General features: G+C 69.7%; 49 protein-coding genes. 32 read left to right on the forward strand and 17 right to left on the reverse strand.

Annotation, left to right across the window (positions count from 1 at the left end; genetic code table 11):
- Window positions 1-122 precede the first annotated feature (122 nt).
- The 3 genes from ACWGID_RS34710 to ACWGID_RS34720 are packed head-to-tail and all read right to left on the reverse strand — an operon-like array spanning window position 123 to window position 2,573.
- The gene (locus ACWGID_RS34710; RefSeq protein WP_452203654.1) at window positions 123-1,049 is read right to left on the reverse strand and encodes a COX15/CtaA family protein; all 927 of its coding nucleotides are present in this window, start codon (window positions 1,047-1,049) and stop codon (window positions 123-125) included.
- Window positions 1,050-1,068: 19 nt separating this feature from the next.
- Window positions 1,069-1,854 (reverse strand): ABC transporter permease, encoded by a 786-nt coding sequence (locus tag ACWGID_RS34715; RefSeq protein WP_452203575.1) that lies wholly within the window; start codon window positions 1,852-1,854, stop codon window positions 1,069-1,071.
- A complete protein-coding gene (locus ACWGID_RS34720) occupies window positions 1,854-2,573 on the reverse strand; it encodes an ABC transporter ATP-binding protein (RefSeq protein ID WP_452203576.1) in 720 nt (239 codons plus the stop codon). Before ACWGID_RS34720 ends, ACWGID_RS34715 begins: the two co-directional genes overlap by 1 nt.
- 163 nt (window positions 2,574-2,736) lie before the next feature.
- Between ACWGID_RS34720 and ACWGID_RS34725 the strand changes: the two genes are divergently transcribed.
- Genes ACWGID_RS34725 through ACWGID_RS34765 form a run of 9 tightly spaced genes read left to right on the forward strand, consistent with a single transcriptional unit; the run spans window position 2,737 to window position 9,933 of the window.
- Complete coding sequence (locus tag ACWGID_RS34725; protein WP_452203577.1) at window positions 2,737-3,462, forward strand: helix-turn-helix transcriptional regulator; 726 nt, start codon at window positions 2,737-2,739, stop codon at window positions 3,460-3,462.
- Window positions 3,459-4,871, forward strand: a complete 1,413-nt coding sequence (gene sufB / locus ACWGID_RS34730; RefSeq protein ID WP_452203578.1) for a Fe-S cluster assembly protein SufB — start codon at window positions 3,459-3,461, stop codon at window positions 4,869-4,871. The genes ACWGID_RS34725 and sufB overlap by 4 nt, the downstream gene beginning before the upstream one ends.
- Window positions 4,871-6,073, forward strand: a complete 1,203-nt coding sequence (sufD, locus tag ACWGID_RS34735; RefSeq protein WP_452203579.1) for a Fe-S cluster assembly protein SufD — start codon at window positions 4,871-4,873, stop codon at window positions 6,071-6,073. The genes sufB and sufD overlap by 1 nt, the downstream gene beginning before the upstream one ends.
- Entirely contained in the window at window positions 6,070-6,408 is a 339-nt protein-coding gene (locus ACWGID_RS34740; protein WP_167212652.1) for a non-heme iron oxygenase ferredoxin subunit, read from the forward strand. Before sufD ends, ACWGID_RS34740 begins: the two co-directional genes overlap by 4 nt.
- Window positions 6,409-6,444: 36 nt before the next feature.
- A complete protein-coding gene (gene sufC, locus ACWGID_RS34745) occupies window positions 6,445-7,206 on the forward strand; it encodes a Fe-S cluster assembly ATPase SufC (RefSeq protein WP_452203580.1) in 762 nt (253 codons plus the stop codon).
- The gene (locus ACWGID_RS34750; protein ID WP_452203581.1) at window positions 7,203-8,459 is read left to right on the forward strand and encodes a cysteine desulfurase; all 1,257 of its coding nucleotides are present in this window, start codon (window positions 7,203-7,205) and stop codon (window positions 8,457-8,459) included. The genes sufC and ACWGID_RS34750 overlap by 4 nt, the downstream gene beginning before the upstream one ends.
- A gap of 1 nt (window position 8,460) precedes the next feature.
- Complete coding sequence (gene sufU / locus ACWGID_RS34755; RefSeq protein ID WP_452203582.1) at window positions 8,461-8,931, forward strand: Fe-S cluster assembly sulfur transfer protein SufU; 471 nt, start codon at window positions 8,461-8,463, stop codon at window positions 8,929-8,931.
- Window positions 8,924-9,313, forward strand: coding sequence for a metal-sulfur cluster assembly factor (locus tag ACWGID_RS34760; RefSeq protein ID WP_452203583.1), 390 nt, complete (start codon window positions 8,924-8,926; stop codon window positions 9,311-9,313). Before sufU ends, ACWGID_RS34760 begins: the two co-directional genes overlap by 8 nt.
- Complete coding sequence (locus tag ACWGID_RS34765) at window positions 9,310-9,933, forward strand: acVLRF1 family peptidyl-tRNA hydrolase (protein ID WP_452203584.1); 624 nt, start codon at window positions 9,310-9,312, stop codon at window positions 9,931-9,933. The genes ACWGID_RS34760 and ACWGID_RS34765 overlap by 4 nt, the downstream gene beginning before the upstream one ends.
- Here ACWGID_RS34765 and ACWGID_RS34770 read toward each other — a convergent pair.
- From ACWGID_RS34770 to ACWGID_RS34790, 5 genes are all read right to left on the reverse strand, one after another.
- Complete coding sequence (locus ACWGID_RS34770; RefSeq protein ID WP_452203585.1) at window positions 9,915-10,433, reverse strand: hypothetical protein; 519 nt, start codon at window positions 10,431-10,433, stop codon at window positions 9,915-9,917. The two genes, ACWGID_RS34765 and ACWGID_RS34770, sit on opposite strands and share 19 nt — an antisense overlap.
- The gene (locus tag ACWGID_RS34775; protein ID WP_452203586.1) at window positions 10,430-16,900 is read right to left on the reverse strand and encodes a hypothetical protein; all 6,471 of its coding nucleotides are present in this window, start codon (window positions 16,898-16,900) and stop codon (window positions 10,430-10,432) included. The genes ACWGID_RS34770 and ACWGID_RS34775 overlap by 4 nt, the downstream gene beginning before the upstream one ends.
- Window positions 16,901-17,040: 140 nt before the next feature.
- On the reverse strand, window positions 17,041-17,598 hold the full coding sequence (locus tag ACWGID_RS34780; protein WP_452203587.1) for a hypothetical protein: 558 nt from the start codon (window positions 17,596-17,598) through the stop codon (window positions 17,041-17,043).
- A 31-nt stretch (window positions 17,599-17,629) separates the two neighbouring features.
- A complete protein-coding gene (locus ACWGID_RS34785) occupies window positions 17,630-18,151 on the reverse strand; it encodes a hypothetical protein (RefSeq protein ID WP_452203588.1) in 522 nt (173 codons plus the stop codon).
- Between the two features lie 36 nt (window positions 18,152-18,187).
- Complete coding sequence (locus tag ACWGID_RS34790; protein WP_452203589.1) at window positions 18,188-25,243, reverse strand: hypothetical protein; 7,056 nt, start codon at window positions 25,241-25,243, stop codon at window positions 18,188-18,190.
- Window positions 25,244-25,466: 223 nt separating this feature from the next.
- Between ACWGID_RS34790 and ACWGID_RS34795 the strand changes: the two genes are divergently transcribed.
- The 13 genes from ACWGID_RS34795 (at window position 25,467) to ACWGID_RS34855 (ending at window position 37,380) form a co-directional block, all read left to right on the forward strand.
- Window positions 25,467-25,928, forward strand: a complete 462-nt coding sequence (locus ACWGID_RS34795; RefSeq protein WP_452203590.1) for a hypothetical protein — start codon at window positions 25,467-25,469, stop codon at window positions 25,926-25,928.
- Window positions 25,929-25,974: 46 nt separating this feature from the next.
- Entirely contained in the window at window positions 25,975-26,715 is a 741-nt protein-coding gene (locus ACWGID_RS34800; RefSeq protein WP_452203591.1) for a hypothetical protein, read from the forward strand.
- On the forward strand, window positions 26,715-27,515 hold the full coding sequence (locus tag ACWGID_RS34805; protein WP_452203592.1) for a hypothetical protein: 801 nt from the start codon (window positions 26,715-26,717) through the stop codon (window positions 27,513-27,515). The genes ACWGID_RS34800 and ACWGID_RS34805 overlap by 1 nt, the downstream gene beginning before the upstream one ends.
- Window positions 27,512-28,822, forward strand: a complete 1,311-nt coding sequence (locus ACWGID_RS34810) for a CpaF family protein (RefSeq protein ID WP_452203593.1) — start codon at window positions 27,512-27,514, stop codon at window positions 28,820-28,822. Before ACWGID_RS34805 ends, ACWGID_RS34810 begins: the two co-directional genes overlap by 4 nt.
- A 4-nt stretch (window positions 28,823-28,826) precedes the next feature.
- Window positions 28,827-29,732 (forward strand): type II secretion system F family protein, encoded by a 906-nt coding sequence (locus tag ACWGID_RS34815; RefSeq protein ID WP_452203594.1) that lies wholly within the window; start codon window positions 28,827-28,829, stop codon window positions 29,730-29,732.
- Window positions 29,729-30,649, forward strand: coding sequence for a type II secretion system F family protein (locus tag ACWGID_RS34820; RefSeq protein ID WP_452203595.1), 921 nt, complete (start codon window positions 29,729-29,731; stop codon window positions 30,647-30,649). The genes ACWGID_RS34815 and ACWGID_RS34820 overlap by 4 nt, the downstream gene beginning before the upstream one ends.
- A gap of 94 nt (window positions 30,650-30,743) precedes the next feature.
- Window positions 30,744-30,968, forward strand: coding sequence for a hypothetical protein (locus ACWGID_RS34825; protein ID WP_452203596.1), 225 nt, complete (start codon window positions 30,744-30,746; stop codon window positions 30,966-30,968).
- 8 nt (window positions 30,969-30,976) lie between these two features.
- Window positions 30,977-31,405, forward strand: a complete 429-nt coding sequence (locus ACWGID_RS34830; RefSeq protein ID WP_452203597.1) for a TadE/TadG family type IV pilus assembly protein — start codon at window positions 30,977-30,979, stop codon at window positions 31,403-31,405.
- An 8-nt stretch (window positions 31,406-31,413) separates the two neighbouring features.
- Window positions 31,414-31,851, forward strand: a complete 438-nt coding sequence (locus tag ACWGID_RS34835) for a TadE/TadG family type IV pilus assembly protein (RefSeq protein ID WP_452203598.1) — start codon at window positions 31,414-31,416, stop codon at window positions 31,849-31,851.
- Between the two features lie 34 nt (window positions 31,852-31,885).
- Complete coding sequence (locus ACWGID_RS34840; RefSeq protein ID WP_452203599.1) at window positions 31,886-32,635, forward strand: pilus assembly protein TadG-related protein; 750 nt, start codon at window positions 31,886-31,888, stop codon at window positions 32,633-32,635.
- Between the two features lie 20 nt (window positions 32,636-32,655).
- Window positions 32,656-33,300 (forward strand): hypothetical protein, encoded by a 645-nt coding sequence (locus ACWGID_RS34845; protein WP_452203600.1) that lies wholly within the window; start codon window positions 32,656-32,658, stop codon window positions 33,298-33,300.
- Between the two features lie 228 nt (window positions 33,301-33,528).
- Window positions 33,529-34,344 (forward strand): hypothetical protein, encoded by an 816-nt coding sequence (locus tag ACWGID_RS34850; protein WP_452203655.1) that lies wholly within the window; start codon window positions 33,529-33,531, stop codon window positions 34,342-34,344.
- A gap of 57 nt (window positions 34,345-34,401) precedes the next feature.
- Window positions 34,402-37,380 carry a hypothetical protein gene (locus tag ACWGID_RS34855; RefSeq protein WP_452203601.1) on the forward strand — a complete coding sequence of 993 codons (2,979 nt, stop codon included), beginning with the start codon at window positions 34,402-34,404 and terminating at the stop codon, window positions 37,378-37,380.
- Between the two features lie 64 nt (window positions 37,381-37,444).
- Here the strand turns inward: ACWGID_RS34855 and ypfJ are convergent, their stop codons facing one another.
- Complete coding sequence (ypfJ, locus tag ACWGID_RS34860; protein ID WP_452203602.1) at window positions 37,445-38,359, reverse strand: KPN_02809 family neutral zinc metallopeptidase; 915 nt, start codon at window positions 38,357-38,359, stop codon at window positions 37,445-37,447.
- 96 nt (window positions 38,360-38,455) lie between these two features.
- On the opposite strand from ypfJ, the gene ACWGID_RS34865 reads away from it, so the two are divergent.
- On the forward strand, window positions 38,456-40,054 hold the full coding sequence (locus ACWGID_RS34865) for an ABC-F family ATP-binding cassette domain-containing protein (RefSeq protein ID WP_452203603.1): 1,599 nt from the start codon (window positions 38,456-38,458) through the stop codon (window positions 40,052-40,054).
- Window positions 40,055-40,079: 25 nt separating this feature from the next.
- On the forward strand, window positions 40,080-40,850 hold the full coding sequence (locus ACWGID_RS34870; RefSeq protein ID WP_452203604.1) for an enoyl-CoA hydratase/isomerase family protein: 771 nt from the start codon (window positions 40,080-40,082) through the stop codon (window positions 40,848-40,850).
- Here the strand turns inward: ACWGID_RS34870 and ACWGID_RS34875 are convergent.
- From ACWGID_RS34875 to ACWGID_RS34885, 3 genes are read right to left on the reverse strand one after another with little or no spacing between them, the layout of a single operon-like run.
- A complete protein-coding gene (locus ACWGID_RS34875) occupies window positions 40,847-41,290 on the reverse strand; it encodes an SRPBCC family protein (protein ID WP_452203605.1) in 444 nt (147 codons plus the stop codon). The two genes, ACWGID_RS34870 and ACWGID_RS34875, sit on opposite strands and share 4 nt — an antisense overlap.
- Window positions 41,290-41,622 carry an ArsR/SmtB family transcription factor gene (locus tag ACWGID_RS34880; protein WP_452203606.1) on the reverse strand — a complete coding sequence of 111 codons (333 nt, stop codon included), beginning with the start codon at window positions 41,620-41,622 and terminating at the stop codon, window positions 41,290-41,292. Before ACWGID_RS34880 ends, ACWGID_RS34875 begins: the two co-directional genes overlap by 1 nt.
- Window positions 41,619-42,059 (reverse strand): SRPBCC domain-containing protein, encoded by a 441-nt coding sequence (locus ACWGID_RS34885; protein ID WP_452203607.1) that lies wholly within the window; start codon window positions 42,057-42,059, stop codon window positions 41,619-41,621. Before ACWGID_RS34885 ends, ACWGID_RS34880 begins: the two co-directional genes overlap by 4 nt.
- 133 nt (window positions 42,060-42,192) lie before the next feature.
- Between ACWGID_RS34885 and ACWGID_RS34890 the strand changes: the two genes are divergently transcribed.
- Both ACWGID_RS34890 and ACWGID_RS34895 read left to right on the forward strand, forming a co-directional pair.
- Entirely contained in the window at window positions 42,193-44,094 is a 1,902-nt protein-coding gene (locus ACWGID_RS34890) for an ABC transporter ATP-binding protein (protein WP_452203608.1), read from the forward strand.
- Window positions 44,094-44,270: a hypothetical protein gene (locus ACWGID_RS34895; protein WP_452203609.1), complete on the forward strand. Its 177-nt coding sequence runs from the start codon at window positions 44,094-44,096 to the stop codon at window positions 44,268-44,270. Before ACWGID_RS34890 ends, ACWGID_RS34895 begins: the two co-directional genes overlap by 1 nt.
- Here the strand turns inward: ACWGID_RS34895 and ACWGID_RS34900 are convergent.
- From ACWGID_RS34900 to ACWGID_RS34910, 3 genes are all read right to left on the reverse strand, one after another.
- Window positions 44,267-44,770 (reverse strand): hypothetical protein, encoded by a 504-nt coding sequence (locus tag ACWGID_RS34900; RefSeq protein ID WP_452203610.1) that lies wholly within the window; start codon window positions 44,768-44,770, stop codon window positions 44,267-44,269. The genes ACWGID_RS34895 and ACWGID_RS34900 overlap by 4 nt on opposite strands.
- 63 nt (window positions 44,771-44,833) lie before the next feature.
- Window positions 44,834-45,589, reverse strand: coding sequence for a polyprenyl diphosphate synthase (gene uppS, locus ACWGID_RS34905; protein WP_452203611.1), 756 nt, complete (start codon window positions 45,587-45,589; stop codon window positions 44,834-44,836).
- The gene (locus ACWGID_RS34910; RefSeq protein WP_452203612.1) at window positions 45,589-46,665 is read right to left on the reverse strand and encodes an ATP-dependent DNA ligase; all 1,077 of its coding nucleotides are present in this window, start codon (window positions 46,663-46,665) and stop codon (window positions 45,589-45,591) included. The genes uppS and ACWGID_RS34910 overlap by 1 nt, the downstream gene beginning before the upstream one ends.
- Before the next feature lie 123 nt (window positions 46,666-46,788).
- Here ACWGID_RS34910 and ACWGID_RS34915 point away from each other — a divergent pair, with 123 nt between their 5' ends.
- From ACWGID_RS34915 to ACWGID_RS34930, 4 genes are read left to right on the forward strand one after another with little or no spacing between them, the layout of a single operon-like run.
- Window positions 46,789-47,337, forward strand: coding sequence for an FHA domain-containing protein (locus ACWGID_RS34915; protein WP_452203613.1), 549 nt, complete (start codon window positions 46,789-46,791; stop codon window positions 47,335-47,337).
- Between the two features lie 38 nt (window positions 47,338-47,375).
- On the forward strand, window positions 47,376-47,687 hold the full coding sequence (locus ACWGID_RS34920) for a hypothetical protein (protein WP_452203614.1): 312 nt from the start codon (window positions 47,376-47,378) through the stop codon (window positions 47,685-47,687).
- Complete coding sequence (locus ACWGID_RS34925; protein WP_452203615.1) at window positions 47,684-48,100, forward strand: MerR family transcriptional regulator; 417 nt, start codon at window positions 47,684-47,686, stop codon at window positions 48,098-48,100. Before ACWGID_RS34920 ends, ACWGID_RS34925 begins: the two co-directional genes overlap by 4 nt.
- A complete protein-coding gene (locus ACWGID_RS34930) occupies window positions 48,097-48,432 on the forward strand; it encodes a YnfA family protein (protein WP_452203616.1) in 336 nt (111 codons plus the stop codon). Before ACWGID_RS34925 ends, ACWGID_RS34930 begins: the two co-directional genes overlap by 4 nt.
- Before the next feature lie 6 nt (window positions 48,433-48,438).
- Here the strand turns inward: ACWGID_RS34930 and ACWGID_RS34935 are convergent, their stop codons facing one another.
- Window positions 48,439-49,191 carry a phytanoyl-CoA dioxygenase family protein gene (locus ACWGID_RS34935; protein WP_452203617.1) on the reverse strand — a complete coding sequence of 251 codons (753 nt, stop codon included), beginning with the start codon at window positions 49,189-49,191 and terminating at the stop codon, window positions 48,439-48,441.
- A 115-nt stretch (window positions 49,192-49,306) separates the two neighbouring features.
- Between ACWGID_RS34935 and ACWGID_RS34940 the strand changes: the two genes are divergently transcribed.
- Complete coding sequence (locus ACWGID_RS34940; RefSeq protein WP_452203618.1) at window positions 49,307-49,669, forward strand: hypothetical protein; 363 nt, start codon at window positions 49,307-49,309, stop codon at window positions 49,667-49,669.
- On the opposite strand, the gene ACWGID_RS34945 is transcribed toward ACWGID_RS34940, so the two are convergent.
- The gene (locus ACWGID_RS34945) at window positions 49,637-50,611 is read right to left on the reverse strand and encodes a zinc-binding dehydrogenase (RefSeq protein WP_452203619.1); all 975 of its coding nucleotides are present in this window, start codon (window positions 50,609-50,611) and stop codon (window positions 49,637-49,639) included. The genes ACWGID_RS34940 and ACWGID_RS34945 overlap by 33 nt on opposite strands.
- 92 nt (window positions 50,612-50,703) lie before the next feature.
- On the opposite strand from ACWGID_RS34945, the gene ACWGID_RS34950 reads away from it, so the two are divergent.
- Entirely contained in the window at window positions 50,704-51,924 is a 1,221-nt protein-coding gene (locus ACWGID_RS34950; protein WP_452203620.1) for an ROK family protein, read from the forward strand.
- Window positions 51,925-52,277: the final 353 nt, after the last annotated feature.

A 52,277-nucleotide genomic window follows, 5' to 3' on the forward strand; every position in this document is an offset into this window, starting at 1 on the left:
GTTTGAGGGGCCGGCCCCTGAAAGTGTGGGGTGACACGTGTTATTTCGGGTCCGCATCCCGCCGTGTGTGGGGCCGGCCCCGCAAACGCCGGGCGCGGGGCTGGGCTGGGGCGGGGCGGGGGTCAGGTCGCGGGGGTGCCGCGTTCGCCGTAGACGGCGGTGACCAGGGCGATCAGGAGGCCGGCCAGGAACATGTGGACGAGGACGACGGGCCAGGGCAGGCCGGTGAAGTACTGCGTGAAGCCGACGACGCCCTGTAGGAGTTCGATCGCGAGGAGCCATGCGGCGAGTTTGCGGAGCGTGCGGGAGGTGGCGGTGACGCGGGTCGCGATCACCAGCGCGATGGTGATGCCGAGCAGGCCGAACACGACGTCCGCGTGCAGCTGAGCGACCAGCTCGGGATTGAAACCGTTGCGGCCGGTCTCCGGGTCACCCGAGTGTGGGCCGGCGCCGGTGACGATGGTGCCGAGGGCAACGGTCAGCCAGACCGCCACCACGGAGGCGGTGGCCAGCGCGCGGACGACCGGGGGAGTGTGCGGGTACGGACTGGTGCGGGAGCGGCGCATCATCGAGACCGTCAGCGTGATGATGATCGGCGAGACCAGGAAGTGCGCCGACACGATCCACGGATTGAGCCCGGTGAGCACGCTGATGCCGCCGATCACCGCCTGCAGCGGCACCCCGAGCGCGGCGGCCGTGGCCAGCCGGCGCAGGTCGTGCCGGATCGGGCGGTACCGCATCACGACCAGCCAGGTACAGATCGCGATCACCGCGACCACGAACCCGAGCATCCGGTTGCTGAACTCGATCGCCCCGTGGATGCCGAGGGCGGCATGCGGGACGTACGACTCGTCGGTGCACGACGGCCAGGTCGGGCAGCCCAGCCCCGAACCGGTCAACCGGACCAGACCACCGGTCACCACGATGCCGATGTTCGCCACCACCGACGCCCAGCCCCAGCGCCGTACGGCGTCCAGGCTCGGCTCGGGCAGCAGTCGCCAGAAGCGGCCGACCGGTTCGGTCTCTCGAGGCGGGGTCTCCGTGGTCATCACCGGCACACTCTAAAGGTCAGTCCCACCGGAACGTCCGGGAGACCAGGTAGCCCAGCACACCGGCCCACAGCGCGAGCGACAGCGCGGCGGCCCACGGGATCACACCCTCGACGGTCGAGTTCGCGATCCCGTTCGCCAGCGCGGCGCTCGGCAGCAGCCGGACGATGCCTTGCATCCCGGCCGGGTACTCGTCGACCGGCGTCATGATCGCGCCGCCGACGAGCAGCAGCAGGTAGAGCAGGTTGGCTGCGGCCAGCGTCGCCTCGGCCCGCAGTACGCCGGCCATGAGCAACCCCAGCGACGCGAACGCGGCGGTGCCGCAGAGCACCGTGAGGATCACCCCGAACACCGCGTTGAACCCGCCGACGGGCTTCCAGCCGAGGGCGAACCCGGTCCCGATCAGGACCGCGAGCTGGATCACCTGGACGATCAGGACGGCGCCGATCTTCCCGGCCAGCAGACCGGTACGGGACAGCGGGGACGCACCGAGCCGCTTGATCACGCCGTACCGGCGCTCGAAGCCGGTCGCGATGGCCAGCGACGTGAAGGACGTGGACAGCACGGCCAGCGCGAGCACCCGCGGGACGGCCTCGTCGATCGGCCGTCCGCTGCCGAGCGGAAGGCGTTCGCCGAGGCCGGTGCCGCCGAGCAGCAGCAGGAGGCCGAGCGGGATCACCAGCGCCAGCAGCAGTTGCTCGCCGTTGCGGACGAGCAGCTTGAACTCCATCCGGGTGTGCGCGAGCACCTTGCGTGGCCAGGGCGCGCTGCCGGGCTGTGGGGCGTACGTCGCAGCGGCGCTCATCAGGACTCCTGCTTCGGCGCGGTCAGCTCGAGGTACACGTCCTCGAGCGACTTGGTGTGGTGCTCGGTCAGCGAGTCGGGGGTGCCGGACGCGATCACCTTGCCGGCCGACACCACGTACACCTGGTCGGACAGCTGCTCGGCCTCGTCCATCGCGTGGGTCGTGAGCACGACGGTGACGCCGTCGGCCCGGAGGTCGCGGATCAGTTGCCAGATCTCGCGCCGCCCGTGCGGGTCGAGGCCGGTGGTCGGTTCGTCGAGGAACGCGATCTCCGGCCGGCCGACGATCGCCAGCGCGAACGACAGCCGCTGCTTCTGCCCACCCGAGAGCCGCCGGTACGGCGTGCGTCCGCAGCTGCCCAGGTCAAGGCGCTCGACGAGAGCCGGGATGTCGAGCGGGTGGGTGTGCAGCGTGGCGACGTACCGGAGCATCTCGACGGCGCGGACGCCGGACCAGGCGCCGCCCTCCTGGAGCATCACGCCGATCCGCGGCATCAGCGCGTCGTGGTCGGCGATCGGGTCCAGCCCGAGCACCCGGACGCGTCCGGAGTCCGGTCGCCGGAACCCCTCACAGCTCTCCACGGTCGTGGTCTTGCCGGCGCCGTTCGGGCCGAGCACGGCCGTCACCGCGCCGGCGGCTACGGTGAGACTCAAACCGTCGACCGCGGTTTTCTCGCCGTACCGCACGACGAGGTTGTCGATCTCCACCGCAACTGGCACAACCGCAGCATAGAGAACCGGAAGAACGAACCCTCGCCCCGCTCGGGGTTGGGACGGGGGAAGTGACCTCGCTCACGCCGCACCCCGGAGCCCCGCGTGAGCGCGTGAACCGGTTAGGGGACCCTTATTTGAAGGGCCCCGGTATTTACGCGACACTGATGTTGTGAAAAATCCTGCGAGCAGCGGAGCCGTGTCCCACGGCACCGGTAGCGCGCGGGACGAGTCCACCCGGGACCGGGTCGCCCGCTCGATCCTGACGAATGGTCCGTCCAGCGCCGCGGTGCTGGCCGACCGGCTCGAACTCACCCCCGCGGCGGTCCGCCGGCACCTCGACCACCTGCTGGACGAGGGCCTGGTGGAGTCCCGCGAGGAGCGCGTCTACGGTCCACGTGGCCGCGGCCGCCCGGCGAAGGTGTTCGTGCTGACCGACACCGGCCGGCACGCCTTCCACCAGGCGTACGACGACCTCGCGGCGACCGCGATGCGGTTCATCGCCGAGGCCGGCGGTGACGACGCGGTGACGGAGTTCGCCCGGCGCCGGGTCGCCGAGGTGGAGGAGCGGTACCGGGAGCAGCTGGCGCAGGCTCCCGAGGGCAAGAAGACGCAAGCGCTCGCCCAGGCCCTGACGGCCGACGGGTACGCGGCGTCGACGGCGGAGGCGGGCCACGGCGCCCAGCTCTGCCAGCACCACTGCCCGGTCGCGCACGTGGCCGAGCAGTTCCCCCAGCTGTGCGAGGCCGAGACCGAGGTGTTCTCGAGACTCCTCGGCAAGCACGTGCAGCGTTTGGCCACCATCGCCCACGGCGACGGTGTCTGTACGACGCACATCCCGGGCCCTACCCCTGGGGCCCCTGTAACCGACGGCGAATCTGCGAGGACTGCACGATGACGCAAACCGCTCACCCCGAACTGGAAGGCCTCGGCAACTACCAGTACGGCTGGTCCGACTCCGACGCCGCCGGCGCGGTCGCCCAGCGCGGCTTGAGCGAGGACGTGGTGAGAGGCATCTCCACGCTCAAGAACGAGCCGGAGTGGATGCTCGACCTGCGCCTGAAGGGCCTGAAGCTCTTCGGCCGCAAGCCGATGCCGTCCTGGGGTGCCGACCTGTCGGGGATCGACTTCGACAACATCAAGTACTTCGTCCGGTCCACCGAGAAGCAGGCCGCCAGCTGGGAGGACCTGCCGCCGGACATCAAGAACACCTACGACAAGCTGGGTATCCCGGAGGCGGAGAAGCAGCGCCTGGTCGCGGGCGTCGCCGCGCAGTACGAGTCGGAGGTCGTCTACCACCAGATCCGCGAGGACCTGGAGGAGCAGGGCGTCATCTTCCTGGACACCGACACCGGCCTGAAGGAGCACCCGGAGATCTTCAAGGAGTACTTCGGCTCCGTGATCCCGGTCGGCGACAACAAGTTCGCCTCGCTGAACACCGCGGTCTGGTCCGGCGGCTCGTTCATCTACGTCCCCAAGGGCGTCAAGGTGGACATTCCGCTGCAGGCCTACTTCCGGATCAACACCGAGAACATGGGCCAGTTCGAGCGGACGCTGATCATCGTCGACGAGGGCGCGTACGTGCACTACGTCGAGGGCTGCACCGCGCCGATCTACAAGTCCGACTCGCTGCACTCCGCGGTCGTCGAGATCATCGTGAAGAAGGGCGCCCGCTGCCGCTACACGACGATCCAGAACTGGTCGAACAACGTCTACAACCTGGTCACCAAGCGCGCCACCTGCGAAGAGGGCGCGACGATGGAGTGGATCGACGGCAACATCGGCTCCAAGGTGACGATGAAGTACCCGGCCGTGTACCTGATGGGTGAGCACGCCAAGGGCGAGACCCTGTCGGTCGCGTTCGCGGGCGAGGGCCAGCACCAGGACGCCGGCTCCAAGATGGTGCACAACGCGCCGTACACCTCCAGCTCGATCGTGTCGAAGTCGGTGGCCCGCGGTGGCGGCCGGACGTCGTACCGCGGTCTGGTCGAGGTGGCGCCGGGCTCGCACCACAGCAAGTCCACGGTGCGCTGTGACGCGCTGCTGGTCGACACCATCAGCCGTTCGGACACCTACCCGTACGTCGACGTCCGCGAGGACGACGTGGCGATGGGGCACGAGGCGACCGTGTCCAAGGTCAGCGACGACCAGCTCTTCTACCTGATGAGCCGGGGGATGGCCGAGGACGAGGCGATGGCGATGATCGTCCGCGGCTTCATCGAGCCGATCGCCCGCGAGCTCCCGATGGAGTACGCGCTGGAACTGAACCGTTTGATCGAGCTGCAGATGGAAGGGGCCGTCGGCTGATGTCGTCAGCAGAAACCCTTGTTGCGACGGGCAACAAGGCGCACTCGCACGGGCCGGGGTCGCCGGTTCCGCTCCAGGCGCGGAGCGAGCGGCCGACGTCGTACGACGTGGCCGACTTCGCGGTGCCGAACGGGCGCGAGGAGGAGTGGCGCTTCACCCCGGTCAAGCAGCTGAAGGCCCTGTTCGACGACGCGGCCGGCTCGGAGACCCCGAAGGTCGATGCTTCCGGTCCGGAGGGCGTGGTCTTCGAGACCGTCGCCGCGGACTCGCTGAAGGTCGGTAAGCCGCAGGACCGCTCCGCGGCCGTCGCCTGGAATCATGCGGCCGAGGCGTTCGCGGTCCGGATCCCGGTCGAGGCCGAGCTGACCGAGGCGGTGCACGTGAACGTCGCGAGCCTCGGCGCCCGCGGCTTCACCCACCTGATCGTGGACGCCGGACGGCACAGCAAGGCGATCGTGATCATCGATCACACCGGCGCCGGCGAGCTCGGCAGCAACGTCGAGATCACCACCGGCGACGGCGCCGAACTGCGTGTGGTCAGCATCCAGCAGGGCGACCACGAGTCGATCCACCTCGGCCAGCACGACGCGCTGGTAGGCCGGGACGCGAAGCTCCACCACGTCGTCGTGACGCTGGGCGGCAAGATCGTCCGGATCGCCACCAACGTTCGGTACGCCGGACCTGGCGGCGACGCTGAACTCCTCGGTGTGTACTTCGCCGAGTCGGGTCAGCACCACGAGAACAGGCTGTTCGTCGACCACGAGGCCGTGCAGTGCAAGAGCAACGTGATCTACAAGGGTGCGCTGGCCGGTGACCACGCCCGCTCGGTCTGGATCGGCGACGTCCTGATCCGGGCCGCCGCCGAGGGCACCAGCACCTTCGAGCTGAACCGGAACCTGGTCCTGACCGACGGCGCCCGCGCCGACTCGGTGCCGAACCTGGAGATCGAGACCGGCGAGATCGAGGGCGCCGGCCACGCGTCGGCGACCGGCCGGTTCGACGACGAGCAGCTGTTCTACCTGCAGGCCCGCGGCATCCCCGAGGACGCGGCCCGGCGGCTGGTCGTGTCCGGCTTCTTCAACGACATCATCGGCAAGATCGGTGTCCCCGAGGTCACCGAGCACCTGCACGAGGTGATCGAGGAGAAGCTCGCCCGGACGGCGGAGCTGAGCGCGTCCGCCAAGGCGGTCGTCGGAAAGTGAGCGACACGTTCGAGCGTGCCTGCGCCGCTGCCGACGTACCCGACGAGGGCGTGATCCCGGTCGAGGTCGGCGGTGTGGAGGTCGCGGTCGTGAAGAGCGAGGGACAGTACTTCGCGGTGCGGGACGAGTGCTCGCACGCGCAGATCCAGCTGTCCGAGGGCGACGTCGGCGAGTGCGAGATCGAGTGCTGGCTGCACGGGTCCCGCTTCGACCTGCGCACCGGTGAGCCGACCAGCCTGCCGGCCTACGACCCGGTGCCGATCTACCCGGTCCGCCTCGACGGCGACGACGTACTCGTCGACGTGAAGAACCCCCTGAACCAGCCAAATCTTTAAGCACAGCCTGTAAAGACGACGGAGATAGAGATACTGATGGCGACACTCGAGATTCGCGACCTGCAGGTGTCGGTCGACACCGAGGCCGGCCCGAAGCAGATCCTGCGCGGCGTCGACCTGACCATCGCCGGTGGCCAGACGCACGCGATCATGGGCCCGAACGGTTCCGGCAAGTCGACGCTGGCGTACTCGATCGCCGGGCACCCGAAGTACAACATCACCAGCGGCACGGTGACCCTGGACGGTGAGGACGTGCTGGACATGGCCGTCGACGAGCGCGCCCGGGCCGGCCTGTTCCTGGCGATGCAGTACCCGGTCGAGGTGCCGGGCGTGTCGGTGGCGAACTTCCTGCGCACCGCGAAGACCGCGATCGACGGCGAGGCGCCGAAGCTGCGGACCTGGGTCAAGGACGTCAACAAGGCGCTGGCCGACCTGGACATGGACTCCGACTTCGGCACCCGCAACGTGAACGAGGGCTTCTCCGGCGGTGAGAAGAAGCGCCACGAGATCGTCCAGCTGGAGCTGCTGAACCCGAAGATCGCGATCCTCGACGAGACCGACTCCGGCCTCGACATCGACGCGCTGAAAATCGTCTCCGAGGGCGTCAACCGGTTCGCCGGCCAGGGCGACAAGGGCATCCTGCTGATCACCCACTACACGCGGATCCTGCGCTACATCACGCCGGACTTCGTGCACGTCTTCGTCGACGGCCGCGTCGCCGAGGAGGGTGGCCCGGAGCTGGCCGAGGAACTCGAGGCCAACGGGTACGAGCGGTTCCTCAAGGCAGGCGCGAAGTGACGACGGCCCGGACCTTTGGCAGTCCACTGGACCTGCAGTCGGTCCGGGCGGACTTCCCGATCCTGTCCCGCGAGCTCGCGGGCGGGTTCCCGCTGGTCTACCTGGACTCGGCGAACTCGTCGCAGAAGCCGCGCCAGGTGGTGCAGGCGATCGAGGACCACTACCTGAAGCACAACGCGAACGTCGCCCGGGCCATGCACCAGCTCGGTGCCGAGGCGACGGCGGCGTACGAGGGTGGCCGGGACAAGGTCGCGGCCTTCCTCGGTGCGCCGTCGCGGGACGAGATCGTGTTCACCAAGAACGCCTCCGAGGCGCTCAACCTGGCCGCGCACACGCTGGGCGCGTCGCTGAAGCCGGGCGATGTCGTGGTGATCTCCGAGATGGAGCACCACAGCAACATCGTCCCGTGGCAGCTCGCGTGTGAGCGGACCGGCGCGACGCTGAAGTGGTTCGGCGTCACCGAGGACGGCCGCCTCGACACCAGCAACATCGAGGAGCTGCTGACCGAGAACACCAAGGTCGTGGCCCTGACCTGGGTGTCGAACGCGCTCGGCACGATCAACCCGATCAGCGATATCGCCGCCAAGGCGCACGCGGTCGGCGCGACGGTCGTCGTGGACGCCTCCCAGGCGGTCCCGCAGCTCCCGGTCGACGTCTCGACGCTCGGCGCCGACATGCTGGTCTTCACCGGCCACAAGGTCGTCGGCCCGACCGGGATCGGCGTGCTCTGGGGACGGTACGACCTGCTCGCCTCGCTGCCGCCGTTCCTCGGGGGTGGCGAGATGATCGAGGTCGTCCGGATGACGGGGTCGACGTACGCCCCGCCGCCGGCCAGGTTCGAGGCCGGTACGCCGCCGATCGCGCAGGCGGTCGGGCTCGGTGCGGCCCTGGACTACCTGTCCGGGATCGGGATGGACAAGATCGCGGCCCACGAGCACGCGATCGTCGAGTACGCGCTGGAGGGGCTGAAGACGGTCCCGGGCCTCAAGCTGCTCGGCCCGACCGACGCCAAGGACCACGGTGGCGCGATCAGCTTCGAGCTGGACGGCGTCCACCCGCACGACGTGTCGACCGTGCTGGACACCCGGGGCATCGCGGTCCGCGCCGGGCACCACTGCGCGCGGCCGGTGCACGAGCGGTTCGGAATGCAATCGTCGACCAGGGCGTCTTTCTACCTGTACACGACTCCCGAGGAGATCGACGCGCTCGTCGACGGCCTCGGATTCGTCCGAAGCTTCTTCAAGGTGGACTGATATGCAGCTCGACAGCCTCTACCAGGAGATCATCCTGGACCATTACCGCAGCCCGCACCACGCGGGGCTCGCGGACCCGTACGACGTGGAGGTGCACCACGTGAACCCGTCCTGCGGGGACGAGGTCACGCTCCGGGTCGAGCTCGACGGCGAGACCGTCAAGGGTGTCACGCACGCGAGTGTCGGGTGCTCGATCAGCCAGGCCGCGACGTCGGTGATGTCGGACCTGGTGATCGGCAAACCGGTCGCCGAGGGTATGGCGACGTACGAGAAGTTCCTCGAACTGATGCAGGGCCGGGGGAACGTCGAACCGGACGAAGAGGTGCTGGAGGACGGCGTGGCGTTCGCCGGCGTCGCGCAGTTCCCGGCCCGGGTGAAGTGTGCGCTGCTGGGCTGGTCCGCGTGGCGGGACGCCACCGCCCAGGCCATCGCCAGCCAGAACGCCGCGAGAGATGGAGTGAGCAATGGCTGACCAGACGGACGAGAAGATCGAGCTGCCCGAGGTCGACCTGGAGGCTGCTCAGGCGGCACAGGCGGGCACGACCCCGGCGAAGGTCGAGGACGTGACCGAGGCGCTCAAGGATGTCGTCGACCCCGAGCTCGGTATCAACGTCGTCGACCTGGGCCTGATCTACGGCATCACCGTGGACGACACCAGTACGGCGATCATCGACATGACGCTGACGTCCGCGGCCTGCCCGCTGACCGACGTGATCGAGGACCAGACCCGGATGGCGCTCGAAGGCCTGGTCAACGACTTCCGGATCAACTGGGTCTGGATGCCGCCGTGGGGTCCGGAGAAGATCACCGACGACGGCCGCGACCAGCTGCGGGCGCTCGGCTTCAACGTGTGAGCAAGATCGTTTCCGTTGCGCCGGGCCGGTTGGACAAATGGCTGACCGGCTTCGGCGAACGGCACGGCGACCTGCGGTACGACGCGACGCCGACGACTGTCACGGTCTCCGCCGAGGACGGCTCGTCGGCCGTCGTCACAGTGCCTTTCGAGCCCCTCGTGGATCTGACCCGCGAGGGGCTCGTCGCGCATGTGCTCGCCGACCGGCGGCTCGGCGTACTGCTGGTTCGGCGCGGTGGCTACGGCGCCGGGGTGTTTGCCGGAGGCAAGCTTCTGGACTCGAAGGTCGGCTCGCGGCACGTGCAGGGGACGACGAAGGCCGGTGGCTGGTCGCAGCAGCGGTACGCGCGACGGCGGGACAACCAGGCCCGGGAGGCGTTCGCGGCCGCGACCGAGGTCGCCGTACGGATCCTCGCGCCGGCGAAGCTGGACGTGCTGGTGTGCGGGGGAGACCGGCGAGCGGTCGACACCGTGCTCGAGGATCCGCGGCTGAAGGAGCTCGCCGGGCTGGTGCGGTCGCCGTTCCTCGGCGTACCGGATCCGAAGCAGAAGGTGCTGGAGCAGGCCGGCGCGGACGCGCGGGCGATCCGGATCGACGTCGATCAGACCGAATCGGTGTAGCTGTCCCGGATCAAGAGCAGTCGGTCCAGCCGGAAGCGTCCCGGATCGAGCTCGCGCGTGGCGCGGCCGTCGGCGGTCCAGAACGCGGCGTCCGGGACCGCGTCCACGTTTGCCGGGACGAACTTCACGACTTCCTCGACTGCTTGGCGGGCGAATGCCATCACCGTGCGCGCCGCCTCGGACCGGTCGTCGACCGCCACCTCAGCGGCGATCCGGTCGGCGACCGACAACCACTGGCCTGCGTCGATCAGTTCGGACGGCTCCGGTCCACCGAAGGCGGGGGACTCGGTCAGCGGCGGTGAGAACAGGTACTCGCGCTGAGCCCCGCAGCCGGCACATACACCGGCGTACCTGATGGCCGGCTCGCCGTCGACGTCCGTACGGCGGTCCTCCCAGGAAGCCTCGTGCGAGCCGCAGTCCGGGCAGGGTGTGAGATCGAGGTACAGCATCACCTCGGTCGGCGTCCGGGCGATCGCGTACTGGGGGTCGTAGCCGGTCACTGCAGCGTCACCCCGCTCGACGGGTTGGCCGTGTGACTCCGGCGTACCGGAGCCCGGGTCGACTCGTTCGTGGCGTGGCGCAGCTGTGAGTCGGTCTCGGCGAGTACTGCCGCCGGGATCCCGTGCTGCTGCAGTTCTTCCACGACCGCGCTGGTGAACTGTCGCGGCGGAGCGTCGGGCGTGTGCAACTGGCGCAGGTCGACCCGTCCTTCGGCGAGCAGCGCGAGCCGGGGGTGCAGAGTCGCGAACGCCTTGGCGAACGCCTTGTCGGTCCTGCTGGTCATGGTGCCGTTCGGGTGCGCGACGTACACCGTGCGGCCACCGTTCGGGGTGCGGAGCGTCAGGCGGACCTTGACCTCGTCGCGGCGGGCCTGTTCGAGCGCGTCGACGAGCGGCTGGTACGGGTGCTGCTCGTCGGCGGTCGCCGACACCAGGACGGTCCGCACGCGGCGCGTCGGAGTCGTTGCCACCTGCCCCGACTCCATCCGGGCCAGCATCGCCTCGTAGTCGTGCCGGAACATCGTCAGGTACGCCTCGCCGGACGCTGCACGATGCACCGTGTCGGAGCGTTCGACGCGCGGCCGACTGCGGCGGCCGAGCCGGAGCCGCTGGACGTCGAGGTGGTAGTCGACGGACACCTTGACCGTGACGACCTGCCCGGACTCGTACGCACCGGTCTCGTGCCGGGCACCGACCGTACCGGTGTCCTGCTCGCTGACCCGCCGGCTCGTGCTCGCGCTCGCGGTGAGCGCGCCGCCCGGCGTACTGCCGCCGATCGTCTTGGAGCCGGGGAGCACGTGGTTGCTTCGTGCGGTGAGCTGGCTGACCAGGAGGTCACGGGTGTTCTCGCCCAGCTGGGTGGTCGCCCCTTCGGCCGGCTCCGACACGAGTTCCAGGGCCGAGACCTCCGCGCGGACCCGCATCGCGACGACCCGGGCGGTCTGGTCCGGGATGGCGAGTGGGACGAATTCGTACCCCGACGGCCCGGCCATCTCGTGGAACGCGACCATCCGGCTGCCACCGCCGAGCACCGACTCGAGCGTCGCGCTGTGCGCCTGCACGCCGGCGGCACCCAACATGTCAGGGTGACCGAGGCGCTCGTACGCCGCGTTGTACAAGGTGTTCTCGGGCGCCTCGCCGGTCCGGTAGGGCTGGGTGCTTTCGACCAGGTAGTTGGCCGGGAGTACGACGGCCCGATGGTCCGGCGCCTGGGGGCCGTACTTCGCCGGTACCGAGTCGAACACGGCGGTCGGGACGGAGATCCGCATCTTGCCGGTCGCTTCCCGGCGGGTCGCGGGGCGCGTCGGCGGCCCACCGGCGCTCGCCGAGTCCTCGACCTCGACGATGACCTGGTAGTCCCGCTTCACCCGGCCGGTCGCGAGCGCCAGGCTGGTGCTGATCCGGGTGTTCATCTGGCTGCTCGACGCGGTCGTCGACGTCCCGACGTCCGCGCCGACGCCGGCCGACCCGGACACTCCGTCGGAGCCGTTGACCTCGAGAGTCCCGCCGTACGACGTGCCCTCGGTGACGCTCTGACTGCGCTCGCGCAGGTCCCAGTGCTGGCTCAGGTTGAACCCGTTGCCGCTCTCGCCGTCGTTGCCGTCCCGCTCCCGCGACATCGGGCCGGTGAACCGGAGCCGGACCCGGACCCGGACGTTGCGGGTCGACGCACCGTCGCGGACCGGGAGCTCGCGGACGAAGCCGCGCGGATCGAGCATGTCGTCCAGCCCGTTGCGCCAGCGGGTGCCGGCGAAGTCGCCTTGCAGAGCGCTGATCAGCACCGGGTCGTCCATCGCCCAGGGGAGGTGTCCCTCGACCGCCGCGCGCACCTCCTCGTAGATGTCGGTCGGCTCGCCGTCCTTGTCGTTCAGGGTCGCCCGCACGACCTGCGCGGCGGCCATCGACTGCCGGTAGTGCGGCGGAACGACCGGCTCGCGTGACAGCCGGGCCAGCTCCTCGGCGGAGTTCAGGACGGCGTCGAGTCGCTCGTCGGTCGGACCGTGCTCCGCCAGGAGCTTGGCCATCAACCGCTCGTCGGTGTGCTCGACGGCCAGCGGCCCCGCGGCCCCGCGCACGCCTTTGTAGCGCCGTACCACCGCGACCGTCGTCGGGCGGGGGAGTTCGAGGTCGCCGTTCAGCAGCCGCTCGACGGCGTCGGCGACCTGGCGCGGCGGGAGGTTCAGCTCGCCCCGCCCGTAGAGCCGCAGTGCGTCGCGTTCCGGGAGTGTGAGGAGGACGGCGCCGGTCTTCAGCGGGATCGCCCCCGGCTCGGCACCGCCGGCGCGGAGCTGCGCCTCGAGGACGAGATCGCCGGTGAACTGGTAGTGCTGCCCGTCGCGCATCAGCGTCCGCTCGACGGCAGTCGTGGCCGACTCAGAGGTGGCGGACGACTTCGTGGTCGACTTGGTCAGCCCGACCGCGCCGCCGGCGGACTGTCCGTCGGCCGCCACCGAGCCGGTGCCCGCGTTGACCCCGGCGGTCGCTCCGGTCGCGACGCCTGAGGAGCTCGTGGTGGTCGCCATCGTCACGTTCAGTTCGGCGAGGATCGGGTTCCCGGTGCCGACGTACCTGAGGTTCTCGACGTGAGTGCTGACGCGCAGGGTGCTCCGCTGCGGCGTGAGGGCGCGTTGCTGTACGGCCTCGAGCGGGTCCGACGGCGCCGGGCTGACGATCAGGCCGGTGCTGTACTCCGTGGTGAGCAGCTCCGGCCGCGTGATCAGGTTCCGCGGCGAGAGGAAGCCACTGAGATGGTGCAGCGCCGCGCTGTCACCCCGCCGGAGGCTGGGGACGGCGTCCGTCAGCCGCTTGATCGGGTCGCGGACGTCGGCGTGCTGGATCGCTGCCGTCTGCAACAGTCCGGGATCGACGCGGCCCTCGACCGACAGCCCGCCCTCCGTGGGGCCGCAGAAATCGCTGTCGAGCCAGACCTTCGCACTGCCCTCCGCCGCGGCCACCGGAACAGTGGACCCGTCATCGGTGATCTCACTGATCCGGATCGTGTGCGGTACGTCGAACACCGCGACCCGCGCGCCCGACTCGGTGACCGTCATCCGGTACGCGCTGCGGGTCGTCGACCCGCCGAGGAAGCGACCGAGCGACGAGCGGCCGAGCGACAGCCCCGCCTTCGGGGTCGCCCCGGACCGGCCGTCGGCGGGCGCATCGGTGAGCCCCAGCTTGGCCGACCACGGCAGGTTCTGCGACTGGTTGGTGGAGCGTCCCGAGGTGCTCACGCCGATGTCGACGTTGACGACCATGTCGCTGTCGGCCAGACCCATCAGCTGCGCGCGGTCGAAGTGCTGTTCGATCGAGATCTTGTAGGACCGGACCCGCGGCGGGTGCCCGGTCCGGTGCTCGGTGAGCTGGAACGTCAGCCGGTCCTGCGCGGCGTGGTCGTACCCGGTCTCCAGCCGCTGCTTCGCGAGCTGCTGCCGGGCACGCTCCCAGATCTCCGTTCGGCTCATCTGCTCGGCCGGGTCGAGACCGGCGAGCTCGGCCGGCAACGGGTGTCCGTCCGCGTCGAGGGGCGGGAGCATGTCCTGGTCCTTCAGATGGGCCAGGAAACCGCTCAGCGCCTCGTCGGCTCCGGTGAGCTCGCGGATCATCGCCGGTCCGGCGCCCCGCAACTGGCCGGGCCCGTTGCCGAGCCACGGCGGGAGCTGCAGCGGCAGGTCGGTCGGGCGCGGGTCGCCGCGGAGCAGCGGCCGGCCGTCGGTACCCCGTTGCGGAGCGCCCTCGGCATCGCGGATCAGCGCGGCCGCCGGCACCGGGAGGCCGTACCGGAACGCGTCGCGCTCGGCCATCCGCAGGCAGGCGTCGCCTTCGGTCTCGGTGCTGAACGACCCGGCGCGGTCGAGGCGGTGCACGGTCACCTTGTGCCGCAACCGCAGCTTCACGCCGACCGTCGGCGCGATCCGTTGGGTGCTCCAACGACTGCCCAGGTTGGCGGTCGACGCGGTCTCCTCGACACTGGTGTTCCGTCCGGCGCGCAGCCCCGGGCCGAGGTCGGCCGTGCTCGAGCCGATGTCGGCGATCGGCGTACTGACGGTCCCGCTCACCGTGCGCGAGGAGTTGACGGCCTGGGCTCCGGACGCGCCGGAGTTGCCGACCCGCCACACCTCCAGCTTGTGGTCCGGTGAGCTGTCGCTGACCAGCTCGGCGGACTCCAGGTCAGGCACGGTCTCGAGCTGGGCCCACGCCACCGGCTTGCCGCCGTTCGTGATCAGCCGCCAGACACCGCCCGGCTGCGTCGTCTCGTCGAGCCGGATCATTCCGTCCTCGGCGATCAGACCGCGCAACCGGTCGTGTCCGACCCGGTCGAGCGAACCGAGACGCTGCTGCAGTTCGCGCATCGTCCGGTCGCACAGGTCGTTCAACCCGTCGACCCGCGTGGCCATGTGCTCGGGCATGGCCGTACTGCGTTCCGCGGCCAGCCCGAGCGTCTGCAGATCGGTGGTCTCGGTCGGCGGCGGGACCGTGTAGGTGTGGATGAAGCCGAGGTCGAGAGTGGCCGAGTCGCGGTCGGTGCCCGAGTCGACGACCTGGACCGGTGACCACTCCCCGGCCGCCGACTCGCGGATCTGCCAGTTCCAGCGCGGTCGCGTCGAGCGGTACCGCAGGAACTCCCCGCGGAGCGCCTCGACCGCGCCCGTCTGCGCGGTCTCGGTCGCGCCGCCGCTGTCCGTTGCGCCGTCTGCGCTGGAGACCTCGACTCCGGGCGAGACGAGCGTGGCGGCTGCTTTCAGCTTGCTCGTGTCCGGCAGCATCTGGGTCAAGGTGTGCAGGCTGGCGCCGACCGTCGTACCGCTGTTCTGCATCGCGGCGGTGGTGACGGTGTGGCCGGCCTGGACGACCTGACCGACCTGGGCTTCGTCGAAGACGATCGGGCTGTCCAGCACCTCCTGCAGCTCGCCGGGATCGAGCCGCAGGTGGATCTGGATGAGGCGGCCGACGTCGGCGCGCGGGTCGTTGCCGATCGTCAGCACCACGCCGTCCGGGGACAGCACCCGCCGGCTCTCGCCGCGCAGCGTCCGGTGCAGGAAGTCGGGCGTGAAGGTGAACGACGTTCGGCCCGCGAGCGCCGTGTTGAGGTCCTCGCTGAGCTTGGTCAGGTGGGGGAGGCGACCGGACGGCAGACCGTTGTGCTGCACATCCTGAGCCGGCAACGTCGCCGCGGTCGCCTGCTCGTACGCTCGCACCTCGGCCGCAGCAGCGGCCGAGGTCGTCTTGCCCGCGAGCAGGGCGCGATACGTGTCGGCAGCGGTCCGGGCCTGCTCGGCCGCCGCAGTGCAGGAGCTCGCGATCTGGACGTGCCGCTCGGCGACTCGGAGTCGAGCGTCGGCCCGGTTCCGGAGCCGGCGGGCGCGCTCGCCCGCGGACGCGTCCTTGGCCTCGGCCTGCTCGTCGGCCTGTGCGAACAACCCGGCGGCCTGTTCACGGGCCGCGGCGGCACTCGCGGTCCGCACCTCGGCACGGTGTTCGTGATGATCCGCTGCGGACTCGAGATCGCCGACCTGACGGCCTACCCGTGCTCGGAAGCGTTCCGCCGGCGTTGCCGCCGGTGCCTGCGTGCGATCCGGTACGACGACCTGCAGCCTGTCCCACGGGACGCTCGGCGCCGGGTGCCCGCCGCTGCGAATCGTCTGGGAGAGGTTCGTCAGGTCGCGCTCGATGTCCGCGAGCGGCCGCACGCCGACACCCGCGTGGGTCTCGCGCCACTCGGCACTGAGCTGGCGGAAGTCCTCGTACTGCGCCTCGGCCCGGCGGTCACGCTGCTCGCGGTGCCGCTCGGCGCCGGCCCGGGTGTCACTGACGATCGTCCGAATCCACCCGAAGAACCCACCCCTCGCCGACCGCTCGGTCCCAGCGGTGCCAGGGGGAGCGGTGGCGGGGCGGTGCTGACCGCCGACCGGGCGGCGCGGGCTGTCTGTCGGGCGTAGCGACGGTGGTGTCGTCCGCGTGAGCTGTTCGGCGTCGTGGTCCAGCACGCGCGCCGTACCGACGAGATCCGCCGCGAAGGGTCGGCCGAGGCCGTCCTGGGGAGCGCGCACCGAGGTCAGCCGCCGGAGGTCGGCCTCGCTGTCGAGCCGGTTGCCGTCCAGTACGTCCTGCAACAGCGCGCGGGCCTCGGTCTCCTGCTCCGCGGGCAGACCAGGCAGATCGAGCAAGGCGTCCAGGGCTTCGGTCGCCCCATCGGCCGGCGCGCCACCGCGGACCCGGTCGAGTTCGGCGCCGACGAACGCCACCGCCTCGGCGAGGAGCCGGTCGTCGGTGACGGCGGCGGCCCGGCGGGCGAGCCGCCGCTCGAGCCTGCGCAGGGCCTTCCGCGCCAGCCGGTCCCGCGAGTTCCGCAGCCGGATGGTGCCGTCCCGGAGGGCGAGCGCATCGGGAGCTACGACGCCGAACGCGAGCCCGAGGGCCCGGCGCGCGCGGGCCTGCGGACTGCCCTCCGTGCTCACCGCAGACGTCACCGCAGATCTCCCCGTTCCGGACGCCGGGACTTACCGTCTGTCACCGGATGCTGTGGATCGGGAGATTAGCAACCTTCTGTTCAATTAGCAGATAGATATCCCACCGAAGGAGTTAACAATTGCCGGTGGGCTTTGTCACATCATGAATCCCTGTACAACGCGCGGAAGTCCGCCAGCACGCCGCGGAAGTACTCGAGGTCGTCCTGCAGCTTGGCGCGGTGCACCAGGTTCGGGTGGCTGATCTTCGCCCGAGCGCCGTACGCCGACCAGATCTCCGAGTCCGGTACTTCGTCGGCATCGTCCGGCAGAAACTTGATCGCCTCGCCGATCGCCTCGGCCGCGAACTCCCAGTTCAGCTCGATCACAGAGCGGTCCTGCTCGGCCGCGCCGGTGTAGGCCATGTCGACGTCCAGCGCCTTCTGGGCATACGAGCGCGCGACCATCGCCCACTGCGCCGCGTCGATCAGCCGCGACCGCCCCAGGCCGAAATGCAGACCGAGCGTCGTCGCCGTCTTCTCGGAGGCATACGAGATGCTGATGTCCCCGGCCGGCGTCGAGTACACCCAGGCGTCCGGGCCCTCCGTCGTGTTGACGCCCGGCTGCGGCTCCTCCGGGGGTACCGAGGGCACGTTCGGGTCGGCGGCGGCCACCAGACTCAAGTACACCTGCGCCTCGATCAGGGTCCTCGCGGTCAGCATTCTTGTCTCGCTCCTGTGTCCCTAGGTGACGCTAGATGTCCCGGCCCAGCCGGCCGTACTCGTCGCGGACGATCAGCAACCGCTCCAGCCGGAACCGCCCCGGATCCGCCTCCCGGACCGCCAGCCCCTCCGGCGTCCAGAACTCGTCGTCCGGTACGGCGTCCGCACCGGCCGGCACGAACTTGATCACCTCGCTGACGGCCGCCTGCGCGACGGCCAGCACCTTACCGGCCTCGGTGGGATCCGTCGGGACCTCGGCGGCGGCACGGTCGGCCACGTCGAGCCACTGCCCGGCGTCCAGAACCTCCGACGGCTCCGGACCCCCGAACGTCGGCCAGCCCTGTACTGCGGTCTCGCGGGCCGGCAGCCCGAACAGGTACTCGCGTTCCGCGGCGCACCCAGGGCAGACGGCGAACCAGCTGCTGGCGAGCTCACCCTCGATCTCGACCAGCGCCTGCTCCCAGGGCGCCTCGGTCTCCCCGCAGTCCGGGCAGGGATGCAGTTCCAGATACAGCTGTGCCTCGTCCCGGGTCCGCGCCACCGCGAATGCCATACCGCCCCTCTCGTGTGCCTGGTTCCATGATCGCCGTCACGGCCCGGCCAGCGACGGGCCGTGGCTGGTTGTGGTGATCGTGTGGCCCGCCGCGCCACCGACCGACGGCCGGGCGGGGTGCTCGGACGGCGGTGCCAGAGTCCACGCGGCGGTCGTGTAGTCCACCGCCTTCAACACGTCCCGGGGTACGCCGGCGCGCTCGAGCTCGGCGGCCACCTTGGCGTTGAAACTGCCCTCGGTCGACGAGGTGTTGTAGAGCCGGCGCAGGTCGACCCGTCCCTCGGCCATCTGCACCACGGTCGGGTGCAGACTCGCGAACGCGGACGCGAAGCCACCGTCGTTCACACCGAGCAACGTCGGCGGTGTGCCCTTGCTGGGATCGCCGGGAATCGCCTGGTACAGGCGCTCCGTACCGTCGTCCTCCCGGACCTTCAGCACCACCGGCTTCCCGGTGCTCCGCGCCCGGTCGAGCGCGTCCAGGAGCGGACGGTACGGCTGGTAGACCTGCCCGGATTTGCCCTGCCCGTACTCGGTCGTGGTGATGTCCGGCCGCCCGAGTTTCTCCGGTACGGCCTGCAACCGGGCGTTCGCGAGCACGCTGTCGAGCGAGGCACCCCTCTCCATCTGCCGGAGACTGTCGAGGAACTGGTGCCGCAGCATCCGGACGTACAGCTGACCGTTCGCGATGTTGGGCACGTAGTCGGTCTTCTTGGTGGCCGGCTCACCGCGGCCGTTGTCGGTCGTGGTCCGGATCGTGGCGTGGTAACTGATCGGGATGTGGACCGTCACCAGTTGGCCCTCGGCGAACCGGCTGAGCTCGAGCCGGGTGCCGTTGGCGTCGCTGATCTGCTCCTTGACCTGCTCACCGATCGAACCGCCGACCGACACGAGTCCGGCATCCACTCCACCGTTCGCGGCGACCGGGGTACGCCGGTTCCTGGCCGAGCCGGAGCGGCGTACGTGCTGGCCTCGCCAGACGTGTCCCTGCTGGCCCTCCATCGGTTCGTCGATCAGCGTCATGGTGCCTGCTTCGGCCTCCACGTTGACGCTGATCATCGTGTTCCCGTTGCCCGGCTTCGCCAACGGTGGCAGGTCGATGCCGCCGTCCATCAGCCGCCCGACCTTGGCCTTCACCGCGCTCGCCTTCAGCATCGGCCGGACGACGTGCCGGTACTCCGCCATGCCGGCCCGGCCGAGATACTCGGGCCGCCGCAGGTACGCGCTCAGGTTGTCGTACAGCTGGTCCTGCCGCTTCTCGCCCACGCCGTGCGAGGCGTACCGCAGGACCATCGCACCTTCGGGCAGCCGGAACCCGCGGTGGTCGGCCCGCGCCTCGAGCGCCTGCTGGTTCTCCGCCGGCCGCGGACCGTCCTTCAGCTCGTCGGTCGGGATCGTCGTCCGGAGCTGCGCGCGCAGCTCGCGCCGCGACGACGTGCTGGTGATGTCGGCGGGGTCGATCCGGCGGAGCTGCCAGCGGGCGCTGGCCATCGCCGCCGCGCCGGCGTTCTGGACGCGGACCACCTCGGTCGTGAACACGATGGTCCGGTTGGCCATGGTCTTCTTGAACTGGCCCAGCCGCCGCAGGTTCGTGTTCTGCGTACTCTCGGCGGAGGTGTTCGTCGTGGTCAGGTCCGTCGACAATCCGGCCGAGCCGTCACCGAGGGCGGTCGGGGTGCCGCCGTTGACGCCGCCGCTGATCGCCACGGTGCGGTTGGCGGCCTGGTCCTTCTGTTCGTAGTCGTAGGTCTGTTTGACGCCGCCGGCGTTCACGGTCGGGATCTTCGGCTTGCCCTCGGCGTCCGTGAGGATGTTGCCGTTCTCGTCGGTCGGGACGGACTCGACCGTGACATCGCCCTCGAAGCGCGCCCAGATCTTGACGAACAGCACGTCGGGTCGCTGCTGCCCTTGGAGTGGTACCTCGATGGCCATCTCGGCCCCGCCCGGGCTGAGCATGTCCTCGAGATGGCCCTGGTAGCTGCGCTTGTTGAGGCGGGTGTCCAGCGCGTGCTGGAGTTGCAAGCTGGCGTCGCGCAGACCGGGGGCGATCTCGTCGATCTGCGGACCGACCAGCGTCCCGAGGTTGACCAGCTGGTCCGGATCGCCCTCGACCGTCACCGACTCGACCTCGCCGGCGCCCAGGCTCTCGTCGTACACCTCGGAGGTATGCATCACGCGCGGCTGCTGGGCGAGTACCTCGGCCGCCTGCATCGCCGCTGTCAGTTGGTCGTCGGCGCCCAGATCCGGCTGGGGCTCGGCCCCGGTCTGCTCGTTGAGCTTCGCCGCGAACCGCTCCGGCGTGTGCGTGGGCGCGAGACCCGTGTCGACGCCGGCCTTGTCCTGCCGGTACCGGTGCACGAAGCCGAGCGCGACCTGCGCGTCCATGGTGGTGCGGCCGTTCAGGTACCGCTCGGCCACGTCCGTGGTGACCCAGAGCGGCAGGTCCAGCTTCCCGCTCGCGTAGAGCTCCAGCGCCCGTCGCTCGGCCATCGACTTCTCGGCCATCGCGTCGGGCAGCGGTACGGACCGGACCACCTTCCCGTTGTGCACGATGTCGGCGACCATCCGGTGCCGCTCGAGGAACTCGTGGTGCGTGCCGGGGTTGATCAGCAGCCGCTCTTCACCGGACGTCTCGCTGACCGTGGTCGACTGCGACGTACCGCCGGTCCGGCCTCCCGAGACGCCGCCGGACGTCGTGCTGGTGTCGGCAGCGACCGAGCCGGCGCCCGCCTCCACGCTGAAACCGCCGGACGCCGACGTCCCCGAGGTGTAGCCCACGTCGGACATCGTGAAGTTGATGTCGACGGTGTTGTCCTGCGTCATCGCGACGTGGGTCAGGCTGACCGCCTCGCCACGGATCACGATCTCGTAGTCCTGCGGCAGGAGCGTGCCGTCGGTGAGCGCGTGCAGCGGGTTGCCCGGCGCCTGGACCACCGTGAACGGCAGCCGGTAGCTCCCGTTCATCCAGTCCCGGTTCGCCATCAGGCTGTTCGGTGACAGCGCCTCGTGCAGCGCCGGCAGCGCCGTCGAGTCCGAACGGATCGCGGGGATCGCGGCGCAGAGCGCGTCGGCCGCGTTCCCGGCGTCGACCGCGAACGGGATCGCCTGCTCGACGGCCGACGGGTGCGGCGGCTTCGGGTTCTTCTCGAACACCGGCGCGGCCGCACGGGTCAGCGAGCTCGGGTACGCGACGTCGACGCTGCCGCGGACGTCCGCCAGCAGCGGGCCGTCACCGCGGTTGGTGATCTCCGCGAAGGTGAACCGGACCTTCTGCCGGAGGTGGTCGATCGGCTCGGTGCTCTCACCCAGGCCGACGTCGTTGAGCCGCTCCCCGGAGGTGTACGTCGTACTCCGGCCGACGGCGTTCCGGCTGAACTTGACGCCGATCTTCGCCATCCACCCGGCGACGCCCTTCGGCGGACCGTGCTTGGCCTCGACACCGGCCGAGACCGGGATCGACTTGGACCGCCCGATCGTGCGCTGGGTGGCCCGCGAGCTGATCCCGAGCAGTACGGCGGCCTCGCTCGTACTCGTCCCGAGATCCTCGACCTCGTACGACTCTTTCTGCTCGTCGTAGTCCGGAGTGGCCGACAACCGGAACGGCCGCCATCGCGGCGCACCGGCGAGCCCGCGGTCCTCGAGGACGACGATCAGCCCGCCCTGCGCGGCCTGGTTGAACCCGGCCTCGATCCGCGGTGCGTTGATCTGCTGCTTGATGCGTTCCAAGTTGGCCCGCTGCCACGGCGCACTCTTCTCGCCGGGCCGCGGAACGAGGCCGAGCCCGCGCAGCCCTTCCAACGCATCCTCGCGGGTCTCGTCGGCACCCTGGAGGTTCTGCGCCATCGCGCGGCCGGAGCCCCGCAGCTGGTGCTCGCCGTTGCCCATCCACGGCGGTGCGTTGTGCGGAACCGTCGAGGGGTCCGGGTCGCCGCGCAGCAGCACCCGGCCCTTGTGCAGCTTGACGGTGCCGTCGGCTTCCCGCTGGACGGCGTTCTTGTCCGCGCGGCCGCCGGCCCGCAGCAGGTCGTTCTCCGGGATCCGCAGCAGACCGGTGACCAGGTCCCGCTCGACGATCGGTGGCCGCTTGTCGCCGACCTTCTGCAGCGTCGCCTTCGCCCGGAAGCCGAGCAGCACACCCTGGGTCGGGCCCTCGTTGCGCTGCACGCTCGGGACGATCGTGGTCATGCTCGTGGTCTGGCCGCCCTGGCGCGACACGTTGCGCCCGGCGGACACCCGCGGCCCGAGGTTCACGCCGGACCCGCGGACGTTGTTCAAGGCGTTCACGCCGGGTGCCAGGTGGCCCGGGTCCGGAACGCCCGGGAAACCGACCGATGCGACTCCGGTCAGAGAGGTGCCGTAGATCTGGCCGGCGTTGATGCCGCCGAAGTCGACGAGCACCTCCTCCTGCCACATCTCCGAGCTGGACTCGCCGGCGAGTTCCGCCGTACGCCAGACCGGCTCGAGTTCCCAGGTGAGCTCGTACTCCGTGTTGTCGCCGTTGGTGAACCGCCGGGTGAGCCCACCCGGCTGGGTGATCTCGCGCAGCAACCGGTGCGAGTCGTTCTGGATCAGGCCGGCGATGTGCGCGTACGCGACCTGGTCCAGGTCGCCGTACTGCTGCTGGGCGCGCGCGACCAGCCGGTCGGTGACGCCGTGCAGTCCGGTGAAGCTGGTGACCGTGTGCCGCGGGAACACCCCGGTGACCTGATCGCCGTACCCGAGCTCGGCCAGCGAGACGGTCTCCGCCGGAGGCTTCACGCTGTACGCGCTCGACACCCAGGTCTGCTGCTTCTCGAGATCGGTGGTCTCGACCGGCGACCACGGCTCGGTGGGGGACTTGCGGACCTCGATCTCGAGGACGCCGTCCCACTCGTACAGCAGGGACTCGCCGCGCATCACGTCCACCCAGCCGGACTGGTAGTGCGCCGTGGCGCCACCGGTCTCGGCCAGCGTGCGACCGCGGGTCACCTCGACCTTGGGCGAGATGAGCTGCGCGGCGGCGTGCACCGGCGTACCGGGAGCGGCCAGTGCGAGGATCGGCCCCAGGTTCACGCCGACGGTCTGACTCGTCGAGTGCGTGTTCGTGGTGGCGATGCTCATGCCACCCTCGCCGAGCGTGCCGGACATCTGCTCGGCCAGGTCGAAGTCGCGGGTGGTGATCTCTCGGATGTTGCGCGGCCGCATCCGGAGCCGCACCTGCGGCATCTTCGCGAGCGGGTCGTCCGAGCTGCCCGGGATCGAGAACACCATGCCGTCCTCGGACAGCAGCCGGCGGTACTCCGCACTCATCAGCGGCTGTGGGCCGCGGACGGGCAACTTGCTCTTGATCCGGTGCGCGGCCAGCAGCTTGTTGATCCGGTCGACCGGCAGCTTGACCGGCTCGCCCTCGGGCACGCCGGTGCGCAGGAAGTCCTTGGCCGGCAGCGCCGCGTCGCGACTGGTCTCGAACAGACCGACCTGGTGCTGAGCCGCTGCTGCCTGCGCGGCGATCTGGGACTGCGGGGCGCCACCGTCGATGTCACTCAGCAGCGACTGGTAGCTCTCGAGGGCTTGCTGTGCCTCGACCGCCGCCACGCCGTACCCGTCGCGGATCTCCGTGTGCCGGTCGGCCTTGCGCCGCAGCCCGGTCGCGGTCTTCCGCAGTACGCGGGCCCGTTCGGCGGCGCCGATGTCGAGCTGTTGCTCCTCGGCATCGGCCGACTCGTCGAGCTTGTCGGCCTGCTCCCTGGCCTTCTGCGCAGTGTCGTTCTTGGTGTCGGACTGGTCCTCGAGCTCCGCGACCGTGGACTCGAGGGACTCGATCTGGGTGAGGACCTGGTTGCGCAGGTGGGCGTTGGTTCCGCGGGCCGGCTTGGCCTCGGCCTCGGCGCGGGCAGCGGCGAGGCCGAGCGCGGTCGCTTCCGGGCCGACGATCGCCTCGGCGGTCCAGGGGAGAGCAGGCTCGCCGCCACCGTGCCGGCGGATCGTCCTGGCCAGACCGGTCAGGTCGCGTTCGATGTCCGCGACGCTGCGCGGCCCGCTCGGCTGACCGAAGGTGAGGATCTCGGTGCGCGCGTCGCGCCAGTCCCGGACCAGCATTTGGTACGTGGCCTGGTCGGCCTGCAGCCGGCGGTCGCGGCGCTCGGTACCGAACGCGGAGCGGAGCTTGCCGAGGACGCCACGCGGGCGGCCGGCCTCGGCGGCCGCGATCTCCTGCGTCATCTGGGCCAGCTGGTGCGTCCAGACGTGCCGCAGCTGTGAGTCGGCGACCTGCGAGGAGATCCGCAAGATGTGCGGGTCACTCGCCGTACCGGACCGGATGATGCTCTGGCCCATCGCGCCCAGAGTGGTCTCACCGATCTCGACCTGGACGTGCTGCGGTACGTCGGTCGCGGTCGTCGGCAGGATCGCCTGGTTGTTCTGGAAGTCGACGTCCGGAGCACCGGTCAGCGACCCGGACAGGTCGACCTCGTTCAACGCCAGCAACGCGCGGAGCGCGCGTGACTCGTCCAGCGGGAGAGTGGACTCTGTTCGTCCCTCGGCACCGGTCACCAGGCCCGTGCCGCGGATCTGCGAGGTCCACAACCTCCGTCCGTACCCTCGCCCTCTTCGGTGGTTGTTACCGACCTGTGGGCGATGCCGTCCGGCTCGCTGGGGTGGTGGCGGTGGACTCAGCCCGACGAGTTGGGCATCGCGGCTGATCGTCGCCGACGCCGCCACGATCTGCGACGACGGCACCGGGAGGTCCTCGCCGCCGAGGCGCTTCAGCCGAGCGGCCGCCTCGGGGTCGTCCGCCGCCGCGGCGCTGAGCGCGACGCGCAGCATCGCTTCGCCCTCGGTACGGCGGGATTGGTCCAGTCCAGGTCCGCGCAGGTACCGGTCGAGCGCGTCGGTCGCACCGCGGCCTGCCGACTCGTCGCGCGTTCGCGCGATCTCGGCCCCCAGGACCCCGACCGCTTCGGCGAGCAGCCGGTCGTCGGAGACGTGGTCCGCGGCCCGGCGGGCCAGAAGTTGCTCCAGCGAGCGCATCACGCGCGCCGCCAGTACGTCGTCGCGCCGGCTCAACCAGACCCGGCCGTCCCGCAGCGGTATCGCCTGCGGGTGCAAGATCCCCAACGCGGTACCGGCCGCCCAACGGGCGCGATCGGCAGCCGTGGTGGGCGGCGACGTGGGTGTGACCAAATGACTCAGCCCCCTCCCGTGTGTCCAGGTGATCACCAGTTGTCACCAGGACGTCCTACTAATTCTGGAATCTAGCAAACAATTGGTTACTCGCCAGCTACTCGAAGCACGCGAACTGTTAACGATTTACGACCAACCGGCCCCTAGGATCGACGCCATGATCGACCGGCTCGGTTCCTCGCAATGGAGTGTCTCCGAAGCGCGCAGCATGGTCGCGCGCTTACGGCATGTCGCGGACGACGGACCGGAGTACGACGGTGTTGAGCTGTTCCTCGCGCTCTGTACCTATCTGGACCAGATCCACGGCGGGATCGGGTTCGACTACGTTTTCACCGGTGCCGAGCGGGCCGCGCTGGCGGACGCGGTGCGGGAGGTCCGCGGGCACCACCCGGTGCCCGATCCGCGCGGCGAGCGGCTGATCCAGCCGGTCAACGCGTCGGTCACGTTGGTCGAGGGACGGGCCCTGACGGCCTGGTTGGAGGGGCGCTCCGGATGGCAGCAGCAGGTCGGTTACGCGCTGCGTGCGCTGTACACCTATCTAGACCAGTTGTACGGCGGTCCGGGCGCGTTCAACGAGCTGCTGACCACCCTGGAACGCAAGCGGGTCGCGGCCAGGTAACGGCACCGGCCTGCCGCCACGAGTGGCACCACGCTGCCATTACGGTATGCGGGTGAGTCTCTCGTCCTCCACGCGTACTTCGTCCCAAGGGGCCCGGGCAGCGGGCCGATCGGCGGGCGGTGGCTCGGCCCGCCTCCCCAGCAGCCGGGAGCGGCGCCCCGCGCTCGCCGCGCTCGCGGTGATCCTGATCCTTCTCGGCGCGGCCGGCTCCGCGCTGATCGCGCTGAACAGTGGCAGCCGCTCGGATTTCGTCGCGGTCTCCAGTGACCTCGAGCCCGGGCACAAGCTGGACCGCAAGGACCTGTCCCGCGGCGACCTGGCCGGTGCGACCGGCGGCCTGATCCCGTGGTCGGAGGCCGAGAAGTACATCGGTCACTACACGACGACCTGGCTCTACAAGGACCAGTTCGTCACTCCGAAGAACTTCACCTCCGACTCGAACCCGCCGGTCCCGACCGGCGGCGCGCTGGTCGGTGTCAGCCTCGAGGCCGGCCGGGCGCCGTCCGACGGGCTGAACGTCGGCGACATCGTCGCGGTGATCCGGGTCCCCACCGCCAACCAGGAGGGCGCCGCGACGACACTGGTCACCGCGGCCGAGGTGACCTCGACCGCGGGCGCGATCACGGACTCGAAGACGAGCGCGAACAGCTCGCTGAACGTGACGATCCTGATCCCGGACGAGAAGGTCACCTTGGTCGGTGCGGCCGCGGCGTCCAAGTCGCTGATGCTGGCGAAGCTGTCCCCGGCCACCAAGCCCGAGGTCTCCCGGAACTCCGGAGGACGTTGATGGCACTGGTGGCGTTGGCGAGCGCGAAGGGCTCGCCGGGGGTGACGACGGCCAGCCTCGTGTTCGGTGCGCTCTGGCCGCGGCAGGTGCTGCTGGCCGAGTGCGACCCGGCCGGTAGCGATGTCGCGATCCGGATGACCGGACCGGGTGGTGCGGCGCTCAACTCCGACCGCGGGCTGGTCAGTCTCGCTGCCGCGAGCCGCAAGGGTCTCGGCGATGAGGTGATCCACGCGCACAGCCAGCAGTTGGATGGCGGGCTCGACGTACTGCTCGGTGTTCGGTCGCCGGAGCAGGTCGGTGGCATGGGTGGTCTGTGGCATCCGCTCGGCATCTCGTTCAACCAGATGCAGAACGGCGACGTACTGGCCGACTGCGGGCGGATCGGTGCGTCGTCACCGCAGCTGCCGGTCATCCAGTCCGCACGCCTCGTCGTCCTGGTGTGTACGGCGACCGGTTCGTCCGTCGCGCACCTGCGGGAGCGGCTGTCCACCCTGGTGCACCACGTCGACGCGCAGCTCGGTGTGGTCGTGGTGGCCGACCCGAAGCGCCGCGACGGCGTCAAGCAGGTGTGGACCGTGCTGGACGCGATGTCCGTGCCGGTGCGGCACCGGTGGCACCTGGCGTACGACCCGGCCGGTGCGGCGTTCTTCGACGGGCGTGGTCACGGCCGGCTCGACAAGACGCCGCTGATCCGGACGGCGACCGACATCACCGCGGAGATGGCGTCCCTGGTCTCCAGCCCGCCGCCGCAGGACTTCGACATGGCCAACGCGGCGTTCCCGCCGGGTGATTACCGGTGAGCGCAGACCAGGAGCTGGTCCGCAAGCTGCGCGTACAGGTCGCCGAGCGGCTGAACGAACAGCGCCGGCGGGACCAGGTGAACGGCGTACCTCCGATGAGTGCGGAGGACGAGCGGGAGTACGCGCGGTCGCTGATCGTGCAGGTGCTCGAGGACCACGCGCGGTACGAGCTGGCCGAGGGCCGGACGCCGCCGACCCCGGACGACGACGCGCAGATCGCCGGCGCGATCCACTCGGCGCTGTTCGGTGTCGGCCGGCTGCAACCACTGATCGACGACGCCGATGTCGAGAACATCGACATCAACGGCTGCGACCAGGTCTTCGTGCAGTACGGCGACGGCCGCGAAGAAACCCCCGGTCCGGTCGCCGAGAGCGATGACGAACTGGTCGAGCTGATCCAGGTGCTGGCCGCGCACGCAGGCCTGACCAGCCGCCCGTTCGACTCGGCCAACCCGCAGCTGGACCTCCGGCTGCCCGACGGCTCCCGGTTGTCCGCGGTGATGGGCGTGACCTCGCGGCCGGCGGTCTCGATTCGTCGTGCCCGATTGGGCAAGGTCTTCCTCCGTGACCTGGTGGCCAACGGCACCATCTCCGACGACGTCGGCTCGTTCCTGCGGGCGGCGGTCGCGGCCCGGAAGAACATCATGATCGCGGGCGCGACGAACTCCGGGAAGACCACGCTGCTGCGGGCCCTGGCCAACGAGATCCAGCCGCACGAGCGACTGATCACGGTCGAGCGCTCGCTGGAGCTGGGGCTCGGCGAGTTCAAGGACCTGCACCCGAACGTGGTCGCGTTCGAGGAGCGGCTGCCGAACTCCGAAGGCGTCGGCGAGGTCACGATGGCCGACCTGGTCCGCCGATCGCTGCGCATGAACCCGAGCCGGGTGATCGTCGGTGAGGTGCTCGGTGACGAGATCGTGACGATGCTGAACGCGATGAGCCAGGGCAACGACGGCTCGCTGTCGACGATCCACTCGAACAGCTCGATGGAGGTGTTCAACCGGATCAGCACCTACGCCATCCAGTCGCTGGAGCGGCTGCCGATGGACGCCACCCAGATGCTGATCGCCGGCGCGCTCGACTTCGTCGTGTTCATCCGCAAGCACAACGACTACCAGCACGGCGGCGGCCTCAGCCGGTACGTCGAGAGCATTCGCGAGGTCACCGGATGGGACGGCCGGGTGCTGTCGGGCGAGGTGTTCGCGGCCGGACCGGACGGGCACGCCGCGGCGCACGCGCCGATCGCGTGCATGGACGAGCTCGAGCACTACGGGTACCAGCCACTCGTCCACGGAACGTGGGCGTGACGCGATGAACGACCGGACCCTGGGGGCGCTGATCTGCGGCGCGGTGGTCGGCGGCGCCGTACTGCTGCTGATCGTCGCGATCCGCGGCACCGAGCGCAAGGAAGAGACGCCGTCGCTGTTCCGCAACCGCAGCGCCGAGAACCGGAAGAACCTGATCCGGTTCGGCGTCGGCATCGCGGTCGGCCTGATCGTGCTGGTGGTAACCCGCTGGCTGGTCCTGGCCGTCGCGCTCGGCCTGCTGGCCGCGATGGCGGACCGCTTCTTCGGCGGCACCGGTGAGGAACGGCGCGCGATCGACCGGCTCGAGGCGCTGGCCACGTGGACCGAGGCGCTGCGCGACACCATCGCCGGCGCAGTCGGTCTGGAACAAGCGATCCCGGCGACCGCGGTGAACGCGGCCCCGGCGATCAAGCCCGGCCTGAACCTGCTGGTCGACCGGCTGCGGATCCGCGAACCGTTGCCGTCGGCCCTGATGCGGTTCGCCGACGACCTGGACGACCCGTCCGCCGACCTGATCGTCGCGGCCCTGGTGCTGAACGCCCGGCTCCGTGGCCCGGGTCTGCGCGAGGTGCTCAGCGCGCTGGCCGACTCGGCCCGCGAAGAGCTCGACGTACGCCGGAAGGTCGCCGCGGAACGCCGCTCGACCAGGCGCAGTGTGCAGGTGGTGGTCGCGATCACGCTGGTCATGGCGGCCGGTCTGGTGCTGTTCAACCCGACGTACATGCAGCCGTACACGAGCTTCATCGGACAGGTGGTGCTGGCGGTCGTGATCGGGCTCTATGCGCTCGGGCTGATCTGGCTGCGGCGGCTCGCGAAGATCGAGGTACCCGAGCGGTTCCTGATCGGTGTCAACCTCGACCAGCGGGCCAATAGGTCGGGCGACGAGCGGATGGAGGTGGTGAACGGATGACGTGGGCCTTCCTCACCGGCGGGATCGCCGGGCTCGGCGCGTACTTCGCGGTCCGGATCTTCATCAAGCCGCGGGCGAACGTGCTGTCCACGATCGCGCGGATCGACGCCGGCCGCGGCGGGTACTCCGGTGGCGCAACGACCAGCGCGGCGGGCGAACGGGTTCTGGGTGGCGTCGACCGGGCCCGCGAGACGCTGGGCCGACGGCTCGAGATGGAGGCGAACGCGCGCGGCTGGGCGTTCGGCAAGCTGCGCCGCGACCTGGCGGTGATGAACCAGCCGTTCGCCGCGATGCTCGCCACCAAGGTGTTCTTCGCACTCGGCGCGCTGGTCTTCATCCCGATCGTGCTGTTCCTGTTCTCGGCGATTGGTCTCACCGCGCCCGGCGCGGCGCCGGCGATCGTGACGCTGGCGTTCATGGCGCTCGCGTTCTTCCTGCCGGACCTGGCGCTGCGCCAGGAGGCCGAGAAGCGGCGCCGGGACTTCCGGCATGTCGTCGGGTCCTTCCTGGACCTGGTCGCGATGAACCTGGCCGGCGGCCGCGGTCTGCCGGAAGCGTTGATGACCGCGTCGACGATCGGTGACCACTGGGCGATGGCCCGGATCCGGCAGGCACTGGCGAACGCGCGGCTGATCGGCATCACGCCGTGGGACGCGATGGCCCGGCTCGGCGAGGACCTGGGTGTCGACGAACTCCGCGACCTGGCGTCCGCGCTGGCGCTCGCGGGAGACGAGGGCGCGAAGATCCGCGCCTCACTGCTGGCCCGGGCGGCGTCGCTGCGCCGCAAGGAGCTGGCCGACGTGGAAGGCAAGGCGGGTGAGCGCTCCCAGTCCATGCTGGTCGCGCAGCTCGTCATGATCGCGGCGTTCTTCCTGTTCCTGGCCTTCCCGGCCGGTGTGGCGATCCTGGGAAGTTAGACCGAACGGTGATCAGGGCAAGGGATCCAGAGGGCGGAATCGTCCGTCTGACACGGCATACTGAGGCCTGCTTCGGCCTCACGATTCGGAAGGCATGCGGATGATCTCGGAGATGATGTTCTGGCGGGCCATGGCCGGCTACGCGGTGGCGCGGGCGCAGACCCAGCGCGCCCGTGCACGTGCGGGGCAGACCGACCTGGGCGCCTCCGCACTCGAGTGGGCGATCATCTCGGCGATCCTGGTCGCCGCCGCGCTGGCGATCGGCGTGGTAGTGAAGCGCGTGATCACCAAGCGCACCGCTGAGATCGACCAGGGCTGACGTCCACCGTGGTCCGGCGGCGCCGATCGGAGCGGAAACGATCGGAGCGGGGGGTCAGCACGCTCGAGCTGGCCATCCTCGCACCGGCGATCCTCGCGCTGATCTTCGTGTCCATCCAGACCGCCCTCTGGTTGTACGGGCGTTCCGTCGCGCTCAACGCCGCGCAGGAGGGCGTGTCCCGGCTGCGGCTGGTGCAGCCGCCGGTCTACACCACGGCCGTGGGGGAGAAGGTTCGCTCGGACATCCAGTCGTACGCGCAGCAGCTCGGCGGGACGACGCTGCAGAACACCAGCGTCCCGTTCCCGTCGTACAACAGTCCGGAAGGCATGGTGTCGTTCACGGTGACCGGTGACACCGTCTCGCTGGTGCCCGGACTGAAGCTCAAGGTGACCCGGACCGCCACCGGACCGATCGAACAGTTCCAAGCCGACAAGTGAGTGTGAGGATGAAGCGGAAGCTGGGGATCCGTGGGCAGCGCGGCACCATGGCGCTGGAGATGGTGATCCTTGCCCCGGTGCTGCTCGCGCTGTTCATGTTCCTGCTCGCCTGCGGGCGGTACTTCCAGACCTCGTCGCTGCTGGAGAGCGCGGCGCGCGACGGTGCCCGCAGCGCCAGCCAGTCGCGGTCGTTGCCGGACGCCCAGAGCCGCGTCGACGAGGCCGTCACCGGCGCGATGGGGCAGGCCGTCAAGTCCTGCAAGGAGTCTGCGGCCGGCTCCATCACCACTGGGTTCGTGGCCGGCCAGCCGCTGTCGGTCGAAGTCACCTGCACGATCAACTACCGCGACCTCGGCCTGCTCGGCCTCGGCGGCGACACCAAGATCACCAAACGCTTCACCTCCTCCCTCGACCCGTACCGGGGGGTGCGCGGTGAAGGCTCCTGACCCCACCCCCACGCCTGCCGACCGCGCTGCGGCGGTGTCTGCTGCTGAGCGGCAGCGGTCGCGGGTTGTCGAGTTTCTGCGGATCGATGCGCCTGGCAACCACCGGTTGTTCGCGCGGGGAGCGCTCAGCCCGGCGGTCGCGATCCTCGCGGTGATGATCTTCACCCTGGCCGGCCTGGTGATCGACGGCGGCCGGCAGCTCGGCGCGCGCTCCCGCGCGGTCGGGTACGCCCAGGAGGCCGCCCGCGTCGGCGCCGCCGCGATCCAGCTGAACGTCGCCGAGGCGAAGATCGACACCACCAAGGCCGCCGCCGCGATCTCCACGTTCTGCGGCCAGGTGCAGTCGAACGACCCGGCCGTGACCGCCTGCGGCCCGACCACGCTGACCGACCAAGAGGTCGCGATCCAGGTCGACATCAACAACAAGACCACGTTCCTCGGCCTGATCGGCAAGAACTCGCTCAAGGCCGTAGGCACCGGCGAGGCGCACGCCGAGCAAGGCGTCGACAAGGCCGACGACAGCCCGACCATCCCGCCGATCGTGGTGAACCCGACCACCGACGGCCCGGGCGCGCCGACCTCGATCGCGAACCCGCCGACGATCGACCTGCCGTGCCCGACCTGGACGGTCGGCTCACCGACCCCGACCTGGACGCTGACGCCGTTCCCGTTCCCGCGCACCTGCAAGCCGAACGTGACCCCGAGTCCGGACCCGTCGTCCCCGACCACGCCGACGGACAGCCCGTCCGGCCCCACCTCGAGCGCGCCGACGAGCACGCGCTAGACCCTGGAGGACTGTTCTTCGTGCGTAGGTTTGCCCTCCCGGCCCTCGTGCTGATCGGCGTCGCCCTGCTGAGTGCCTGCAACAACGACTCGTCCGACGGCGGCCTCCCGCAGCCCGTCGGCGGCGACTCCGGTACGACGATCTCCGCGGACACCCCGTCCACGCCACCGGAAACCACCAGCGCGCCAACCGTGCCCGCCACCACCGCCAAGCCCACGACGGCCCCCAAAGGCCAGGTCATCGTCAAGGCCGGGAACTTCGCCTCCAACCCCGCCGTCCAAGGCCTCGTGACCAGCTATCCCCTGTACTTCCAGGCCCTCGTGTCGAAGGACGACACGATCCTGAAGAAGCGCTTCCCCTCGTTCTTCTACGCCGACGTGTCGGAGGAGATCGTGGATGCCAAGCGCAACGGCTGGGTGATGCGCCCGCCGGGCAGCGTGGTCGTGGTCGGTGCCCACAGCACCTCGGACGGCACGGTCGCGGTGCAGACGTGTCGCTCGCAGACGACGCAGTACTGGGACCCGAAGGCGAAGAACTGGACCGTGGTCGCGCCGAAGGGCTCGCCCGAGGTCATCGAGATGATCCAGACCGGGATCGGCTGGTTGCCGTACCGCCTCGCCTCGCCGAACGGCGTCAAGTGCGGACAGGTGCGCTATCCGGCCTAGGGCGGAAGCCAGGATTTCAGGTTGCGAAGAGGTGACGAGGCACTCGCCAACGGGCATGATGCCCCTGGCCGAAGATAATCTGCGGGAAGACGAGTCTGGGGAGTGAGGATGCACAACCGAGTTGGCCGCACACTGCTCGTCCTGAGCGCGGTACTCGCGTTACTCGTGGCTGGCCCCGCCACCACCGCCACCGCAGACACCATCCAGACTGGGAACTCGGTCTGCAGTATGTACGTGAATTCGGTTGGCTTCGGGGCGTACTGCAGCTCGGGCGAGGCCATCGTCGACCCGAATGCTCCGGCCCCACCGACCTGGCGAGAGCGGCTGAATGGGCGACCGTTCGTCCCGTGCCGCGACTTCGAGATCCCGAAGGGGATCCGGCTGCCGAAGGCGCCGGACGGCAAATCCTGGGCCATGCGGATCACGATCACCGACTACAAGCTGGACACCTACAACGGTGGACCCGACGCTCACCTCGAACGCGCGTACGTGGCAGTCGACGAGGCCGATCGGGCCCAGTGCCCGTTCCCGGACTACATGGATCAGTTCTGGTGGCCGTTCAAGTCGAACTATCCGCCGCCCGCGCTCCAGGTCATGCCGACATACACGCCGCGCGTCAACGTTCCGGCCTTCTTCACGCTGACGCCCGACAGCTCGCAGGCGGTCGCGAACGACGGCACCCAGAGCGGCTTCTACAGCCCCGGGCACAACCTGACGATGCGCGGCATGGTCGTCGAGATGGTGATCGACCCAGGTGACGGCACCGGGACCTTCAAGTGCCCGGTCGGTGTGACACCGATGGACGACCCGGACGGGTACGACCAGTCGCAGGACCCGGACCACCAGATCAACCCCTGCAAGCACACGTACAAGAAGTCCAGCGCGAGCCAGCCGGACGGTATGTACACCGTCAAGCTGACGATCACGTGGGAGGTCTCGTACTGGATCGGCAAGGACGCGGGTGGTTGGAAGCCGATCGGCAAGGCGAACGTGACGGCGGTGCAGCGGTTGCCTGTGCAGGAAGTCGAGGCCATCGGTGGGTGACGTGGTGAGTGGTACAGCGGTCGAGGGTGTGGCTGACGGTGGGGGTATGGAGGAGCGATGGTAAGGACGAATGAGCCGGTGCGGGCTGCGCGGTTGCCGCAGCGGGGGTCGGGGAGTCCGGGTGCGGACCGGCTGAAGGGGTTCGTCGCGCTGCTCGCGATCCTGGCGATCGTCGGCGGAGTGCCGTACGTGCTGCTGCGGTTCTTCGGTACGCCGTGGCCGGACAGCATCCCGAGCCGTGACGTGCTGTTCAGCGAGTTGAGCATCCAGACCGTTCTCGGCATCATCGCGTTCTTCATCTGGGTCGCCTGGCTGCACTTCGTGGTCTGCCTGATCGCTGAGGCGGTCGCGGAGATCAAGGGGCACGGGCTGTCCCCACGCGTTCCACTCGGCGGCGGCTCCCAAGCACTGGCGCGGCGCCTGATCGGCACCGTCGTCCTGATCGCCGCAGGTGCGGGTGTCAGCCTGCCGGTCGCGAGCGCGGTGACCACGAGTGGTCCGGCCGCGCCGACCGCTGTGACGACGCGGCACGGCAACGAGGAGACTTCCGCGTCGCAGTTCCGGCAGACCGAGCCGGCCAGCAAGGTGCTCGCGGGCCATGGAAAGACGACCACCGGCGTACGGACGAACCACGACCACAAGGGTCAGGTCATCAAGTACACCGAGGTCCGTCCGCCGCAGGGCCGGAACTACGACTGCCTCTGGGACATCGCGGAGCGGTACCTGGGCGAAGGCCGCCGGTACAAGGAGATCTACGACCTCAACAAGAACAAGCTGCAGCCCGACGGACGCCGGCTGACCAACCCGGACCTGATCCTGCCGGGCTGGCAGGTGCGGCTTCCGGGCGACGCCAAGGGTCCGGGTGTGCACACGGTGCGGGTCAGCATCGACGACCACACCACCAAGACCCCGGTCACCCCGAAGGTCGAGAACCGGACCGTCGCGCGGCCGTCCACGAAGACGACGGCCGAGGCGAAGCCGGCTGCGCCGGGGCGCTTCTCGGAGAAGAGCATCGAGCGGGGTTCGTCGGTCGGCATCGGCAGCGCGAAGAACGACCCGGGCGCGAAGAACGTCAAGCCGGGGGAGCCGGGCGTGACGGTCGAGCCGCACGCCCCGGGCACCGGTCAGAACGAGCACGGCGAACCCATCGGTGGCGGCACGCAGCTGCCGGATCCGGTGCCGGTCGCGGTCGACGAGGGCGGTTTCAGCCTCAAGGACGCGGGCATCTACGGGTTCGGCGCGACGCTGCTCGCGGCCGGCCTGGCGATCGCGCTGAAGCGGCGCCGCGGTTGGGCGCAGGGCCCGGGCCCGAAGGCTGCCGGGCACCGGCAGACCGAGGTCGGCCTGCGGCTCGCCGCAGACGTGCCGACCGCGCAGTTCGTCGACAACTCGCTCCGCAAGCTGGGCGCCGACATGACGCAGCTGCAGCGGCCGATGCCGAAGGTCGTCGCCGCGCTGGTGACCGACCGCGCGCTGACGCTGGTCCTCGACCCGTACGAGGCGCAGCCCGCCCCGCCCGGACCGTGGCAGGCGATTGCCGAAGGCACCCGATGGACGCTGCGCCGCGCATACGGCCCGAGTAGCGAGGTGAACGCGCCGGCGCCGTACCCGACGCTGGTGACGGTTGGGCAGAACGCGGACGGCGCGACCGTGTTGATCGACCTCGACACCGCGAACGGGATCGTCGCGTTCGGCGGCGTGGGCAACGCGTCCCGCGACGTGGTCGGTTCGCTCGCGGTCGAGCTGGCGACCAACCTGTGGTCCGAGGGCGCGCACATCAGCATGGTCGGGTTCGGTGACGACCTGTCGTCGCTGGCGCCGACGCGGTTGAGCTACTGGGTGCGCCTGGACGACGCGATGGGCGAGGTGGCCCGGCGTACCGAGGCGCAGGTCCAGGCCTGCCAGCGGCGCAACGTCGGCTCGGTGGCCGAGGCGCGGATGTCGCATCCGGACGCGGCACTGTGGGGCGCGGAGATCATCTTCGTGTCCGCGCCGCCGTCGCCGGAGGAGCAGGACCAGCTGAACCGGCTGGCCGCGGACACCAAGCGCAGCATCGCGGTGGTCGTGGTGGGCGACGTGCTGAACTCGCCGTGGCGGTTCGTCGTGGACGAGAAGAACCAGGCGGTCTGCCGGTTGCTCGGCCTTGAGGTCGACGCGCACAGCGTCAACCCCGAGCAGTTCGCCGACCTCGTCGCGCTGTTCGACGCGGCCGAGACGGACGCCCGGGACAAGCGGCGGTCCGAGCAGAACATGCCGGCGTACGAGTTCTCGGCCACGGACCTGAGCCAGCCGGCGCCGGTCGAGGTCGACCTGCTCGGTCCGGTCGAGGTGGACGCGCGTGGTGCCATCGACGACGGCCGGGTGGCGCTGTCGACGGAGATCATCGCGTTCCTCGCCAGCCAGGACTACGGCGTACACCCGAACGTGCTCGCCGGTGCGATCTGGCCGCGCGGCATCAGCGAGGAGCTGCGGGACGCCGCGCTGGAGCACACCCGCCGCTGGGTCGGTGTGGATGCGATGTACGCCGATGAGTCGGGCCGCTGGATGCTGAACCGCAGCGTCGTCCGGGTCGACTGGGACGTGTTCCGGACACTCGCCAAGCAGGCGTCGATGGTGGACGACCCGCGCGGCGCGCTGTCGACGGCGCTCAGCCTGGTCCACGGCCCGGCGTGGTCGAACCTGCCCGGTGGCCGGTACTCGTGGCTCGCCGCGTCCGGCATCGAGCGCCGGATGGCGGAGGCCGTCGTCGACGCCGCACTGCGGCTCGCCGAGGCGTCGCTCAGCCACAACGACGGCAACCTGGCCCGCACGGCCCTCCAGACCGGCCTCAGCTTCTCGCCGGCGTCGGAGGAACTCTGGCGAGCCACGCTCCGCCTGGCGTCGCACTTCGGCACCACCGCCGACGTCACCAACGTGGCCACCCAGATGTACGCCGCCCTCACCAAGCACGGCGGCCCCCGCGGCGCCGAGTCCGAAACCGACGCCCTCGTCGACGAACTCCTCCCCGGCTACCACCGACCCGCCCAGGTCGCGTAACGCCGTACCAACAGAACCGCCCCGCACTCAGGAGAGTGCGGGGCGCTTCCTTGTTGGACTGTGGTCAGAGGGAGGACGCGGACCAGGTGTCGCAGGCGGTCATGTCGCCGGAGTCCATGCCGCGCTTGAACCACCGCATGCGTTGGTCGGCGGTGCCGTGGCTGAAGCTCTCGGGGGTGACCTGGCCCTGGGTCTTCCGCTGGATGCGGTCGTCGCCGACGGAGGCGGCGGCGTCGAGGCCGCGGGCGACGTCGTCTTCGGTGAGCTCGGTGATCAGCGGTTTGCCGTTCTTGCCCGGAACCGTGGTGGCGTGGTTGGTCCAGATGCCGGCCAGGCAGTCCGCCTGGAGTTCGGAGCGGACCGAGTCCGACGTCGGGCCGTTGCGGGTCTTGATCCGGTCGAGGATGCCGTACAGGTTCTGGATGTGGTGCCCGTACTCGTGCGCGATGACGTACGCCTCGGCGAACTCGCCGCCGCGGGCGCCGAGGTCAGTCTGGAGTGTGTCGAAGAACCCGAGCTCCAGGTACACCCGCATGTCCGGCGGGCAGTAGAACGGGCCGACCGCACTGGTCGCCGGGCCGCAGCCGGTGTTCACCGAGCCGTCGAAGACCCGCATCGCTGCGCGGGTGTACTTCTTCCCACGCCGGGGGAGCTCGGCGGCCCAGAAGCTCTCGATCGAGTTCTGGTAGAAGACGAACCGGCAGTTCGAGTTCGACTGCAGGTCGGTGCCCTTCTTGCAGGAGCTCAGGTTGCCGGCCGCGGTGTTCTGCGTCGCGGGCTCGTCGCTGCCACCTCCGCCTGGCAGACCGCCCGAGAGCAGCAGGATCACGACCAGCAGGATGATGCCGCCGATGCCGCCGCCGACCGGGATCATGCCGCCCGGCAGGCCGCCGCCGCGTCCGCCGCCCCGTCCGCTGCCACTGCCGCGGGTGTCCTCGATACCGCTCGTGTCGAGATCCGCATCCGGATTGAATTTCACGGCACATACACTAGTCCCGAGTGCGGGGGATTCCCGGCGTGCCGTGACACCGCCTTGTCAGCCAGTAACCCAGTGTAAGGACGCCTGCGACCCCCGATGATCACTGTCTCCCATCTCGAGGTTCGCGTCGGTGCCCGCCAGCTGCTCGCGCCCGCGTCGTTCCGGGTCGGCCCGGGCGACAAGGTCGGGCTGGTCGGCCGCAACGGCGCCGGCAAGACGACGCTGACGAAAATCCTGGCCGGTGAGGGCCTGCCGGCCAGCGGTTCGGTGACGAAGTCGGGTGAGATCGGCTACCTCCCGCAGGACCCGCGCACCGGCGACCTCGAAGTACTCGCCCGGGATCGGATCCTGGCAGCCCGCGGCCTGGACGACGTCGTACGCCGTCTGCGCAGCGCGGAGAAGTCGATGGCCAGCGCGGACGAGAAGACCCGCGCCAAGGGCATGCGGCGGTACGAGCGCGCCGAGGCGGACCTGCACGCCGCGGGTGGGTACGCCGCCGAGTCGGAAGCGGCTCGGATCGCGGCCAACCTCGGCCTCCCGGACCGCGTCCTCGGACAGCCGCTCGCAACGCTGTCAGGTGGTCAGCGCCGCCGCGTCGAGCTGGCCCGGATCCTGTTCGCGCAGGCTGAGACGCTGCTGCTCGACGAGCCGACCAACCACCTGGACGCCGACTCGATCATCTGGCTGCGCGACTTCCTGAAGTCGTACCCCGGTGGCGTGATCATGATCAGCCACGACGTGAACCTCCTGGAGGAGACCGTCACGAGGGTCTTCCACCTGGACGCGAACCGGGCCGAGATCGACATCTACAACGTCGGCTGGAAGGCGTACCTGACCCAGCGCGAGACCGACGAGCGCCGCCGCAAGCGCGAGCGGGCGAACGCGGAGAAGAAGGCCACCCAGCTGGTCGACCAGGCCAACAAGATGCGCGCGAAGGCGACCAAGGCGACCGCCGCCCAGCAGATGCTGCGGCGCGCGGAGCAGTTGATGTCGTCGCTGGAGGACACCCGCCAGGCCGACCGGGTCGCGAAGATCGCGTTCCCGACGCCGGCGCCGTGCGGGAAGACACCGCTGATGGCGCGTGAGCTGTCCAAGTCGTACGGCTCGCTGGAGATCTTCACCGACGTCGACCTGGCGATCGACAAGGGCTCGCGCGTCGTCGTCCTCGGGCTGAACGGTGCCGGCAAGACCACGCTGCTGCGGATCCTCGGCGGCATCGAGAAGGCCGACACCGGCGAGATCATCGACGGTCACGGCCTCAAGCTCGGGTACTACGCCCAGGAGCACGAGACCCTCGACGTGAACCGGACCGTCCTGGAGAACATGAAGTCCGCCGCCCCGGACCTGAACGAGACCCAGGCCCGCAGCGTCCTCGGCTCGTTCCTGTTCACAGGTGACGACGCGGACAAGCCCGCGCGGGTGCTGTCCGGCGGTGAGAAGACGCGGCTCGCGCTCGCGACACTGGTCGTGTCGGCTGCCAACGTGCTGCTGCTCGACGAGCCGACCAACAACCTCGACCCCGCGTCCCGCGCCGAGGTGCTGAACGCGATCCGCTCGTACGCCGGCGCGATTGTGCTCGTCACCCACGACGAGGGCGCCGTCGAGGCCCTCGAGCCGGAACGCGTCGTCCTGCTCCCCGACGGCGTCGAGGACCTCTGGACCAACGAGTACGCCGACCTGGTCTCGCTCGCGTAGCTACTTCCCAGTAATGTTCCGTCGTATGACGGATCTCGGACTGCGGTTGTCGGTGGACGGACCGGTCGCGCGAGTGGTGCTCGACCGGCCTGAGGTGCGCAACGCGCAGACGCCAGCGATGTGGAGTGCGCTGGCGGACTTCGGTACGGCGCTGCCGGCCGACGTGCGCGTGGTGATCGTGTCGGGGGAGGGGCCGTCGTTCTCGGCCGGCCTCGACCGCCGGCTGATCATGGGCGAGAACGACCTCGGTCAGGAGCCGCTGCTCAGTCTCGGTGCCAAGCCGACCGACGAGGTGCTGGAGCTGATCGCGAAGTTCCAGTCCGGCTTCTCCTGGCTGCGGCGGCCGGAGATCGTCAGCATCGCCGCGGTCCAGGGCCACGCGGTCGGCGCCGGTTTCCAGCTCGCGCTGGCGTGTGACCTGCGGATCGTCACACCGGATGCTCGGTTCAGCATGCGCGAGCCGTCCCTCGGCCTGGTCCCGGACCTCGGTGGCACGAAGCCGCTCGTCGAACTGATCGGCTACTCACGGGCACTGGAGATCTGTACGACGACCCGCTGGGTCGAGGCCGCCGAGGCGAAGGAACTCGGGCTGGCGAACATCGTCGTACCGGCGGCGGAGTTGGAGGCGACGGTGAAGGATCTGACCGACGCGCTGCTGGGGCCGCTGCCGGGAGCGATCCGCGAGACCAAGGCGTTGCTCCTCGGTGCCGCGGACCGCTCGTACGACGACCAGCTCAAGGCCGAGCGAGAGGCTCAGGAGCGCCGTCTGAAGGAGCTCCTGGCCGCACTCGGTTAGTGCCAGTTGCTGACCAGTACGTCGTGCGGCGCGGGCTCGCCCTTGCCGGTCTCGACGTACTTCTTGAGGCTCATCAGGAACGTGGCCCACTTGGTGCTGCAGTGGTACATGAACTCGACCGGCTCGCGCCAGCCTGCCTGCTTGAACAGGATGATGGTGTACTCGTCGGTCTGGGACAGCTCGAAGGTGACGTGCGTGCCGATCCACTCGTCCGGGCCGCCAACGACCTCCCAGTGGACCAGTTCGCCGGGCTTGGTCTCGACGACCTTCATGTCGAAGCCGTCGCCACCCGCGGTGGCGAAGCGGAACTCGATCACGCCGTCGGGGTCGCCGACCGTGTCCTCGGTCCACCAGCCGGCCAGACCGTCGATCGTGGTGAGTGCGCTGAAGACGTCCTTCGGGGACGCGATGATGCCAACACGGTGCAGGATGTCGCTCATTAGAGTTTCCTCTCGGCTTGTTCGATCGCCTCGGCGATGCGCTTGATGCGTTGCAGCCGCCGGTCCCAGGCGTCGGTGACGTCGGTCAGCTGGTTGATCGCGCGGGCGAGGCGGTCCTCGTCCACGGCGTACCGGCGTTCGCGTCCGGACGGCGTGGAGTGCACGAGTCCGGCCCGGTCGAGAACGCCGAGGTGTTTCGCGACCGCCTGCCGGGTGACCGGCAGCTGGTCGCTGAGACTGGTCGCGGTGCCCCCGCCGTTCGCGAGCAGCAGGTCGAGCATCCGCCGCCGGGTGGGGTCGCCGATCGCCGACCAGAGCTCGTCGTCGATCACGGCCGGTGCACCAGCCGGTCGACGTACGGCGGGATGCGGGGAAGGAAGTAGTCCCAGCCGCTGGTGTGGTCCTCGAGTACGGCGTCGGACTTGGCGGCCACGTCGTACCCGGTCTCGGCGAACCGGAGCAGCGTGCCGCCGTCGACCTCGATCAGGTCGATCGTCACGAGCAGGGAATTCTCCGCGGTCGCCGTCTCGCCGTCGTAGTCCCAGCGGAAGGCGAAGCGGTGCGGCGGCTCGGCCTCGACGACGGTGAGCGGCACGACCATCGCCCCCTCGTCCTGCCGGAACGTGACCGATCCGGTCGCCCCCGGGACGGCGCTGACGTCCGCCTCGTCGGGCCACCACTCGCGCAGGTGCTCCGGCGAGCTGACCACCTGGTACACGACCTCCGGCGTGGCCTCGACCCGAATCTCCCGCTCGATGCTCCTGCTCATGCCCCTCATCCTTTCGCAACCTTTGGTTGCTCATAACTGTAGACCATCGTCGGCGGGATGCGCAACCAAAAGTTGCGGGAAGCGTTCTCGGGCTGAAACTGTTGAGAAGATTTGCTGAAAGAGAGGGAACTGGATGTCTTCACCGATGATGCGCGGCGGGATGGGCGCGATGTCCTGGCGGCGCCAGGACGCCTCTGTGGTCGGCCAGAAACTGGCCAAGGGCACGTTGCGCCGGATTGTCCGGTTCGCGCGGCCGTTCCGCTGGCACATCACGGCGTTCCTGCTGCTGGTGATCGTGTCCGCGTTCCTGGTCATCGCGTCACCGTTGCTGTTCAAGAAGATCGTCGACGACGGGATCTCCAAGGGGAACGCCAGCCTGGTCACCGCGCTCGCGCTGGTGGTCGCGGTGCTCGCGGTCTTCGAGGCGATTCTCGGGCTGATCCAGCGCTGGTTCTCCGCGCGGATCGGTGAGGGACTGATCTTCGACCTGCGGACCAAGGTGTTCGCGCACGTCCAGCGGATGCCGGTCGCGTTCTTCACCCGGACGCAGACCGGCGCGCTGGTGTCGCGGCTCAACAACGACGTGATCGGCGCGCAGCAGGCCTTCACGTCGACACTGTCCGGCGTGGTCTCGAACATCATCAGCCTGATCCTGGTGGTCGGCGCGATGCTCGCGCTGAGCTGGCAGCTGACCGTGGTCGCGATCCTGATGCTGCCGATCTTCCTGATCCCGGCCCGCGTCCTCGGCCGCCGGCTGGCCGCGATGACCCGCGAGCAGATGAACCTGAACGCCGAGATGTCGACCGGGATGACCGAGCGATTCAGCGTCGGCGGCGCCCTGCTGGTCACCCTGTTCGGGCACCCGCAGCAGGAGAACGAGACCTTCGGCGAGCGGGCCGGCCGGGTCCGTGACCTGGGCATCCGGATCGCGATGCTCGGCCGGGTGTTCTTCACCGCGCTCACCCTGGTCGCGGCGCTGGCGACAGCCCTGGTGTACGGCGTGGGCGGCAACCTGGCCGTCCGCGAGACCCTGACGGTCGGCACGCTGCTCGCCCTGGTCGCGCTGCTCGGACGGCTGTACGGCCCGCTGACCGCCTTGTCCAACGTCCGCGTCGACGTGATGACCGCGCTGGTGTCCTTCGAGCGGGTCTTCGAGGTGCTCGACCTGGAGCCGATGATCAAGGACGCGCCGGACGCGCGCGACCTGCCGGAGAACGCGGCGAGTGTCGAGTTCGACCATGTCGCGTTCTCGTACCCGACCGCCGAGCAGGTGTCGCTCGCGAGCCTGGAGTCGGTCGCGGTGCTGGACAAGCGTGTGTCGGCACAGGTGCTCGAGGACGTGAGCTTCGCCGTACAGGCTGGTCAGATGGTTGCCCTGGTCGGTCCGTCGGGCGCCGGCAAGACGACGATCACGAACCTTGTCGCCCGCCTGTACGACGTGACTGGGGGAGCGGTCCGGGTCGGCGGGGAGGATGTCCGTGACGTGACGCTGCAGTCGTTGCACGACACCATCGGGTACGTGACGCAGGACGCGCACATGTTCCACGACACGATCCGGGCGAACCTGCTGTACGCCAAGCCCGGCGCGACCGAGGACGAGATGATCGCGGCGCTGGAGGCCGCGCAGATCTGGGAGCTGGTGTCGGCCCTGCCGGATGGGCTGGACACCGTGGTCGGTGACCGCGGGCACCGGCTGTCCGGTGGCGAACGGCAACGACTCGCGATCGCGAGGTTGTTGCTGAAGGCGCCGAAGATCGTCGTCCTCGACGAGGCGACCGCGCACCTGGACTCGGAGTCGGAGGTCGCCGTCCAGCGAGCCCTGGACACCGCGCTGCAGGGCCGGACGTCGCTGGTGATCGCGCACCGGCTGTCGACGGTCCGGAACGCCGACCAGATCCTGGTGGTTGACCACGGCAACATCGTGGAGCGCGGCACGCACGACCAACTGCTCGCCGCCGGTGGCGAGTACGCTGATCTGTACCACACGCAGTTCGCGCAATCGGGAGCCGTGTCCGGCACAGCGGCAGGTGTCTGATGATCAAATTCGGGCTCGTCCTCGCGGCCGGGTACGCCGGCTTCAAGGCGGCGTACCACTCCGAGGACGGGCGCCATTACGGCGCGACCGGCGAGCGCGCGATCAGGACGACGCTGTCGTTGCTGATCGCGAGCCTCGCCGGCGGCATCACCTACGCGGCGCTACTGTCCCATTAGGTCGCCACACTCTTTTCCGGATCGTGCTCGAGCAGGTGCAGCACCGGTACGCCGAGGTGCCGGCGGGCTGAAGTGGTCCAGTCCAGGTGGAAGAACTCCGCCACGATGTGCGGCCTGGTCAGGATGATGACCTCCTGACCGTGGACATGCCGCACGGTCGCGACCAACGCATCGATCGGCCGCTCGTGCGAGATACCGCCCTCGGCGTTCTGCCCGAGGTCGCGGAGCCGCTGCACGCTGCGGCCGCTGCATCCCTTGGCCTCGCTGTCGATCGCCTTCTGCGCCTCGGTGAGGTCCTCGCGCTGGCCGGCCAGTCCCGGCCCGTAGAGATCCGCGGTACCGAGCGCGCTGATCGAGGCCTCGACACCGGCCTCGGCGTTGTGGCAGGGCACCAGCACGTGGTACGTGACCGGCTCAGGCATGTCGTCGTGGAGTTCGACGACGCGTTTCGCGTCGGGCTCGGACAGTTCCTGTTCGACGAGCAGTACGACGTCGTACATCGCAACCTCCGGGTTCCTACCAGTCGGTATGACTCCATAGTGCACCGGAAGCACCGGAAGTAATCACCTGGATCGTTCCAGTCTCCGCCGACCGTAGGTTCGCAGCGCCCGGAGCAGGTCCACCTCCCGGAACGCGGGCCAGTACAGGTCGCAGAACTCGATGTCCGATCTGGTTGCCTGCCACAACAGGAAGTCCGACATCCGCAGCTCGCCGCTGGTCCGGATCACCAGATCGGGATCGGGCAGCCCCGGCACGTACAGGTGCCCGCTGATCGTCTCCTCGCTCAGCTCGTCCGCGATGTCCTCGAGCGAACGCCCGTCCGCCGCGGCCTCGTCCAGCACCGACCGGACGGCGTCGAGCACCTCGAGCCGCCCGGAATAGCCGATCGCGAGAGTGAGATCGCCGGCGTCCCGGTCACGGCTGAGCTCGACCGCTCCCTTCAGCGCGCGAGCCGTTGAGTCCGGCAACAAGTCCAGTTGGCCCGCGAGGTGCAGCCGCCAGCGGTGGTCCCGGCGAACGTGATCCGCGAGGACGCTCTCGGTGAGCTCCATCAGGTAGTCGACCTCGGACGAGTCCCGCTTGCGCAGGTTGTCGGCCGACGCGACCCATGCGGTCACACAGGTGACGCCGGCGTCCGCGTTCCACTGCAGGAACTGTTCGAGATGCTTGGCGCCGAAGCGGTGACCGATGCGTACGTCGTCGTACCCCTCGCCGCGCGCCCAGCGGCGGTTGCCGTCCATCGCGATCGCGACGTGGGCGGGCTTGGGCAGACCGGCGAGCTGGCGGCGGAGCCGGCGGGTGTAGAGGCTGTAGAGCATCAGCGTTGGGCGCTCGAGAGGACGTCGGCGAGGTCGAACTTCACGGGTTCCTCCAGCTGCTCGTAGGTGCAGGACTCCGGAGTACGGTCCGGACGCCAGCGCACGAACTGCGCGGTGTGCCGGAAGCGGATGCCTTCCATGTGGTCGTACCGGACCTCGACGACGAGTTCCGGGCGCAGCGGCGTGAATGACAGGTCCTTGCCGGCCTGCCAGCGGCTGCCCTCGGCGTTGCGCGGCGTCCGTACGCCTTCCTCCTGCTTCGCCCACGCCCACGGGTGGTCGTCGAAGGTGGTGACGAGCGGCTGCAGCTCCTCGAAGAGCTCCTTGCGGCGCTCCATCGGGAACGCGCCGATCACGCCGACGCTCGCGAGGGTGCCGTCGTCGTTGTAGAGGCCGAGCAGCAGCGAGCCGATGCGATCGGGGCCGCTCTTGTGCAGGCGGTACCCCGCGACGACACAGTCCGCCGTACGCTCCGGTTTGATCTTGAACATCGTCCGCTTGTCCGGGACGTACAGCCCGTCGAGCGGCTTCGCGATCAGGCCGTCCAGGCCGGCGCCCTCGAACTGCTCGAACCACTGCGCCGCGATGTCGGGGTCGGCGGTCGCAGGTGTGACGTGGATCGGCTCCTGGACGTCGGCGAGCGCGTCGAGCAACGCCGTACGGCGCTCACCGAACGGGCGCTCGGTGAAGTCGTCGTCCCCGAGCGCCAGCAGGTCGAACGCCACGAATCGCGCCGGCGTCTTCTCGGACAGCATGTTCACCCGGCTCGCCGCGGGGTGGATCCGCTGCTGCAGGACCTCGAAGTCGAGCCGGTCCCCGGACTCGCCGATCACGATGATCTCGCCGTCGACCGCGCAGCGCTCCGGCAGGTTCGCCTTCACCGCCTCGACCAGCTCGGGGAAGTACCGCGTCATCGGCTTCTCGTTCCGGCTGCCGATCTCCACCTCGTCGCCGTCGCGGAAGATGATCGACCGGAACCCGTCCCACTTCGGCTCGTAGCTCATCGCACCGCGCGGGATCTCCTTCACCGGCTTGGCGAGCATCGGCTTGACCGGCGGCATGACAGGCAGTCGCATCCCGTCATTCTGTCCCACGCCGGGGACACTCACCAGGATCGTCACCTGGCGTGCCCGCCCCGTGCTGGCACTGTCATAGACCGGTGGTGGACAGTGAACCGACCTCCCACGGACAATGTCGGGATGAGCACGGTGCCGGTGGGGACGCGTCCGTCGGACGCCGAGCGGGACCGCGCGCTCGCCGTGCTGCGGGATGGTGCCGGCTCGGGCCGGTTGTCGCACGACACGTTCATCCGGCGGATGAACTTCGTCCTCCGCGCCCAGAGCCGCGGCGAACTCGCCGACGCCATCCGCGACCTCCCACGCGCCGAATCCGGCGTCGTCAGGTGGGCGCGCTCGCGGCTGCGGAAAGTGCTGGACCGGGTGAGCGGAGCGCCGCGGACGCCCGCGCCGCCGACGCCGAGCCTCGGGTTGCCGGCGCCGGGTTCACCCACCGTGCGGGTCGGTCGCGGTCCCGGGGCGACGCTCCGGCTGCCCGACATCTCGGTCTCACGCTTCCACGCCGAGCTCCGGCACGTCGGCGACGGCTGGATGCTCCGCGACCTGGGGTCGATGAACGGCACCTACGTCAACGAGCTCCGGATCACCACCACGGTTCGTGTCCGCCCGGGAGACCGCGTCAGCTTCGGCGCCGTCGACTTCAACCTCACCTGGCTGGACCAACCGGAGTAGTTGCATCCTGTACCTGGGTACAGGTTTACGGTCGACGTATGGACGAGATCTGGGCCTCGGAAGCCTGCACCCTACCGACTGCGGACCGCCCGTTCCGGGTGGCTGAATTCGACCAGTTGTTCGCTGACCACCTCCGCCACGCGAACCGGGTCGACGCGCAAACTCTCGACCTCACCCTCAGCCTTGAGTCGCGCGCCGCGGCCGCCGACCTGACGGCGCGTGAGAGCGAGTGCTGCTCCTTCTTCACCTTCACGTTCGCCCCGACAGCCGAGGAGCTCCACCTGCGCATCGCGGTGCCTCCGACCCACACCGCCGTACTCGATGGCTTGGCCGAACGGCTGCCGCGATGAGACCGAGCGAGCTGGCATCCGCCGCCGGGGTCAACCTGCAGACCCTGCGGTACTACGAACGTCGCGGACTGCTCGACGAGCCGGACCGCAGCCTCGGCGGTCACCGGATGTACCCGCCGGAGGCCGTCACCACCTTGCGGGTGATCAAGGCGGCGCAGCGGCTCGGGTTCACCCTCGCCGAGGTGTCCGAGCTGCTCGACACCGCCAGGCATCGGCACGGGCGCGGCGAGGGGGCTGGGTTGCAGGCGCGGGCCCGGGAGAAACTGGTGGATGTGGAAGCCAAGATCGCCGACCTGACGGTCATCGCCGAGACCCTGCGCGCCGGGATCGCCGCCGGCTGCGACGACCTGGAGACCTGCGCTGGCGACCCCGCCTGCCCGCTCCCGTTCCCCGAGATCGGCCGCCGCCGGTGACGGTGCTGCGGTCGGTGGGGTTGTTCGTGGTCGCTGCGCTGGCCGAGATCGGGGGTGCATGGCTGATCTGGCAGGGGTGGCGGGAACATCGGGGAGTGCTCTGGATCGCCGGCGGGATCGTTGCCCTCGGCGCCTACGGGTTCGTCGCCACCTTCCAGCCGGATCCCAACTTCGGGCGCATCCTGGCCGCGTACGGCGGGATCTTCGTGGCCGGCTCGCTCGCCTGGGGCATGCTCGTCGACCATTTCAGACCCGACCGCTACGACCTGCTCGGCGCCGCCATCTGCCTGATCGGCGTCGTCGTGATCATGTACGCACCCCGCAGTTCCTGACTCCCGTCAGCGCTCGGCGACGATCCGGCCGCCGGACAGGAACGGGTCGAACGAGCCGTGTGGCGACGTACCGTCCTTCGACGGGATGATCTCCCGCGAGTACTGCGCGAGGTACACGCGCCGGTTCCGGTCGGTGAGGTTCGGTCCACTGCGATGAATCACGACGCTGGAGAACACCACGATCGATCCCGCCGGGGCCGTCATCGGGACGCCGGGGTCGGAGCCGAAGTAGCAGACCCGGTCGTTCAGCTCGGGGTCGTGGATGTGCTTGATGTACGACCTGATCCCGGACCGCGAATACGGCAGCAGGTACACCGAACCGTTCTCCTCGGTGACGTCGTCCAGCGCGATCCAGCACGTCAGGTACGGCGCGTGGTCCTCGTGCACGTAGCCGGAGTCCTGGTGCCAGGCGAACGCCGTGTTCGGGTCCCCGGCCTTGATCACGTACTGCTCCCAGAACAGGTACGCGTCGTCGCCCAGCGTCGCGCGGCAGATCTCGGCCATCGTGTCGCTGAACAGGAACTGCCGCAGCTCGGGCCGGTCGTGGTAGATCATGCTGCTGAAGTACCGCTTGCCCCGGTGGTTGATGCCGATCGAGTCGGTCCCCGCCGCGTCCATCTGCGCGTCGAGTTTGTCGATCGAGTACTGCGCTCCGCCGCGGAGCAGCTCGAGTTGCTCGTCGGTGAGGGCCCGTTCCAGGACGAAGTACCCCTCCTCGTGGAACTGTTTCAGGTGTTCGTGGGTGACCAAGCCGCTCATCCTGCAGTCCTTCCGTCGGTTGCCCTCGACGGTAGGACGCGGCCCGGGGCGAGAGAATGTCTCGGTGCGACCTGGACATGAACGTTTTGGCGCCCTGCTGGGTACTGTGACCGACATGGGCGAGCGGACTGTCGTCACCGTCACCGACGGCCCGGTGACCCGGCTCGGCCAGATCGTGCTGGCCGGTGAGGTCCGCGACGACGAGCCGATCATGCCGTCCACCCTGCGGGTGCTGGACGCGTACGTGCTGTCCGTGCTGATCGATGGCGAGGGCAACTACCGTGACGCCGACGGGCGGGCCGAGCGGATCCGGCCGGGCGCGCACACGATCCTCCCGCCACCGGGAGATCGCACGCACTCTCGGCTTCGCCGACGAGTTCCACCTGTCGCGCCGGTTCCGGGCGCACTTCGGCGTCCCACCCCGCGATTACCGCCGCGGTTGAGGTCAGGTCAGGAGGACTACCTTGCCGGTGGTTGATCTGGTTTCCAGGGCTCGGTGTGCTGCGGCGGCGTCCTTGAGGGGGAAGGTTGTGGTTACGGCGTTCCAGCGGCCTTCGATCGTCTCTTCGAGGGCTGTTCTTTCGAGGGTGCGGAGTTGGCGGGTCAGTTTCGCGCCGAGGGCCCAGCCGGCGGTCAGGCCTCGGGTCATCAGGTCCTCGTGGGTGAACTGGATCGGGCCGCCGCCGGACCAGCCGAACATGAAGACCCGGCCGCCGGCGCCGAGCAGGTCGAAGGCCTGCTGGCCGTTGGTGCCGCCGACACCGTCGAGGAGGACGGTGATCTCACGGTCGTCCAGCTCTGCCTTCAGCTTGGCGGCCCACTCGGGGTCGCGGTAGTCGACGGCGTACTGCGCGCCCAGTGAGCGGACGAGCTCGACCTTCTCCGGACCGCCCGCCAGGCCGATGGCGATCGCGCCGACATTCCGGGCGGACTGGATCAGGTAACTGCCGATCCCGCCCGCGGCGGCTGTGACGAGTACGACGTCGTCCAGCGTGAGCCTGGCCTGCTGGAGGATCCCGGCGGTGGTGCGGCCGGTGCCGATCGCGGCGACCGCCTGAGCGGCGTCGACGTGGTCGGGGAGTTCGTAGAGCGAGTCGACCTTCGCCACCGCGCGTTCGGCGTACCCTCCTGGGACCATGCCGAGATGGACGACGACCCGCTTGCCGATCCACGACGGGTCTACGTCCGGGCCGGCCGCGGATACCCGGCCGGCGACCTCGCGGCCCGGGATGGTCGGCAGGTCGGGGACCGGGATCGGGCTGCCGCCGGTCGCGCCGGCCCGGATCATCGTGTCGACGAGGTGTACGCCGGCCGCCTCGACCTCGATCAGCACCGTTCCGGCGGTGGGGGAGGGCTCGGGGACGTCCTCGAGGACGAGGTTCTCCGCCGGGCCGAAGGCATGCAGTCTGATGGCTTTCACAGTCAGCAACGCTAGAACCTCAACAATGATTGAGGTCAACCACTGCCACTTCCTTACGTTGTGTACTAAAGTGCGCTCCGAGGGAGGGTGACGTGGCGAAGATTCTGAGAGGTGCGACCGCGCAGGAGACGCACAGCGCGATCCTGGACCTGATCCGCTCCAGCGGCACGGTCACCCGCGTCGACCTCGCCGACCGCTCCGGCCTGACCGGCGCGTCGATCTCCCGCGTGGTCAAGCGGTTGCTCGCCGACGGCCTGATCGTCGAGACCGGGTACGGCGACCCGACCGGCGGGAAACGCGCCACGCTGCTCCAGTTCAACCCGCGCGCCCGGCACGCGGTCGGCATCGCGGTCGACACCCCGAGTACGACGTACGTCGTCACGGACATGAGCGGCCGGGTGATCGAGCAGTTGTCCTCGCGCGGGATCGGCAAGGACGCGCCGGCCACCGCCGTGCAGCGGATCACCGCCGAGCTCGAGGACCTGGTCGTGCGGGCCGAGATCGAGCCGTCCACGCTGGTCGGCGTCGGGGTCGCGCTGGCGGGCCGGCAGGGACGCGGTGGGACACGGCTGCTGCGGACGGATTCGCAGAAGTATGCGTGGGAGCCGTTCGCGGTGCGGGACACGCTGAAGGACGCGATCGACCACCCGGTCGTCGTGGAGAACGACTCGACCTGCGCTGCGATCGGGGAGTTCTGGGCCGGCCGGATCCCGTCGGCCAACGACTTCGCGACCGTCTACATGGCGGCCGGCTTCGGCCTCGGCCTGATGACGAACGGCGACGTGTACCGCGGATCGTCGTCGAACGTCGGCGAGATCGGCCACATGGTGCTCGACGTGAACGGGCCGATGTGCTGGTGCGGTGGTCAGGGCTGCCTTGAGAGCCTGGCGGCGCCCGCGGCGGTCGTCGCGCGCGCCGAGCAGGACGATTCGCTGGCCGACAAGCTCGGGCTCCGCGGCCGCCGTACGTCGGTCCGCTCGGACTTCGCGAAGATCGCCCGCCTCGCCGCCGCGGGTGACGCACGCTGCGTGGAGCTGATCGAGGAGTCGGCCACCTACCTGGCCAAGGCGCTGCTCTCGATCACCAACCTGCTCGACCTCGACCAGATCATCCTCGCCGGCCCGGGCTTCAGCGAGGCCGGCGACATCTACGTCCGCGTCGCGTCCCAGGAACTCAACCGGCTCTCGTTCGTCCGCGCCATGCACCCCACCCGCGTCGAACTCTCCAAGCTGGGCCCGAGCGCAGCAGCCCTGGGCGCCGCCTCGCTGGTCCTCCACACCCAACTAACCCCCCACCAAAACGCCCGAGCCTAACCCCGCCCCCGAACGCCTGCGCCTTCGCCAACTCCAGCGGCGGGCTGAGACCTCATGCGATGAGTGCGGACAGGGTGTGATGGGTGGAGACATGAAATACCAGATCCCCACCCATCACACCCTGTCCGAGCTCCGCTCACCCGCCCGCGCAGTCCGCCGCTCGGCGCGGGACCGCGCGCTTGGGGCGGCAGGAGTGCTGGGTGGGGCCACGGGTGGTGGGTGTGGACCCGTTGTGGTGGGTGTGGACCCGTTGTGGGGGGGGGGGGCGGCGGATTACCACGGGGCCCCCCCCCACGAATTGGTCGAGGCCCCGCCGCGGGGGGCCACGGTGTGGGCGGGCGTGGCCACGGGGA

The sequence above is a fragment of the Kribbella sp. NPDC054772 genome, from assembly GCF_053611945.1.

Excerpts from the sequence above, each read along its gene's own strand:
- ACWGID_RS34885 (WP_452203607.1), bottom strand. The coding sequence starts at position 42,059 with ATGAGCAGGAGCATCGAGCGGGAGATTCGGGTCGAGGCCACGCCGGAG.
- sufC (WP_452203580.1), top strand. The coding sequence starts at position 6,445 with ATGGCGACACTCGAGATTCGCGACCTGCAGGTGTCGGTCGACACCGAG.
- ACWGID_RS34855 (WP_452203601.1), top strand. The coding sequence starts at position 34,402 with ATGGTAAGGACGAATGAGCCGGTGCGGGCTGCGCGGTTGCCGCAGCGG.
- ACWGID_RS34915 (WP_452203613.1), top strand. The coding sequence starts at position 46,789 with ATGAGCACGGTGCCGGTGGGGACGCGTCCGTCGGACGCCGAGCGGGAC.
- uppS (WP_452203611.1), bottom strand. The coding sequence starts at position 45,589 with ATGCTCTACAGCCTCTACACCCGCCGGCTCCGCCGCCAGCTCGCCGGT.
- ACWGID_RS34910 (WP_452203612.1), bottom strand. The coding sequence starts at position 46,665 with ATGCGACTGCCTGTCATGCCGCCGGTCAAGCCGATGCTCGCCAAGCCG.
- ACWGID_RS34805 (WP_452203592.1), top strand. The coding sequence starts at position 26,715 with ATGGCACTGGTGGCGTTGGCGAGCGCGAAGGGCTCGCCGGGGGTGACG.
- sufD (WP_452203579.1), top strand. The coding sequence starts at position 4,871 with ATGTCGTCAGCAGAAACCCTTGTTGCGACGGGCAACAAGGCGCACTCG.
- ACWGID_RS34870 (WP_452203604.1), top strand. The coding sequence starts at position 40,080 with ATGACGGATCTCGGACTGCGGTTGTCGGTGGACGGACCGGTCGCGCGA.
- ACWGID_RS34820 (WP_452203595.1), top strand. The coding sequence starts at position 29,729 with ATGACGTGGGCCTTCCTCACCGGCGGGATCGCCGGGCTCGGCGCGTAC.
- ACWGID_RS34715 (WP_452203575.1), bottom strand. The coding sequence starts at position 1,854 with ATGAGCGCCGCTGCGACGTACGCCCCACAGCCCGGCAGCGCGCCCTGG.
- ACWGID_RS34710 (WP_452203654.1), bottom strand. The coding sequence starts at position 1,049 with ATGACCACGGAGACCCCGCCTCGAGAGACCGAACCGGTCGGCCGCTTC.
- ACWGID_RS34925 (WP_452203615.1), top strand. The coding sequence starts at position 47,684 with ATGAGACCGAGCGAGCTGGCATCCGCCGCCGGGGTCAACCTGCAGACC.
- ACWGID_RS34785 (WP_452203588.1), bottom strand. The coding sequence starts at position 18,151 with ATGGCATTCGCGGTGGCGCGGACCCGGGACGAGGCACAGCTGTATCTG.
- sufU (WP_452203582.1), top strand. The coding sequence starts at position 8,461 with ATGCAGCTCGACAGCCTCTACCAGGAGATCATCCTGGACCATTACCGC.
- ACWGID_RS34920 (WP_452203614.1), top strand. The coding sequence starts at position 47,376 with ATGGACGAGATCTGGGCCTCGGAAGCCTGCACCCTACCGACTGCGGAC.
- ACWGID_RS34800 (WP_452203591.1), top strand. The coding sequence starts at position 25,975 with ATGCGGGTGAGTCTCTCGTCCTCCACGCGTACTTCGTCCCAAGGGGCC.
- ACWGID_RS34895 (WP_452203609.1), top strand. The coding sequence starts at position 44,094 with ATGATCAAATTCGGGCTCGTCCTCGCGGCCGGGTACGCCGGCTTCAAG.
- ACWGID_RS34875 (WP_452203605.1), bottom strand. The coding sequence starts at position 41,290 with ATGAGCGACATCCTGCACCGTGTTGGCATCATCGCGTCCCCGAAGGAC.
- ACWGID_RS34815 (WP_452203594.1), top strand. The coding sequence starts at position 28,827 with ATGAACGACCGGACCCTGGGGGCGCTGATCTGCGGCGCGGTGGTCGGC.
- ACWGID_RS34795 (WP_452203590.1), top strand. The coding sequence starts at position 25,467 with ATGATCGACCGGCTCGGTTCCTCGCAATGGAGTGTCTCCGAAGCGCGC.
- ACWGID_RS34760 (WP_452203583.1), top strand. The coding sequence starts at position 8,924 with ATGGCTGACCAGACGGACGAGAAGATCGAGCTGCCCGAGGTCGACCTG.
- sufB (WP_452203578.1), top strand. The coding sequence starts at position 3,459 with ATGACGCAAACCGCTCACCCCGAACTGGAAGGCCTCGGCAACTACCAG.
- ACWGID_RS34825 (WP_452203596.1), top strand. The coding sequence starts at position 30,744 with ATGCGGATGATCTCGGAGATGATGTTCTGGCGGGCCATGGCCGGCTAC.
- ACWGID_RS34850 (WP_452203655.1), top strand. The coding sequence starts at position 33,529 with ATGTACGTGAATTCGGTTGGCTTCGGGGCGTACTGCAGCTCGGGCGAG.
- ACWGID_RS34890 (WP_452203608.1), top strand. The coding sequence starts at position 42,193 with ATGTCTTCACCGATGATGCGCGGCGGGATGGGCGCGATGTCCTGGCGG.
- ACWGID_RS34835 (WP_452203598.1), top strand. The coding sequence starts at position 31,414 with ATGAAGCGGAAGCTGGGGATCCGTGGGCAGCGCGGCACCATGGCGCTG.
- ACWGID_RS34940 (WP_452203618.1), top strand. The coding sequence starts at position 49,307 with ATGGGCGAGCGGACTGTCGTCACCGTCACCGACGGCCCGGTGACCCGG.
- ACWGID_RS34780 (WP_452203587.1), bottom strand. The coding sequence starts at position 17,598 with ATGCTGACCGCGAGGACCCTGATCGAGGCGCAGGTGTACTTGAGTCTG.
- ACWGID_RS34900 (WP_452203610.1), bottom strand. The coding sequence starts at position 44,770 with ATGTACGACGTCGTACTGCTCGTCGAACAGGAACTGTCCGAGCCCGAC.
- ACWGID_RS34935 (WP_452203617.1), bottom strand. The coding sequence starts at position 49,191 with ATGAGCGGCTTGGTCACCCACGAACACCTGAAACAGTTCCACGAGGAG.
- ACWGID_RS34865 (WP_452203603.1), top strand. The coding sequence starts at position 38,456 with ATGATCACTGTCTCCCATCTCGAGGTTCGCGTCGGTGCCCGCCAGCTG.